The organism is Actinopolymorpha sp. B9G3, from assembly GCF_040120725.1.
In the GTDB taxonomy this organism is placed as follows: domain Bacteria; phylum Actinomycetota; class Actinomycetes; order Propionibacteriales; family Actinopolymorphaceae; genus Thermasporomyces.
Genome location: NZ_JBEEAB010000002.1, coordinates 344,972 through 402,642, shown reverse-complemented (window position 1 = coordinate 402,642; position 57,671 = coordinate 344,972). Strand labels below are relative to the sequence as shown.

Genomic DNA, 57,671 nt, shown 5'->3' with positions numbered 1-57,671 from the left:
GCCACCGACAAGCACCTTGCCGACCCGGATCTGGCGGGTCTTGCGGCGCTCGGCAAGGGTGGGCGGCGGAGCGGCTGGCATGCCTAGATCAACGCTTGTCACCATCAGTCCTTCGTTGCTTCGCGGCAGTCATTCGTTGCTTCGCGGCAGTCCTTCGTTGCTTCCGGCGTCTGGTGTCCCTCTACCGTCTCTCAATTCTCCGTCACACGCTCTGCCAACCCCGCCTCAGCCCGGCAATCGCACGGGATTGACGATGTCGGCGTAGATCAGCAGGACGCCCATCACGACGAGAACGCTCGCCACGGCGTAGGCGATCGGCAGCGCCCGCGCCACGTCGACATAACCGGGATCGGGGCGCTTGAGCAGCCGGGCGATCGCCCGGCGGAGGCCTTCGTACAGGGCACCGGCGATGTGACCGCCGTCCAGCGGGAGCAGCGGGATGAAGTTGAACAGCGCGACGAACAGGTTGAGGGCGGCCAACCACTGGATGAAGCCGGCGATCCGGCTGGACACGGGGATCTCGAGCGTCGCGATCTCGCCAGCCACCCGGCTGGCGCCGATGATGCTCATGGGACTGTCCTGCGCGCGCTCTCCGCCGAACGCGGCCTGGGCCACGCCGACCATGCGGTCCGGGATGTGCGCCATCGCCTGCACTGTCAGGCCGGTGATGCGACCCATCTCGCCGAAGACCGCTACCGGTCCCTGGCGTTCGTGCACCATCTTCGGTGAGATGCCGAGGTATCCGACCCGCTCGGTCCGGGTGGGGTTGTCGGGGTTCGGCCGGTCCGTGGCGATCAGGTCGGCCCGCAGGTCGCGCCGCGTGCCGTCACGCTCGACCGTGATGGTCACGGCACCGGCGTCGGAGTCACGGATGTGCGCGGAGATCGCGGCCCACGACGCCACGGGGCTGCCGTTGAACGCCACGATCTCGTCGCCCTGCTCGAAGCCGGCCTGCTTGGCGGGTGAGACCGGATCCCGGTCGGTGCACTTGCGCTGACCCTCGCTCGCGGGGATCACACAGTCCGGCACCATGCTGACGACCGGTTTCGGGACGAAGGTGCCGAAGCCCATGAGGACGACGCCGAAGAGGATGATCGCCAGGAAGACGTTCATGAGCGGACCACCGCTCATGATGATCAGCTTCTGCCACCACTTCTTGGTGTAGAAGAGCCGGTGCTCCTGGCCGGGCGCGGTCTCCTCGGCCGATGCGCTCCGCGCCTCCTCGACCAGCGTCTGGAAAGGACCCGTGCTCGACCGCCGGAGTCGACCGTCGCGGGCGGGCGGGAACATCCCGATCATGCGTACGTAGCCGCCGAACGGGATCCACTTGATGCCGTACTCCGTCTCGCCCCGCTTGCGCGACCAGAGCGTCTTGCCGAATCCGACCATGTACTGCGTCACCCGCACGTCGAACAGCTTCGCGGGCACCATGTGCCCCACCTCGTGGAGCGCGATGGACGCGAGGACGCCGGCGAAGAAAACGACGGCGCCGAAGATCGCGATCAGGTCCATGCGGACAGATCCTTTTCGTCGGGGGTTGCGGCAGGTGACGCGATGAGCTGGGTGGCGCGGGACCGGGCCCACGTCTCGCCGGCGAGCACGTCGGCAAGAGTCGAGACGCCGCCCGGGGATACCGAAGTGTCGCCGCGAGTGTATTCGTCGAGGATGTGAGCCACGGTGTCGACGATGCCGAGGAAGGACAGCCGGCCGTCGACGAACGCGGCGACGCACTCCTCGTTGGCAGCGTTGTAGACCGCGGGCGCCGCACCGCCCCGCTCACCGGCCGCACGGGCCAGGCGGATCGCGGGAAACGCCTCGTCGTCGAGAGGCTGGAAGTCCCAGGTGGACGCCTGAGACCAGTCACAGGCCGGGGCGGCGTCGGGCACCCGGTCGGGCCAGCCGAGCGCGAGGGCGATCGGCAGCCGCATGTCCGGCGGGCTGGCCTGGGCGAGGGTCGAGCCGTCGTGGAACTCCACCATCGAGTGCACGATCGACTGCGGGTGGACCACGACCTCGATCCGGTCGTACGGGATGTCGAAGAGCTCGTGCGCCTCGATGACCTCGAGACCCTTGTTGACCAGGGTGGCGGAGTTGATCGTGATGACCGGGCCCATGTTCCACGTGGGGTGCGCGAGCGCCTGCTCAGGTGTCACGTCGGTGAGGTCGGCCCGCTGGCAACCACGGAACGGGCCGCCACTGGCGGTGACGACGAGCCGGCGTACCTCCTCCCGCCGGCCGCCACGCAGACACTGCGCGAGGGCGGTGTGCTCGGAGTCGACCGGGACGATCTGACCCGGCTTCGCGGCCGCCTTGACCAGCGGTGCGCCGGCGATGAGCGACTCCTTGTTGGCGAGGGCGAGGGTGCGGCCTGCCTCGAGTGCCGCGAGCGTGGGAGCGAGCCCGACCGAACCCGTCATGCCGTTGAGTACGACGTCACAGGGCCACCGGGCCGCCTCGCTGGCGGCGTCCGGCCCGGCGAGGATCTTGGGGATCGCGAACTCCCCCGCGCTGTATCCGTGCTTCTGCGCCGCCGCGTAGATCGCCAGCTGGAGGTCCTGGACGGCGCTGGCCTTCGCGACGGCGACGACATCGACGCCCAACTCGAGCGCCTGCCGCGCGAGGACCTCCACCTGGCTGCCGCCCGCGGCCAGGCCGACGACCCGGAACCTGTCCGGATTGCGGCGTACGACATCGATCGCCTGGGTACCGATCGAGCCGGTCGAGCCGAGGATCATGACCTCACGCATGTGGACCAGTCTCCCTCATGACCATGGACCGGTGTCCCGCATGGGGTGGCCTTCACCAGGTCAGGTACTCGAGAAGATCAACTGCCGGCTCCTGATCGCACCCGGACCCCTCAGGCGGGGCCGGGCGGCGGTAGACGAACCTCCTCTGGACCGCCTTGCAGCATGGATAAGCTCACAGCGTGCTGACGTTGCGTGGCCTCGTCGACAACCCCGCACTCGAGCTGCGGGTGCTCGCCGAAGGCGCGCCAGGCGCCCTGGACAGCGAAGTGCTCTGGGTGCACAACACCGAGCTCCCCGACCCGTCCCCGTACCTCCGCAACCGCGAACTCGTCCTCACCAACGGACTGTGGCGTACTGACGCGGCCATGTCCGCGACCTTCGTCGCCAACGTCGTGCGAGCGGGCGCCGCAGGGATCGTGTTCGGCCTTCGTGATTCGACGCCGCGCACGCCCGAGGATCTCGTCGACGCATGCCGAGGGGCGCAGCTTCCCCTCGCGGAGATCTCCACCGAGGTGCCGTTCACCGCGCTCACCCAGGCCGCAGCCGACATGTACGCCGACGAACGCCAGAGCGCGATCCTGGGTGCCGTCCGCCGGGGCAACGCGCTGGCCGAGACGATCTCGCGCGGGTTCGGGGCTTCGGGCGTGCTCGGCATCCTGCGCCGCGACCATGAGCTTCCACTCGCGGTCGTCGACCGTTCCGGACGGCTGCTCGCGGCCGCGGACTTCCACCTCGATGCAGCGGCCCTGGACATGGTGGTGGAAGCACTGAACCGGCACCCGCCTCCGCTCGAACTCGACCTCGGCCCGTCAGGCCCTGCCACCGTGTTCCTGGTGGGGGCGCTCACCGACGTCGACGCCGCCCTGCTCTGCCTGCGTCCAGCCTCCGCACTCCGCGGTCGGGTCGGCCAAGCCCTTGAGCAGGCGGCCACGTTCCTGAGCCTCGAGTTGGCCAAGCAACAGGCGGTGCAGGCCATCGAGATGCGTTTCGCCGGCGAGCTGATCGACATGATTCTCTCCGGCGGTAGCCGGGCCGCCGCGGTGGCCGAGCGGCTGCACGCCTTCGGCATCGACGCCGGCGGCCCGCTCGCGGTCTGCGCACTAGCGTTCTCTGGCGGTGGAGCGGCCGCGCCACCCACCCTCGCGGAGACGGTCGGTGAGTTCTTCGTCGGCGAAGGCGTTCCCGCCGTGGTGATCACCGGCAGCGACGACGTGATCGCCGTGCTGTCCTGGCGCGGTCCCGGGCGAGAGCTGCCCGCGTTCGCGCACACGCTCGTGGCGGCCGTCGAGGATCGCCACGCGCAGCTGCGCCCGGTGATCGGCATCGGCGACGTCGTTCCGGACGCTTCCGGGCTACGGCGTCCGTTGGTGGAGTCACGGGACGCCTGCCGGTTGCTGCGCCAGCGTTCCGGCGGCCCGCAGGTCGGCAGCCTTTCTGAACTGGGCACCCACCGGATCCTGCTCGGACTACAGGATCCAGAGGTCGTCCGCAGGTTCGCCGAAGGGGTCCTCGGTCCACTGCGAACCTACGACGACCGCCGCGGAGCGGGCCTGGAAGCCACCCTCCGCAGCTTCCTCGCCCACGACTGCCAGTGGGCGGCGACCGCGGCGGCGCTCTTCATCCACGTCAACACCCTGCGGAACCGGCTGACCAAGATCACCGAACTCACCGGCAAGGACGTCAACCACACCGCGGACCGGGTGGACCTCTTCCTCGCCCTCGAGTCCGACGCGGCGATCACCCACCGCTGAGTCCCGCCGGGACGCCCGATCCGCGGCGCTACTGCGTTACGTCCTCCCCATGCCAACCGCTGGGCCCACCCCTGGGCTCATTCCTGCGCTCATTCCTGCGCTCATTCCTGGGCCCACCTCGGGGTACACCTCCGGGTCGGCGATGACCGGACGCAGTTCGACGGTTCGGACAGCCGGATCATCGAGCGTCGCGGCAGCCACCTCCCGACACCGTGCGAACCGCACGTCGCCGCACTCCTTCGCGTACTCGATCAGCCGCCGCAACGCCAACGCCCGCCCGGGCCGACCGGAAAGGAACGGGTGGCAGGTGAGGTTGAACAGGCAGTGGTAGTGGCGCATGGCATCCAGCTCGTCCTGCCACATGGCGAGCACCTTGCGCGGTGACTCGATCACCTGACCGATGGGCGGATCGGGCAGGAAGGCGTACTGCTCCCAGTCGTCGAGCGACCAGTGCACGGGAAGCTCGACAACGTCGCCGGCACCGGTCCTGACCTGGTAAGGCCGGTCATCGCCCATCCAGGACGAGTCGTAGCGCAGGCCGTGCTCGGCGACCAGTTCCGCGGTCTGCCAGGTCGCCTCCCAACCGGCCGCCCGGTGCCCTGTCACCTCGATGCCCTGGTCGGCGAAGACCCGCAGGGCACGCTCGAAGTCCGCCCGCTCCTGTGCCGGAGTCAGCTGGGTCGGCGGCCGGTGGCTGTAGGAATGGTGGGCCACCTCGTGACCGCGGCCCGCGATCTTCGCCGCGAGGCCGGGTCGCTGCTCGGCGACCCAGCCAGGTACGAAGAACGTCGCGGGTACGCCGAGTTCGTCGAGCAGGTCCAGCAGCCGGGGTACCCCCACATCCGGGCCGTACGCCTGGTGGGTCATGGTCGACGCGTGCCGGGCGTAGCGGCGGCCCTGGGCGAGGATGGCCGCTTCGGCGTCCACGTCGAAGGTCAACGTGGCCACGGCAGCCGCACCGCCGAGCCAGGAGCGTGCGTTCGTGGGCATACGGGAGTCTGTCACCCGGCGCCCGTCCCTTCCCGCATCCGCCTGCTCACGTCCGCCTGCTCAGGTCCGCGCCTCTTCGGATCCGGCTGCGGCCGTATCCGACGAGGGGAGATCGACGGCCCTCCGCCAGCGTTCGGCGTTCTCCAGGGTCGCCATCGGCGTCAGCATGGAGTGGTCGAACGCACGCAGACGCTCGCCGGCGGCCAACCGCTGCGGGAAGTCCGGGTTGGCGAGGGCGCCGCGGGCGAGCGCGAGCATGTCCGCGTGACCACCGGCCAAGACCTGTGCCGCCTGTTCGGGATCGTGCATGCCACCGTTGGCGATCACCGGAAGCCCGCTCACCTCGCGGGCAAGTGCGGTGATGGTGCCGCCGGGTCCCGCGCCGTTGCCGTCCCCGTCCCCGTCACTGTCCAGTCGGGCGGTTTCGATCCAGTTGCGCCCTTCGCTGGCGACATGCAGGTAGGTCGCACCCGCCTCGCCCAGAGCGGCGAAGATCACCCGGGCGTCGGCACTTCCTCCCGGCCAGCGGTACTCGAAGTCGTTCACCTTCGTCTGCGACAGCCGAACGCCGACCCAGAAGTCGGGACCGAGCGCCACCCTGATCGCGGTCACGATCCGCGCCGTGAGCCGCACGCGGTTGGCGACCGACCCGCCGTACTCGTCGTCGCGATGGTTGGTGTAGGTCGTCAGGAACTGGTCGAGCAGGTAGCCGTTCGCCGCGTGCACCTCGATCCCGTCGAAGCCAGCAGCACGGGCGTGCGCGGCCGCGTCGACGAATCCCTCCACCGCCTCGTCGATGTCGTACGCCGTCATCGCCGCGGGCACCGGCCAGAGCCCGCTCCCGCGGTACTCCGGCATCATCTCCCCGCGTGGGCGGATCGCCGACGGGCCGACTGTCCCGTCACGATGCGGATTGCCCTGCGACAGAGCCCCCGCGTGCATGAGTTGGGCGACGATACGGGCCCCCTCCGCGTGAACCTTGGCGGTGACCTCCGTCCATGCGGACACCTGAGCCGGTGACGCGAGACCAGGCTGATGGAGATAGCCCTGGCTGAACGTCTCGTCGGTGTAGGTTCCCTCCGTGATCACCAGCCCGAATCCGCCACGCGCGAAGCGGGCGTAGTAGTCGACCATCGCCGGCGTGGGTACTCCGGCAGGCGACGCGGAGACCCTGGTCATCGGTGCCACGGCCAACCTGTTGGCCAGCGTCTGACCAGCCAGGCGGGTAGGCGCCAGGGCAGGGTGCTCCAGCCGGACTGCGTTCGAATGACTCACGCTCTTCCTTCTCTCTTTCGTACGGACGTCAGCTCGAGGCCGAGCGCGGTCGGACCGGGGCCGTTGATGCCGACGATGTCCTGAGGACAGGCGGACACGACGACAACACAGTCGAGAAGCGCCTCGAAGCTGACGCTGTCGCCCGCTCGGCTCGCTGCCGGAAGCCACCGCAGCCCACCGTCCGCGTCGACGGTGATCCGCATGAACACGTTGATGGGCTGCGGGGTGTGGGTGATCGGCGTGTTCAGGTCGGCGAGGGCGCGGTGGAGGTTCTCCGCGCACGAGGGATGCCCAGCCGAGGCGCCGAGCCCGGCGTAGCGGGCGGGGTCGCACGCGGCGATCAACATGTCGTGCGAGCCGCGTGACGTGTCGTCCAGCAACCTCAGCATCGGGCGCCGGCGATTGGTGAAGAACGCCTCGCCGACGGCAGGGAACAGCCGTCCCACGGCTGCACGCGTGTGCGGGGCGCTGTGGTATTCGAGGGGGTCGTCACGGACGAACGCGAAGACGTCGCCCACCTGCTGGCCCTCGAGATCCACCACGCGCAGCATCTGACCGGCCGCCAGGGCGAGAGCACGCGCCCCACCGGCAGGGACAACGGTGTGCTGACGTGGCGGGTGGGTGGGCAAGATCTCCTCCATGCGGATCACTTCACCATGGCTGAATCACGAGAGTCGATGGAGATACCTCCAGAGACTCATTCACCTTCTGGATGATCGCCCAGAGAAACGTGAGCTCTCTGCGGCATCGGGTCTGAGCCTGGTGCGCGGTCGACGACGCGGCTCGGGCATACGTCGCGCCCAGCAGAAGTTCTCCACTGACGACGCCGGACGACCGCACTGCCGCCCTCGACAGGACAACCCACACCCGAGAGGTCATCGATGACAAGCAGGATCGACACCGCAGCCTGGAAGCAGCGCCTCGGCCAGGTCGGCACCTGGATCGCCGCCCTCAACGGACTACCCGCAGGGCAGGTTCGCGAGGCCGCGGCGGAGATCGAGGAACTCGGGTACGGCTCGCTGTGGCTTGCGGACACACCGGCGACGAAGGAGCCGTTCAGCAACGCCGCGATCCTGCTCGCCGCAACGAACCGCCTTTCGCTCGGCACCGGGATCGCGAACGTGTGGGGCCGCGACGCCGCCGCGATGAACAGCGGGGCGAAGACTCTCGGCGAGGCGTTCCCGGGCAGGTTCCTGCTCGGCCTGGGCGTGAGCCACCAGCCGCCCGTCGCCGCACGTGGCCACACCTACGAACGCCCGCTCGCCAAGATGCGCGGCTATCTGGACGAGATGGCGGCGGCGGCGTACGTGGCGGCGGAACCGCCCGAGCCGGTGCCCTGCGTCCTGGCGGCCCTACGCCCGAAGATGTTGGAGCTGTCGCGCGACCGTACCGACGGCGCTCATCCGTACTTCGTCCCCACCACCCACACGGCGAGGGCCCGGGAGATTCTCGGCGAAGGACCGCTGCTCATCCCCGAACAGGCCGTTTTGGTCGAGACCGATCCGGGCCGGGCGAGGGAGGTCGGCCGCGAGCACACGGCGTTCTACCTGCGGCTGCCGAACTACGTGAACAGCCTGCGCGCACTCGGGTTCACCGAGGAGGACGTCGCGAATGGTGGGAGTGACCGGCTGGTCGACGCGGTCGTCGCGTGGGGATCGGTCGACGCCGTACGCGATCGGGTGAAGGAGCACCTCGACGCCGGTGCCGACCACGTACTTCTCCAGCCGCTCGCCCCCGACCGCGGACTCGACCTCGGTCAACTCCGCGAACTCGCCCCCGCGCTCGTCGGCTAGCGGGACGCCTCCACGGCCGCGGCACCGGGAGAGCCGTGCGGCTGTGGTGACCCGTCCTAGGTCGGCTGACCGCTTGCCGATGCGGCTTCGGCCGCGTCGACGACGTTGGTGAGGAGCATCGCCCGCGTCATAGGACCCACACCGCCCGGCATCGGCGCCAGCCAGCCGGCCACCTCGCGCACACCCGGGTCGACGTCGCCCACGAGGCCGGCGTCGGTCCGGGTGATGCCGACGTCGAGGACCGCCGCGCCCGGACGCACCATGTCCGCAGTGACGAGCCCCGGCACCCCCGCGGCCGCCACCACGATGTCGGCAGCCCTGACGTGAGCGCTGAGGTCCTTCGTCCGGGTGTGGCAGAGCGTCACCGTGGAGTTCTCGGACCGGCGGGTGAGGATCAGACCGAGCGGGCGGCCGACGGTGATGCCGCGTCCTATGACGCAGACCTCCGCGCCGGCGAGCTCGACGTCGTACGTCCTGAGCAGCTCGACGATCCCCCGCGGCGTACACGGAAGGGGCGCCGGCTTGCCGTGCACCAGCCAGCCGAGGTTGACCGGGTGCAGGCCGTCGGCGTCCTTGGCAGGATCCATCCGGGCCAGCACGCGGTTGGCGTCGAGCCCCTTCGGCAGCGGCAGCTGAACGATGAAGCCCGTGCACGCCGGGTCGGCGTTGAGCCGCTCCACCTCCGCCTCCACCTCCTCCTGGGTCGCCGTGGCCGGCAGCTCCACCCGCATGCTCGCGATCCCGACCTGGGCGCAGTCGCGGTGCTTGCCGCGGACGTACGCATGGCTGCCCGGGTCGTCACCGACCAGCACGGTTCCCAGGCCCGGCGTGACACCGCGCGCCCGCAGTGCTTCGACCCGAGCGGTCAGGGTGGTACGAATCGCCGCCGCCGTCGCCTTGCCGTCCAGAATCCGTGCCGTCATGCCGCTCCTTGTCCGGTGCTTGTCATCGCAAGGTCTGTCATCGCAAGCCCACTCGACTGAACTCCACTCAACGAAAGACCACGGTCCGCCCGCCGTTGAGAATGACCCGGTGCTCCAGGTGCCAGGTCACTGCCCTGGCGAGCGCGAGGCTCTCCAGGTCGCGGCCCACCGCCGCGAGCTTCGCCGGGGTGAGCGAGTGGTCCACCCGCGCCACCTCCTGCTCGATGATCGGTCCCTCGTCCAGGACCTCCGTCACGTAGTGGGCGGTGGCGCCGATCAGTTTGACGCCGCGTTCGTACGCCTGGTGATAGGGCTTGGCGCCGGCGAAGCTCGGCAGGAACGAGTGGTGGATGTTGATCGCCCGCCCGACCAGCTTCTCGCAGAGTTCGTGGGAGAGGACCTGCATGTAGCGGGCCAGGACCACCAGGTCGACCTGGTGTTCGGTCACCAGGTCGAGGATGCGTTCCTCCTGTTCCCGCTTCGTCTCCGGGGTGACGGGGAGGTGATGGAACGGCAGGCCGACCGACTCCACCATCGGACCCGCGTCGGGATGGTTGGAGACGACCGCCGCGATGTCGGCCGGGATCGCGCCCACCCGGCAGCGGTAGAGCAGGTCGTTGAGGCAGTGGTCCTGCTTGGAGACGAGGACCAGCAGGCGTTGCCGCACCGCGAGGTCGCGCACCTGCCAGTCCATGCCGAACTCGGCACCCACCGGAGCGAACCCCACCTGGAGATCGTCGAGGGTCACCTCGGGCGACTCGGCCTGGACATGGACGCGCATGAAGAAGCAGCCACCCTGCCGGTCGCTGAACTGCTGGCTGTCGACGATGTTGCAGGAGTGTTCGGCGAGGAAGCCGGACACGGCGTGGACGATCCCGAGCCGGTCGGCGCAGGAGAGGGTGAGGACGTACTCGCGAGGAGTGGCGGTGTCGCCGGTCCCCCTGGCCTCGCCGACGCCGGCTGCGACCGGTGGGCCGAGCGGGCCGAGCGGGCCGACCGGGCTGAGCCCCGGGGCGCTCGCCGGAGCCCTGTCCGCTGCTGAATCGGTGGTGCTCATGAAAACCTCGTCGTTCTGGGTCGCATCGGGACTCGGCAGGCAGTGGGGTCCCGGGCCGCGCCATTGTCTCGCGCGCCCCGCCCCGCACTTCTCGTACCCTCCCGTGGGCCCCTGGCCCCTGCGGCGCCGAGAAGGATCAGGCAGGCATGATCATCCCCGCGGTAGGCGGGGTGTTTGGCGTACATCTGCGCAAATGCTGGAGACAAGCCCGGCGAACCCTGAACCCGACAGACGCATCGACGGCCTCCGGCGGGGGAAGTACGGACGGCCGATCCCGACCGCAATCAGACGGCCTGGCATAGCGGGTGAAACTGGACAAACCGACTCCCGAGTTTGCAAGTCACCGCCCCACCCGTCCAGCCGGAGCATCGCGGGATGTCTGGTCAGTCGTTCAGCTCACCAAGGGCCTTGACGATGAGGGCTCGCGCCTCGCGGCCGTGAAGGGCCGAACCTTTGAGCACCTCGAACATTCTCGCGTAAAGCTGGATCTCTGATGGCTGCGTGACCTCGATGCTCGCCGTTGGCGTCTCCAGTGCGACAAGGGCATCATCCAAGATCCAGAAACCGGCCGACGGGACGCCTACGCGGTGAGTCATCAGCGGGATAATCCCGAGGTAGACGTTCGACAGGGACATGAGCTCAAGGAGCCGGCCAAGCTGCCCGGCCTGTATCTCAGCGGTCCCAAACCATGTTCGCAGGGCTTGTTCTTCGAGGAGGACAGCGAACCGTTTTCCGCTCCGATAAAGAACCTTCTGCCGCTCCATGCGGACGCCGACAGCCTCTTCCACGTCGTTAGGGGTTCCCAAGAATTTGATCCAGAAGGATAGCATTGCGGCCGAGTACTCAGCCGTTTGGAACAGTCCCGGTATAACGTTGTGCTCGTAGATACGGAAAAAACTTGTCTGGTCATAGCGTTGTAGCGTGTGCGCGCCGAGAACACGTTTCATCCCGGCGCGGGACTGCCGGCGATACTCAAGATAGGCGGATTCGACCGCGCGGAGGCTGGCGACCAGGTCAGGAACTTGATCGTCCGCTGAGCATGCGCGGCACCATTCCTGTATGTCCTGGTCAGTTGGCGTCTGTACGCCATTCTCAATCTTGCTGATTCGCGTGTAGTGCTGGCCGGTCACCATCGCCAGTTGCCGCCCCGTTAAACCTGCCTCCTTACGCAAGTCCCGAAGGCGAATCCCCAGCGCTTGCCGCGCCCGTTTAGGGGAGCTAGAGGGGTTCGTATTCACGGTGAGGTACTGCTAGCTTCCAAACTGCCTCGAACGAATCGCGGCAGAGTTTGATATCGTGCGGGTCTGTGGACGTTACCTTATCGACGCCAAGGCCATTTCCCGCATAATGCAGGAACACAACCAGCCGATCATCTAATAGGTAGAAGTCGTTGCCGGGCAGTGCGATCGAAGACGCGAGCCTACGCGGAACCCACCGGATGTCCTCGCCCGCGTCCACCATGGGATGGGCGATGGCATACGACCAGCGCTGGTAATCACTGAGTGGCTCTGACACAATACGCGCACGGCGGATGGACCTTCCAGCCTTCACATGCTCGCGCAAGGTAGCGCACCAATCCTGGAGCCATTCCAGGTCGTCATGCTCACCTGCGGCCCATTGCGCCATATGTGGAAGCTCAACCGCCGTACCGTAGGCGTCACGGGTTTCTAGATGAATCGATTCCCGCTCGAAGTCCAGCAGGAGCCGGTCAAAGTCTTCATCCGTTATCGATGCCACGGTCTCCCTGCCCGAAAAACCGGATCATCCTGTCCGGAATCTCCACGCACGTCTCACCCTCGGGTAGGTCCACCTGCGCCAGCGCATCAGCGTCGTTGACGACCCATCCTTGCACTACCCAAGATCCCCGATCGGTGCGGTAGAGCGTAGGTGATCCCGTGGGGTTCGACTCGGGATCCTTAGCGACGAACGTCAGGCGCATGGCTCTACCCCACTCTCTGGTTGCGGGAAGTTGCGGACCCATCATCAGCCGCATGCACTCGCGCGTCAACGCTTCTGGCTGAGGTTTCTTAGGGAGCACCCATGTTGATGCCTTACCAGATTGATGTTCTCGCAGGTCAGCGACCCACGTCTCGCGACGGTGCGATCGATCGTCGCAACTTTTCGCAACTTGCTTCAACCTTGCCCGAACCTGCCCGTAGCGTCTGCTGGTGTGACGCGGCGGTTGGTCGACCCGCTCGAACAGCCCTGGGTCGCGAGACGGTCCTGGCCCGCTACGCGACACCAAACCGGGTGCGTGGTGTTCTCTCCCATCCGTCTCGCGGGGGAGGCGGTTCCACCGTGCCGCGGACAAGACACGGGAGGCGAGCACGTGCGGTCGCTCAGGTGGGAGGTCGTGTGGTTTCTGTTTTGGGCTGGGCTCGGCTTCGGGTTGGTCGCGATGGGACTGGGGAAGTCATGGATTGCTACGAGCGGGTAATCGACACCGGCGTCCTGGACTGGATCTGGGACGGCAGACTCACCGAACGCGGTTACAGCGAAGGCGACTTGGGGACCACGGCGCGCATCCTGGCACGGCCGTGTCCGCTGTGCAAAGCGCAGCCCGGCGAGTGGTGCCGCACCGCTGGGGGTCATGTGCTTGACCATCTGGACAAGGCACATGTGGTCCGCCGTCCCATGCTCCGGTCACGGTGAGCGTCTGTCCATCGGTGGTGAGTGTGAAACTCACCCTGAACGAGGGTGAGGGTCGTCATCGGCGCTCCCCGTCGCTGCCGCGCCTGCCGAGGAGTTTCCCAGCGGCGCGGCCTGGTCGCCGCGCGATCCCGAGGACAACGAGTTCTGCGTGACCTGAGCCTGCAGGTCCTTGGCTCCCCCCACCATGGCGGGCATCATGCAGGAGTGGCGAGCGACGAGCACCCGACCAGCGCGGACCGGCGGGAGACACCTCTGGAGCGGGCGGACCGCAACTTCCAGGAGCTGATCGCCGAGCTAAGGGTGCTCCAGACGGGTGTGCAGATCCTGTTCGGCTTCCTGCTCATCCTGGCGGTCCAGCCGCGGTTCGCCGAGGCCTCGGCGTTCTCGCGGGTGACCTACATCGTCACGCTGATCCTCTGCTGTGCCGCGACCGCACTGCTGATGGCCCCGGTCGCCTACCACCGCATGCTGTTCGCCAAGGGTCTCAAACCCGAGGTGGTCCGCGCCTCCGACCGGTTCGCCCGCTGCGGCATGACCACGCTGCTCCTCGCGATCGCCAGCGCGGTCCTGCTGGTCATCGATCTCGTCCTCGGTCTCACGCTCGCGATCGTGCTCGCCAGCTGCGTCGGCGTGCTGTTCGCTCTGCTCTGGTATCTCCTTCCGCTGCGCCGGCTCCGCCAGTACGGGCGGATGTGACCCCCGTGCCTCACCCGAAGGCCCGGATCGGTGTCGTCGCCGATGATCTGACCGGAGCCGCTGACACGGCGGTGGGGTTCGTACGTTCGGGACTCTCGGCGCTCGTCACCTGGGCAGACCAGGAGCACGCCGGCACGCCCATGGAGGTCGACGTCCTGGCGATCGACTCCGGCACCCGGGCGCTCGGTCCTCCGCGCGCTGAGGCGACCACCCGGCGGATCGTCGGCCAACTCCGCGCGTCGAGAGTGCGAACCCTCTACAAGAAGGTCGATTCCCTACTACGCGGACATGTCGGGGTCGAGGTCAAGGCCGCATTGACAGCGTGGGAGCCGGACGCGGTGGCGATCGTCACACCCGCCTTCCCTGCGACCGGGCGTACGACAGTCCGCGCGCAGGTCCTCGTCGACGGCGTACCACTGGACCGTCCGTCGATCAGCCGCCTGCTCACCGACGCCGGCCTCGCCGTGGCGCGTGCAGACCTGGCGGACGTACGCAGCGGTGCGCTGGCGGCCGCGTTCTCTGCCCATCGCGGCGCCGGGAGCCAGGCGATCGTGTGCGACGCCGAGACCGACGCGGACCTGCGCTCGATCGCCGCAGCCGGTGCGGACCTGGGCTCCTGCGTGGTGTGGGTGGGTTCCGGCGGCCTCGCCGCCACCCTCTCCACTGGCCTCTCCACTGGCCTCTCCACCGGCACCACCGACGGGACCGCTCTCGCCGACCTCACCGGGAGCGCCCTCGCGACCACCAACCCGGTCCTACCCGCCGCTTGGGGCGGGCACGTCACACCCGCGGCCAGCGGACCGGTCCTCCTCGTCGTCGGCAGCACGGCGGTCATCGCCCGCGCACAGGTCGACCACCTCGCCGCGGCCGGCGTCGCACACGTCACGATTCCGGTCGCCGCGCTGGGGAGTACGCACGAACCGAACGGAGGGCAAGGCGTTCCGGGCGGGTCACCTGTCGCGGAGGTGATGGCGTGCCTGCACGCGGGACGCGATGTCATCGTCACCCTCGGCGCCGACGCGGGACGACCGGACGCCACCGACGATGCGAATCTCACCACCGGTCTAGGCCAGCTCCTCCGTCCCTGCGCGCCACTGGTGGGCGGCCTGGTGGCAACCGGCGGCGACACCGCGACCGGCGTCCTCCGCGCCTGGGGCACGACCGCGCTCCACCTCGTCGGCGAGGTCGAACCCGGTGTCCCCCTGTCCCGCAGCATCGGGCCGCGGCCGATCCCGGTCGTGACGAAGGCCGGCGCGTTCGGGCGCACGGGCACTCTGGCCGCCGCCCGTGCGAGGCTCGAAGCAGTCCTCACCCGAGCCGAAGGAGAACGATGAACCGTCCTGTCATCGCCATCACCATGGGCGACGCCGCCGGGGTGGGTCCCGAGGTCATCGTCAAGGCCCTGGCCAGGGCAGACGTCCACGACCTGCTTCGCCCCCTCGTCATCGGCGACGTGGCCCGGCTCACCAGAGCGGCCGATATCTGCGGCCTCGACGTCGCCGTCCGCCCGGTCGCCCAACCGTCGGACGCCGCGTACACCCCCGGCACCATCGACTGCATCGACCTCGCGCTGATACCCGCCGACCTGCCGTTCGGAGAACTGTCACCCGTGGCCGGTGAGGCGGCCTACCGCTGCATCGAACGCGCCGTCGCACTGGCGACCGCCGGCGAGGTCGACGCGATCTGCACGGCACCGCTCAACAAGGAGGCGCTCCACGCCGCCGGCCACCGCTTTCCGGGCCACACCGAGATCCTCGCCGACCTCACCGGCACCCCGGAGGTCTCGATGATGCTCAGCGCGCCCACCCTGCGGGTGGTGCACTGCACGACGCACATCGGTCTGGTCGACGCGGTCGAGCGGATCGATCCCGCCCTGGTCGAACGCACGATCCGGCGCGGCCACGAGACGCTCGTCCGGTCAGGGATCGCGAGCCCGCGCATCGCGGTGTGCGGCATCAACCCGCATGCCGGCGAGAACGGCCTCTTCGGCCGGGGCGAGGAGGAGGCGAAGGTCGCTCCGGGCGTCGCCGCCGCCCGGGCCGACGGCATCGACGCGACCGGGCCGCTGCCCGCGGACACCGTGTTCTTCAGGGCGGTCCGCGGCGACTTCGACCTCGTCGTCGCGATGTACCACGACCAGGGCCACTGCCCGGTGAAGGTGCTCGGCCTGGAATCCGGTGTCAACATCACGGTGGGGCTGCCGGTCGTGCGTACGTCGGTCGACCATGGCACCGCGTTCGACATCGCCGGCACCGGCACCGCCGACGAGCGCAGCATGCTCGAAGCCCTCCGCCAGGCGGCCGAACTGGCTCCGCAGCGCACCGAAACGTAGTTTCACCGACCGGTTCGGGCCTGTTCACCGTTTTCGGATTCAAGGGGTTCCCGGTACCGACTAGCCTCCGGACGCCGATCGCGATCAGCCCATCCGTACGGAGGAACCATGGCCAACCCCCACCTGGACCGGCGAAAGGTGCTGCGGATGGCCGGCACGGGAGCGGTCGGAGCCGCCACCGTCCTCGGGACGCAGGCGCTGCCACGGCATCGCCCGGCACATGCTGAAACCCTGCGGGAGCCGGCAGCGGCTCCACTGTCCTTCGCGGTCGTCACCGACACCCACGCGAACCCGGTGGAGGGGACCCGGCTGGGTTGGCTGCGCCTCGCCTTCGCCTCGATCGCGGCGGGCAACCCGGCATTCGTCCTCAACGCCGGCGACATCACCGACTACGGCGGCGACGACGAGTACGACGCCTACCTCTCCACCGTTCCGGACGCCCTTCGGCCGAAGCTGCGGCACGTCCCGGGCAACCACGAGATGCGCTGGGACGTGCATGGCGCCGAGCTCTACCACCGGCTGTTCGGGCCGACGCCGTACTCCTTCGACGTCGCCGGCCTGCACGTCGCCGGCCTCGACCCGACGCAGTTGCTGCAGGAGCCAGGCCACTTCGGGCGGGAGCACCTGCGGTGGATCGCGAACGACCTGCGGGGTGCCGGGCCGAGCGTGCTGTTCCTGCACTACCCGTTCGGTGCCGAGCACTACTTCGTCAATGACCAGGACGCGTTCTTCGAGACGGTCGCCGACCTGCCGGTGCGGGCCGTGTTCGCCGGCCACATCCACCGCGAACAGGTCGTACGCACGAACGGGTTCACCCAGGTGGCGGCCGAGGCGGTGAAGGACGGCGCGTTCTACTACTGGGTGGAGCGGACGAGCGACGCGAGCCATCCGGTCCTGCAGGTCTGGGCCGTGGCGGTGGCTGCCGACGGGTCGGACACGCGACGTGAGCTGGTCACGATCCCGCTCGGCGGCGACGGCGCGGACCGCGGCCTGCGCCCGGTGCGGATCGACCTGGGCGGGCCGACGGGCGACGCGCTGCAGGTCACCGTCGGGCTCGACACGTCCGCGCCCGCCGCCGGCGTACGGGCACAGGTCTATCCCCAGGCGGTCTTCGGCGGCGGGAGCGCAGGCACGTGGGTCGACCTCGCACCCACAGATGGCGCCTGGTCGGGCTCGCTCAGTGTGGCGGGACTCGCCGCCGGCATCCACCGGATCCAGGTCCGGGTGGGCGGGACCTCAGGGGCGAGCCACGATGCGACCGCGACGCTCTCCGTACCACCGGCCGCGGGGGCACCGGTCGACCGCTGGCAGGCCCGGATACCGGGCAGTGTGCAGGGCGCCCTCGCCGAACGCGACGGCCTGGTCGTCGCCGCCAGCACGACCGGCCAGGTCGAGGCGTTCCGGCCGCGCGCGACGAAGCGGGCCGTGGTGTGGCGAGCCACGGTGGGGGCGGCCTACCGCGGTCCGGCGTTCGCCTCCGGCGGCGAGACCGTCATCGTCGGGTCGGCCGACCATCGCCTCTCCGCGCTCGACGCGGGATCGGGCCGCGTCCGATGGCGGTTCAGCCCCGACGACCCTGTGCTGAGCAGTCCGCTCGTCGCGTCGATCGGTGGCGGCGAGTTCGTCCTCTTCGCGGCGGGACGCAGGCTCCACGCGGTCGACACGCGGACCGGTCGCGCACGCTGGTCGGCCGACCTGCACGGGTTCTTCGCGGGGCGGGTCGCCTGTGACGGGACCCGGGTGTATGCCGGCAGCGGCGACGGCCGTGCGTACGCCCTCGACGCCGCCACCGGCGAGCAGCTCTGGTCGGTATCGATGACCACTCGGTCCGACGTCTACGGGCGGCTGCTCTACGGACCGTGGGACGACACGGTCGAGCTGCTGCCCGGCGGCCTCGTGCTCGTCTCGACAGTGAGCAGCGCGACGGCGATCGACGCAGCGACCGGTGCGGCGGCGTGGACGGTCGCCGGCAGCCACATGTACACGCCGGCCCGCCTCGTCGACGACTCCCTGCTGCTGGTCGACGAACGCGGCAAGGTCCAGCTCGTCGATCCGGCCACCGGTGTCGCGCGATGGGTACGCGAGCTCGGCGTCCGGGCGTTCAACGCCGGACCGGTGATCAGCGGCGGCCTCGCGTGGCTCGTTGCCGCGACCGGACTGCTGGTCGGGATCGACCTGGCGTCCGGTGAGGTCCGACACCGGCGCCAGCTGGGTCCGAGCAACACCTTCAGTACGCCCGCACTGGTCGACAACCTTCTCGTCACCGCTGACCAGGACGGCCTGGTCCGCGGGCTCACCCTCCCCGGGTAGCCGCGGCCGCGGTGCCCGTCAGGAGTCCATCCGGGTCTCGGCGAGGTCGAGCCAGTCCTCCACGTCGCCCGGTGAGAAGTGCCGGATCGCCCAGTCGACCTGGCGCAGGCTCATGTGCGCCCAGTAAAGGCGGAGCGTCGCCGGGTCGAGGAGGTCGTCCAGCAACCCGTCGAGCCAGCGCCCGAGGGTCGGGTCCGACATCATCGCGAACCGGAGCGTCACCAGGCAGAACCGCCGGTCGCCCCTCCCGATGCCGTCCCAGTCGACGATGCCGGTGATCGCGCCGCCACCGGCCGGCATCGACCCGGCGACGAGAACGTTGCCCGGGTGGTAGTCGAGGTGGACGAGATCGTCACCGGTCATCGTCGTCGGCTCGGACGCCCCGACCGTACGTACCCACTCCAGGAGTCGGCGGGTCCGGACGTTGTGCAGCTCCAACGGCCGGTGCAGGCAGAACCCCGGACCGCTCCCCCGCAGCCACATGTCCGGCCGCTCGACGTCAGGTCGGTCGGCGAGCAGCCCGGCGAACCCTTCCACGAGCTCCACCAACTGCTCGACCAGAGCGCGGTCAGGGTGCGAGGGCGGTGCGCCCGGCAGGCGTTCCTGCACGATCGCGAGCGCTCCTGGCACCTCCGCGATCAGGTCGTACACCGGAACCGGCAGACCACGCTCCCTCGCCAGCGCGAGGATCTCCGCGGTGCGGCGTACCTGGCCCACCGGTCCGTCAGGCAACCAGGTCAGGACTCCCTCGCGCCCGTCGGACCATCGGACGTACGCCGCGCCCACCTGGCCGCCCGGCGCGGGTCCGACCAGCGTCAGCCGGGCGTCGGTGTGCGCGTTGACGAGCGCGACGAGCCGGTCGGGTTCGAGCCGCCGGACCGGCGCGAGAGCGGCGTCGTCGACAGACACGGGCGCCGACTCTACCCGCGGGCCCACCCGGTCTTCTGCCAGGCCAGCAGTCGGTAGGTCGGCGGCGTCCGCGCCAGGTCGGGGTCAGGAAGAGCGCGCAGGTCGCGGATCAGCGCTTCCTTCCGGCGCGGTTCGACGTGCTGGTACGACCGCGACGACGACTCGAGGACGTCGGCCAGGGCGGCTGGGACCCGGCCCTGTCCATGACCGACGAACCCGCCCTCCGCCTGGAGTGTCAACCCCGCCTTGCGGGCGAGGACCTCCACCTGCCCGCGGGCGTCCGTGGGCGCGGCGCCGCCCTGCGTACGTCCGTACGACACGAGCAACCGTTCCACGTCGGTGTCGGGCGGATGGCCCGCGTCCTTGTCCACGGTCGACACGAGCATCCCGCCCGGCCGGAGCACCCGGGCCGCCTCGGACACCACCGCGGCCACCTCGACCGGCGATGCCAACAGGTGCAGCAACCACACCACGACAACCGCGTCGACTCGACCGGTCGCGAACGGAAGCCGGGTCGCGTCGCCCCGGAGCGTACGACCGGGACACCGTCCGGCCGCGAGCGCCAGCATTCCGGCCGACCGGTCACACACGACGGCGTCGTAGCCGCGGCGGGCCAGCCTGGAAGCGACGAGACCGGTACCGCCCGCCACATCGAGCACGGTCCGAGCCCGCACGGCCCGAAGGAGGGAGGCGATGGCATCGGCCGCGGCCTCCGCCCGCGCCACCCCGCCCCTCGTGTCGTCGTAGCGGGCCGCCTCGACGTCATAGTCGAGCATCAGCGCCGGAACGCGGGCCGCACCACCGGCTCACGCCTCCTTGGCCGCGAGCTGCCCACAGGCGCCGTCGATCTCCCGGCCGCGGGTGTCGCGAATGGTCACCGGCACGCCGTGCGCCTCCAGCCGCCGTACGAACTCCCGCTCGTCCTCGGGCTCGGAGGCGGTCCATTTCGAACCGGGCGTGGGATTGAGCGGGATGAGGTTGACGTGCGCCAGCCGGCCGCGCAGCAGGCGGCCAAGCAGATCCGCCCGCCACGCCTGGTCGTTGATGTCGCGGATCATGGCGTACTCGATCGACACGCGGCGGCCGGTCTGCGCGGCGTACTCCCAGGCGGCGTCCAGGACCTCGGCAACCGGCCAGCGGGTGTTGATCGGTACGAGCTCGTCGCGGAGCTCGTCGTCCGGCGCGTGCAGTGACACGGCCAGGGTGACGGCGAGACCTTCCTGCGTGAGCTGCCGGATCCGCGGCACGAGGCCGACGGTGGAGACCGTGATGCCCCGCTGGGACAGGCCGAGCCCGGCAGGAACCGGGTCGGTGAGCCGGCGCACGGCCGAAAGCACGGTCGCGTAGCTCGCGAGCGGCTCGCCCATGCCCATGAAGACGACGTTCGAGACCCTGGCGGGACCGCCAGGAACCTCACCGCCAGCGAGCATCCTCGCCCCGGCCACCACCTGCGCGACGATCTCCGCCGCCGACAGGTTGCGGGTGAGTCCCGCCTGGCCGGTCGCGCAGAACGGGCAGGCCATGCCACAGCCGGCCTGGCTGGACACGCACATCGTCACCCTGGCCGCCTGCGCCCCCGAACCGGGATAGCGCATCAGCACGCTCTCGACCAGTGCGCCGTCGAACAGCCGCCACACCGACTTGACGGTGCTGCCGCCGTCGCAGGCCAGCGTGCGGACGGGAGTCAACAGGACCGGCAACGCGGCGGCGGCGATCTTCTCACGCCGCCCGGCCGGCAGATCGGTCATCTCGCCCGGGTTGTCGGTGAATCGACCGAAATAGTGGGTCGAGAGCTGGCGGGCGCGATAGGCCGGCTCACCCAGCTCCACCAGGAGATCCTTGCGTGCGGCGAGGTCGAGGTCGGCGAGGTGACGTGGCGGCTTCGCCCTCCGGGGCGCCGCGAAGACGAGATCTGGATGCGCAGACATGGCGTCGGCCATCCTCGCATGCGTACGCCTCCGGTAATCCGTCCGCGCCATGTCAGGGTCGCCGATACCGGATCGGGTCGGACGGGGACGGCTCGCAGTTGGCGCGATCGCCGAAATTGCCGGCCTGAAATTCGATGGCGGAATACCCACGTCCTGCGGCGTCCAGTACGGACAATTGACGCGCCGAAATTGGTTTCGCCGATGAATTGCGAGCGACGCCGCGAGCGGGAATTCCGCGAGGCCTGAAAAGGTCCGCGTGAGGGCGCTATAGGCTCGCTGCATGCTCATCGGAGCCGTTCGCCTACACGCCGGAATCTCCCGCGCGGTACGCCGACACCCGCGGCAGGTTCGCCACGATGCGACTCGCTGAAGCCGACGCCCGCGAACGCTTCGCCGGCGGCCGTACGGCCCACCTGGCGATGGCCGACGAGAGTGCCCGACCCCACGTCGTGGTGGTGACGTTCGCCGCCGTCGGGTCGGTCGTCGTCACCGCAGTCGACAGCAAGCCGAAGACGACGCCACGGCTCCACCGACTGCGACTGATCGCCGCGAATCCGCAGGTGAGCATCCTCGTCGATCAGTACGACGACGCCGACTGGACACGGCTGTGGTGGGTGCGTGGCGACGGTGTCGCCCACATCCTCGACACCCCCGAGGAGTCTGCCGAACCGCGGTCGTGGCTGGTCGCGAAGTACGCTCAGTACGCCGCCGAACCGCCGGCCGGACCGGTCATCCGGATCGAGGTCGCACGGTGGTCGGGATGGGCGTACACCGGGTGAGGGCACGCGACTGACCGACCGCGCTCCGGGGAGCGGCACCGCGCGACAGGGCCTTTAGCGGGAGGCCGGCGGATGGCGTCCGCCGGCACATTCTTCGGCCGTAAATTCTTCTACGCACATTGCTCGGCCGAGACTTTATCACCGGCCACCGACAACCTGATCTCGGCGAAATTCGGTTGGTAATTCCGGCCGTCTTCGTGCTAGAACAGTCTTCGTCTCACGCTTGCTGCGCCGGCACCGGAAGCGACGTGCGACCACCACCTCGTGTCCCTTCCGGAGGCAGCGTCTCGTGGCCACCCTCACCTCAGAGTTCACCGTCGTCGACCAGCACCGCACCGACCGTCGCAGCCCGATCCGCTGGATCCTGTCCCACCAGTGGCGTTACCGGCGCTACCTCGTGGGCCTGCTGGGCGGATCGCTCGTCATGGTCGTGCTCAACTCCGCGATCCCCGGCCTCACCGGGGCGGCCTTCGACGCCGTCCTCGCCGGGGGCGAGTCCGGGCGGTCCCGGCTGGTCCTGATCGTGGTCGCGCTGATCGCCATCGTCCTGTTGCGTGGCGTCTTCGACCTGGCCGCCCGCATGTGCACCGAGATCCTGGCCAAGCGGCTCGAACGCAACGCCCGCGAGGAGCTCTACACCAGCCTGCTCGGCAAGAGCCAGACGTTCCACACCCGCCAGCGGGTGGGCGATCTGATGGCCCGCGCGGCAAACGACGTCCGCCAGCTCTCCTCGATGGTCTCCCCCGGCCTCGACCTGATCGTCGACTCGATGCTGCAGGGACTCGTCCCCCTGGTCTTCATCGCGCTGATCGATCCACGGCTGCTGCTGTCACCCCTGCTGTTCGGCGTGGCGTTCGGGCTGTCGCTGCGGCACTACATGCGCCGACTCAACCCGGTCTCCATCCGCATGCGCGAGCAGTTCGGCACCCTCAACGCCGGTCTCAACGAAGCCGTCCGCGGCATCGAGGTCGTCAAGGTGACCGCGCAGGAGGCACAGGAGCGCCGCCAGTTCGAGACCAACGCCCGGGCCTACCGCGACTCCTTCGTCGAGCAGGGGCTCGTGCAGGCCCGCTACCTTCCGCCGCTCCTGCTCGCGGTCGGCACCGCGGGCGCGCTTCTCCACGGCCTCGTCCTCTACCGCGGCGGCGAACTGACGCTCGGGGACCTCGTGGCCTATCTCGGGCTGATGGGGTTGCTGCAGTTCCCCACGATGATCTCGATCTTCACGTTCTCCCTCGTCCAGCTCGGGATCGTGAGCGCCCGCCGGATCATCACGCTGATGGACGACGAAGCAGAGCTCGACCAGAACCCACAGGGCCACCAGGGCCGGATGCGCGGCGAAATCGTCTTCGAGGACGTGTCGTTCGGCTACGGCGACGACCCGGTGCTGCGCAACCTGTCGTTCCGGGCCGAGCCGGGGCAGACCGTCGCGATCGTCGGCGAGACGGGGTCGGGCAAGAGCACGATGACCAAGCTCGTCAACCGGATCTACGACCCCGACAAGGGCCGGATCCTGATCGACGGGACCGACGTCCGCGACTGGACGCTCGACTCCCTGCGTTCGCAGATCTCCACCATCGAACAGGACATCGTGTTGTTCTCCCGGCCCGTCGCCGAGAACATCGCGTTCAGTCTCGGCCAGCGCGCGGACCGGGACGAGGTGATCCGCGCCGCGAAGGACGCGCAGGCGCACAGCTTCATCGAAGAGCTCGACGAGGGCTACGACACGGTCATCGGCGAGCGCGGGGTCACCCTGTCCGGCGGGCAGCGGCAGCGCCTGGCGATCGCCCGCGCCCTGCTCACCGACCCGAGCATCCTGGTGCTCGACGACTCCACCAGCGCGATCGACAGCGCCACCGAGGACGAGATCCAGCGCGCGATCCGGCGCATCCTGCAGGGGCGTACCACCCTGCTCATCACCCACCGGCTCTCCCAGATCCGCTGGGCCGACAAGGTGTTGTTGATCCAGCGGGGCGAGCTCATCGACCAGGGCACCCACGACGAACTCCTCGAACGCTGCCCCCTCTACCGCCGGATCTTCGCCCACTACGACGAGGTCACGCACCCCAGCCCGGACGGCCACGCGGACGAGGAGTGGGGACAGCTGTCGGCCGCAGGCGACCCGCGCGTGGCGACGGCCGTTCCGGCCTACGACGGTGAGGAGGTCTGATGGGCTTCATCATGGAGGGCCTCGACGCCGAGGACTACGACCGGCGCTACGCCGACCGCGACCTGGTCCGGCGGATCCTGCGCTACTTCCGGCCCAAGCTCCCGGCCATGACGGTGGTCGCGGTGATGATCGTCGCCACGTCGGCACTGCAGGCCGTGCTGCCGCTGGTGATCAGCTGGGGCATCGACCAGCTCGTGGGCGACCAGTCCAACTCGTTCCTGGCCATTCTCGTGGCACTCATCCTCCTCTCCGGCGTTCTGGCGTGGGCGACCAACTATGTCCGGCAGGCGCTCAGCGCCCGCGTCACCGGCGACGTCGTGCTCACCATCCGCCAGGACGCCTTCGCCGCCGTCCTCAAGCGCGACCTGTCCTTCTACGACGAGAATCCGTCCGGCAAGATCGTCAGCCGGGTCACCTCCGACACCGACGACTTCGCCAATACCGTGACGCTCACGATGAACCTCCTGAGCCAGGTGCTCCTGGTCGGCTTCGTCACGGCGCTGCTCTTCGTCCGCGATGTGGGACTCGCCCTGCTGACGCTGGCGATCACCCCGATCGTCATCGCCATGGCCCTGGCGTTTCGGCGGATCGCCCGCGACACCACCCGCCGCGCCCAGCGCTCTCTCGCCAGGGTCAACTCCACCGTGCAGGAGACGATGGGCGGAATCGCGGTCGCCAAGAACTTCCGCCAGGAACAGACGATCTATGACGAGTTCCTCCCGATCAACGAGCAGAACTACCAGGTCACGGTCCGGCAGGGCATGGTCTTCGGAGCGATCTTCCCGCTGCTGTTCCTCGTCGCCGGGTTCGGCACCGTGCTCCTGGTGCTGGTCGGCGGGCGCGGCGTGCTGGGCGGTTCGGTGTCACCCGGCGACTGGTACCTCTTCCTGCAGGCGGTCGCGCTGTTCTGGTTCCCGCTGACGAGCATCGCTTCGTTCTGGTCACAGTTCCAGCAGGGGCTGTCGGCCGCCGAACGAGTCTTCGCCCTGGTCGACGCGACACCGAGAGTCCTGCAGAACGACTCCCAGCCGGCCGGTCGGCTGACCGGACAGATCGAGTTCCGCGACGTGACCTTCGGTTACCACCCCACTCAGCCGGTCCTGTCCGACTTCACCATGACGATCCAGGCGGGCGAGATGGTCGCGCTCGTCGGCCACACCGGCGCCGGCAAGTCCACCCTGGGCAAGCTGATCACCCGGTTCTACGAGTTCCAGGGCGGGCACATCTACCTCGACGGGCGCGACATCCGGTCCTTCGACCTCCAGGACTACCGCCGGCAGCTGGGTGTCGTGCCGCAGGTGCCGTTCCTCTTCTCCGGCACGGTGGCCGACAACATCCGCTATCCACGTCCGGAGGCGACCGACGACGAGGTGCGGTTGGCCGCCGACCAGGTAGGCAACGGCGACTGGCTCGCGGCCCTCCCGAACGGGCTGGAGACGGAGGTCGGCGAGCACGGCCAGGCCCTGTCGATGGGGCAACGCCAGCTGGTCGCCCTTGCCCGCCTGCTCGTCCAGGATCCAGCGATCATCATCCTCGACGAGGCGACGGCGAGCGTCGATCCGCTCACCGAGGCCCAGATCCAGGAAGGCCTGGACGTCGTCCTGCACGGGCGTACGTCCATCGTCATCGCGCACCGGCTCTCGACCATCCAGCACGCCGACCGGATCGTCGTCCTCTCCGGCGGGCGGATCGTCGAGGAAGGCGACCACCCCACCCTCATGCGGCGCGGCGGCCAGTATTGCGAGGTCTACAACACCTACTTCCGGCACCAGTCTCCGCACTACCGCCCTGGCACCGGATTCGTCCCCGTCGTCCAGGCGTGACCGCCGCCTGCGGGGGCCGCGACGTCGGCCATCCGAGTGCGTCCGACCGGCCTTCACCCGCTGCCCAGCGCCCACTGGCCCCACTCAGCAACGAGAGTGCCGGTGCCAGTGGTGCGATCGTCGAGTGTGAGTACGCAGTGGTCCGGCATCCGGAGTCGGGTCCAGGCCTCGAAGTCCGGCGGTCGTCCGGTCAGTGCCGAAACGAGGAGCGTCCATGCGGTTCCGTGCCCGACCAGGACCACATCGTCGTCAGGGCAGCTCTCCCGGATCCGACCCACGGCGCCGACCACCCGGTCCGTCGTTGCCCGGCCGGTCTCCCAGTCTGGCAGTGCGGGCCGGTCCAGTTGCTCCATCGACCGGCGGACGATCTGGCGCCACTCATCCGCGCCACGCCACCGCTCGGCCGGGCGGGACATCTCGCGAAGACCATCCACCAGGCCGATGGTCACGTCGGTGAGCGCCCGCGCGGTCTGGAACGCCTTGGGCTCCGGCGAGGAGAACCACTTCGCCGACACCGGAAGAGCAGCCGAACCGCGCAGGTCGGCGATCCCGGTCGCCGCGTCCGGATGCAGCACCCAGCCCGACGCCGGACCGGCATCGGGCACCACGTCTCCATGGCGTACGAGATGGAGGGTGACCATGCTCAGCCCGGAGGGACGAGCAGGGTCAGCACCAGCCAACTCACCAACGCGGTCGGCAGCAGCGAGTCCAACCGGTCCATCACACCGCCGTGTCCGGGCAACAGACTGCCCATGTCCTTGATCCCGAGATCGCGCTTGAGCATCGACTCCACCAGGTCGCCGAGCGTCGCCGTGACGGTCGCGGCCACACCCAGCACCAGCCCTGCCCACCATGAACCGCCGAGCAGGATCACCACCCCTGCCACGCCGACGGCCAGGCAGAACAGCGCCGATCCGATCAGCCCTTCCACGGTCTTGCCGGGGCTGATCTCCGGCGCCAGCTTGTGCCGCCCGAACAACACCCCGGCCACGTAGCCGCCGACATCGCTCGCCACCGCCACCGCCACGAAGATCAACACGCGAAACGGCCCGTCGTCCGGTCGCAGAAGCAGCAGGGCGAACCCGGCCAGGAACGGGACGTAGAGCGCGACGAACACCCCGGCCGTCACGTCGCGGACGAATCCCTCCCGCCCGGCAGGCAACCGTCCGAAGCAGATCGCGAGCGTCGTGAGCCCCAGGGCACCCGCCAGCGCTGGCGTCTGGCCGACGTACGCACCGACCAGCATGCCGACAACGCCGGCCAACAGCGGCACACGCGGGAGCTGCACCCCAGCCGGGCGCAGAGCAAGGGAAAGCTCGATGACGGCAACTCCGACGGCAACCACCACGAAGGCCACGAAGACGGCCTTGACGATGAACAGCGACCCGAGGAAAAGCGCTCCAAGCAGCGCACCCACACCGATCGCCGCCGTGAGGTTGCGGCCGAGTCGGCCGGTACGCCACGACCGCCGCCTCTCGGTGCCTTCTCCCTCAGGCGGTGCGGTCACGATGTCACGCACGGGCGGCTCACGCGGAGGGTGCGTACGGTGCCCGCCGGCGGCTCTGCCGCACCTGTGGCGGGCGCCACGTGGGCCGCTCGCTTCGCCGGCGCCCCCTTGGAGTTAGCCATCTAGACCTCGAGGATCTCTTCTTCCTTGTGCTTGAGCAGGTCATCGATCTGGCTGACGTACTTGCGCGTCGAGGAGTCGAGGTGCTTCTCGCCTCGGGCGACGTCGTCCTCGCCGGCCTCGCCGTCGCGGGACAGTCGGTCGAGCGTCTCCTTCGCGTGCCGGCGGATGTTGCGCACCGCCACCCGGGCCTCCTCGGCCTTGGTCCGGGCGAGCTTGGCGTACTCCTTGCGGCGTTCGGCGGTGAGCTCCGGCAGGGCGATGCGGATCACGGCACCGTCATTGGCCGGATTCACGCCCAGGTCAGAGTCGCGGATCGTCTTCTCGATCCCGGCAAGGGCGTTCTTGTCATACGGCGTGATGACGACGAGTCGCGCCTCGGGGATGTGGAACGACGCCAGCTGCTGGATGGGCGTCGGCGTGCCGTAGTAGTCCGCCTGGAGCTTCGCGAACATCGCCGGGTGCGCACGGCCCGTACGGATCGCGGCGAACTCCTCCTTGGCAAAGTCGACGGCCTTGCCCATCTTCTGTTCCGCGTCGCGGAGAGTCTGGTCGATGGTCACGGTCGCGATCTCCTTGTCCTTGCGTTGTTCGGCCGCCGGCCGGCCGGACCGACCCGCCGCGCGTACGAGCCGATGGTGCTCCGTGGGGCCGTCCGTATTCGAACCGCCCGGTCAGGGGTCAACCGAGACGAGCGTCCCGATCCTCTCACCTCGAACGACGCGGGCGATATTGCCGTCCTGGAGGAGGTTGAAGACGATGATCGGCAACTTGTGTTCCATGCACAAGCTGAACGCCGTCGCGTCGGCGACCCGCAGCCGGCGCCGCAGACATTCGGCGAAGCTGACCTGCTCGAACTTGCGCGCCTCTGGCACCTCCTTCGGGTCGGCGTCGTAGACACCATCGACCGACGTCGCCTTCAGCAGCACTTCGGCATCCACTTCGAGGGCGCGCTGGGCGGCCACCGTATCGGTCGAGAAGTACGGCATGCCCGACCCGGCACCGAATATGACCACCCGGCCCTTCTCGAGGTGCCTGATCGCCCGCCGGGGAATGTAGGGCTCGGCGATCTGGCCCATCGTGATCGCCGTCTGTACGCGGGTGTCCACGCCCTGCTTCTCCAGGAAGTCCTGGAGGGCGAGGCAGTTCATGACGGTGCCCAGCATGCCCATGTAGTCGGCCCGGGCACGATCCATGCCGCCCTGCTCGAGCTCTGCGCCCCGGAAGTAGTTGCCGCCTCCGACGACGACCGCCACCTGCACCCCGTCCCGGACCACCTCCGCCACCTGGGCGGCGATGCTCGCCACGACGTCAGGATCCACGCCGAGCTTCCCGCCACCGAACACCTCGCCGGACAACTTGAGGACAACCCGGCGATACGGCATCGGAGTCGTGCCAGGGGCCGGCGAGGCCGGGACCGTTTCGGTCGTCATAGCGCTACTCCCACGACATCAGCCTCCACGACCCCGCCTCCTCCTCCACCGACGTTACGTGGCCATCGGCCGCACGGTGCGTACCGGCCGCCCGAGTGTCGGCATTGTGGTGGTGTCCCGCGCGGAAATTGTGGTGATCCGCGCGATGTGGTCTTTCCGTGCTACTGGCCCACCTCGAAGCGTGCGAAGCGGGTCACGGTGACGCCCGCCTCTGCCAGCGCCTGTCCCACGGTCTTCTGCTGGTCGTGGACCGACGGCTGCTCGACGAGCACCGCGTCCTTGAAGAAACCGTTCACCCGGCCCTCGACGATCCGGGGCAGTGCCTGCTCCGGCTTGCCTTCGTTCCGAGCGGTTTCCTCAGCGATCCGGCGTTCGCTCTCGACAACATCAGCGGGTACGTCATCGCGGGTGACATAGTCCGGACGCATCGCCGCGATCTGCATGGCAGCTGCCTTGGCGGCGTCCTCACCGGTGCCTTCGTACGCCACCAGCACGCCGACCTGCGGCGGCAGGTCGGTCGCCCGCCGGTGGAGGTAGACCGCGGTGTTCCCCTCGAATGCCACAACCCGCCCGATGGCGAGCTTCTCGCCGATGACGGCGGCGAGCGCGTCGATCGCCTCGGCAGCGGTCTTGCCGTCTGAGCTCTTCGCGGCGAGGAGCTCGTCGGAGCTGGAGACCTTCGCCGCACTCGCCAGTGCGACAAGATCGTTTCCGAGCGCCTGGAACTGCTCGTTCTTCGCCACGAAGTCGGTTTCGCAGTTGATCTCGAGGAGGGCGCCGTCCTTGGCGACGACGATGCCGTTGCTGGCGGTGCGTTCGGCACCCCGCTTGGCCGCCTTGGCGGCCCCCTTGACGCGGAGTACCTCGACCGCCTTGTCGAAGTCGCCCTCGGCCTCGGTGAGGGCATTCTTGCAGTCCATCATTCCGGCCCCGGTTGCGTCGCGGAGCCGCTTGACGTCGGCCGTGGTGAAGGTGCTCATCTGCTCTGGTGATCGCTCTCTTGGTCAGTGTCGGTGTCAGTTCCTCGTACGCATGGCGCCGAGGGCGGGCGCCCGGTCCGGCGCCGTGGGAAGCTCGCGGCCCGGGCGGGTCAGGGACTCACGCCTGGTTGTCACCGGTGGGTGCGGCCGCGCCGGCGTCAGTGCTGGTCGCCTCTGTCGCGTCGGCCGCCGCCTCGGGTGCCGCCTCGCCCGGCTGCGCCGCAGCGCTGTCCGGACTCGCAGCGGCCGGCTGCTCCGCACTGGTCGCGGACGGCTCCGCCGGCGTACCGGCCTCGGCTGCTCCCGCTCCCGCGTCCGCCTCTGACCGGGCGAGCAGCTCGCGCTCCCACTCGGGCAGGGGCTCCTCGACGCCGAGCTCCGCACCGACCTGCGCCTCTTCACCGGCGCCTGCCCGAGCCATGAGCCCGTCGGCCACCGCGTCGGAGACGATCCGGGTGAGCAGAGCGACGGAGCGGATCGCGTCGTCGTTGCCGGGGATCGGGAAGGTCACCTCGTCGGGATCGCAGTTGGTGTCGAGGATCGCGATCACCGGGATGCCGAGCTTCTTCGCCTCGTCAACGGCGAGGTGCTCCTTCTTGGTGTCGACGATCCACACCGCGCTCGGAAGGCGCTGCATCCGGCGGATGCCGCCTCGGGTGCGGTCGAGCTTGTCGCGCTCACGCCGCAGGCCGAGAAGCTCCTTCTTGGTCATGCCGGAGCCGGCTACGTCGTCGAAGTCGATCTCCTCGAGATCCTTCAACCGCTGGGTGCGCTTGTAGGTCGTCTGGAAGTTGGTGAGCATGCCACCGAGCCAGCGCTGGTTGACATACGGCATGCCGACCCGCATCGCCTGCTCGGCGATCGCTTCCTGCGCCTGCTTCTTCGTACCGACGAAGAGAACCGACCCGCCGCGCGCCACGGTGTCCTTGACGAACTGGTACGCCCGGTCGATGTAGGACAGCGACTGCTGCAGGTCGATGATGTAGATGCCGTTGCGCTCAGTGAAGATGTAGCGCTTCATCTTCGGGTTCCAGCGCCGGGTCTGGTGTCCGAAATGTACGCCGCTCTCGAGCAGCTGCCTCATCGTGACGACGGCCATGGCCGCGTGCCTCCTCCGCGTCCTCGACGGGACGCGCTCTCGGTTCCTTGGCCCGTGACCGAGTGGCCCGGGCCCCTGACGCTCGCGCACACCAAGCCCGTTGGATGCTGTCGACCCGACGGGACCGAGAGGTGTGCCCGCTTCGCTGGGGAAGCGGAGAGCGAGCGTGCGTAATGTGATGCTGATTGTGCTGTGGGATGTTGCCCCTCAGATCCCACACCGTGTGTGTCTGCCTGATGTCACATCGTGGCAGAGACGAGGTGCGAGACCCGACGGAAATGCCCGGTGAAGTGTACTCGATGGTCCGGCCGCTTCCTGCCACCCTCATGGTCAGCACATTTTGTCCACAGCAGTCGAATCGGCATCGTCATCCACAGGCATTCCCTGCCCGCCTCCCGCCCACGCCCCCGTCGTCGACGATCAGTGCATGACCAATTCCTACCCGCCGACGCGAACCCGCCGCTCTCTGCTCGCCTCACCCGGCCCACCGCTCACGGCTCGACCGCCTGACGGGCGCGCGCCAGCCGAGTCCTGTGCACGGTCTGAGCACCCTGGGCGGTTCTGGACGCGGCACCGATGGCCCCTTCGGACCGTTCTCGTCCTTCTCGTCATCCTTGTGGGGACCTCCCTCCCTCTGGTCACGGCACACGCCGCACCGGATCGCTGGGGATGGCCTCTGTCACCGCGGCCGGAGGTCGTGGGTGCATTCGACCGACCCGACTCGAGGTGGGGTGCCGGGCACCGCGGCGTGGATCTGCTGGGAGCGGAGGACCAGCAGGTTCGCGCGGCGGGTGCGGGCGTGGTCACCTACGCCGGGCTTCTCGCCGGACGAGGTGTGGTGGCCGTCTCGCACGGTGTCCTGCGGACCACGTACGAACCCGTCGCCGCGGCGGTCGACGTCGGTGCGCGCGTGTCCACCGGGACCGTGCTTGGCACCTTGACCGGAAACCAGAGCCACTGCGCGCCCCGCGTCTGCCTGCACTGGGGTGCCATCCGGGCCGGGGCGTACGTGAACCCGCTCAGCCTGGTCACGCCGTCCACGCCTCGACTGCTACCGCTCGGTGATGCCGGGGCCCCGGTCACCCTGAGAGGGCCCGCCCCGTCGCCCGGCGACCCTGGCCGGGATGCGGGCCCTCGGACGTCCGCACCGGCCACGGCGGTGCCCGTCTGGAGGAGTGCTCAGGCCGATGTCGCGGCCGTGCCAGGCACAGGCGGTGAGGGCCACGGAGACAGTGACACGTCCGTCGATCCGGCAATGCGCAAGCTCTCCGCCGCTGTCAGCACTTTCGCGCCACCGGCCGCGGGTGCCTTGGCTGGCGCCATCGCCGCCGGGGTGGTGGTCCGCCTGAGTCGACAGTCCCGCGGCGGTGGCCCGTCACCGCCCGTCCCACCGCCGTACTGGCCTCCCACATCCGCGTCCCGCCGCGATCCCGGAGGCGGAGGCGTGATCGACCTCGCCACCGTGCGACAACGACTGCGCGACGCGGCCTAGCCTCCACTCGTCGATCCTGAAAGGCGATCGGGACCTGCGCGACCTCAGGGACTCAGCGACCTCAGGGACTCAGCGGATGAGATCGGACAACCCGACCGCCAGCCGGTCGTACTCGGCGGGCGCGTTGTACACCTGCGCGGACAGCCGGATCCACCCCCGACCCGACCAGCTGATCACCGCCACCTCGGCGCCGATCTTGTCGGCGATGCTGGCGTACAACCGCGCGGCCTGCTCTTCGGTCGCGGCCACGCCGCGGGGCAACGGAACCAGTCGCATGGACATCCGCGGATCGCTGGACACGTCCGCCAGGGACACGCCGAGCGCGGTGGCCAGGGTTTCCTGAGCGTAGGCAACCAGGGTGCTGTTGTGCCGTCGTACGCGGTCCACTCCGAGGTCCTCGAAGAACCGTACGGCGTCGGGGAGCGACAGCCAGGCCGAGTCGTCGGTGGTGCCCTGCTGGTCGAAGGAGGTGGGATAACCCTGCTCGTCGTTCCATGAGATGACGAGCGGGCGGATCGACTCGCGCCAGCGTGGGGCGACCCAGAGCGCGGCGACGCTACGGGCCGCGAACGCCCACTTGTGAAAGTTGCCCACCCAGAAGTCGACACCGAGCGAGTCCAGCCGGACATCCAGCATGCCGGGCGCATGAGCGCCGTCGACAAGCGTCGGGACGTCATGCGACCGCGCCATCTCGGCGATGCCCCCGACCGGAAAGGCGCGTGCCGTGGGCGAGGTCACCTGATCAACGAGTACGAGCCGAGTCCGTGGACCCACGGCCTCCGCCAGCCGTTGCACGACCTCCTCGTCGGATGCCGTCAAGGCGATCTTGACAGATACGACCCGAGCGCCCGCCGCTCGCGCGAACCTCTTGGCGGCAAGTGCGACGGCACCGTAGCCATGATCGGTCAGGACGATCTCGTCGCCGGCGCGCAGGCCGAGCCCGGCGAGGACCGTACTCACCCCGGCCGTCGCGTTGGCGACAAGCGCCACAGCCTCGAGCGAGGTCTGGAGAAGGCTCGCGCCCGCCTGCCGCGCGGCGACGATCGACGGCGTCCGAATCGTCCGGAAGTACCGCATGGGGTTGGCGTCGATGAGATCGCGCCACCGGTCCTGCGCCTCGCGCACGGGCCCCGGCACCGCGCCGAACGAACCGTGGTTGAGGTGAGCTCGGTGCGGGTCGAGACTCCAGGATTCCCGCACGCCTGGCCAGTCGGGGCCCCACAGCTCGTTCGAACCTTCTGCTGCCACATCGGCTGTCACGCACGTCGATTCTGCCAGCCCTCGCCGCCCCGCCGAGCCACCGCCCGACCGAACTCGCCGCGGGGCAGCACGCGTTGGGCGTCAGGTCATGCCCGTGGATGTGCTTGGGCGTAGACCTGGCGCAGTCGTTCGGCGGAGACGTGGGTGTAGATCTGTGTGGTGGCGAGCGACGCGTGCCCGAGCAGCTCCTGGACGCTCCTGAGGTCCGCGCCGCCTTCGAGCACGTGCGTGGCGGCCGTGTGCCGGAGGCCGTGCGGCCCGAGGTCGGGGGCGTCGGGGACGTCGGCGAGCCGTTGATGGACGAGCCTGCGCACCGCGCGCTGATCCATCCGGCCTCCTCGGGCTCCCAGGAACAGCGCGGCACCACTTGCCGGTCGAGCCAGCGCCGGCCGGGCCCGACCGAGGTAGTCGGCAAGGGCCGTTGCCGCGGGCACACCGAACGGTACGGACCGCTGCTTGTTGCCCTTGCCCAGGACGCGAACAACCCGCCTCTCGTCGTCGACGTCGTCGACGTCCAGGCCCACGAGCTCTCCCACTCTCACGCCGGTGGCGTACAGCAGTTCCAGGATGGCGCGATCTCGACAACCGACCGGGCTGCCGTCGTCGCTGGCCACGGCGGCGAGTTCGAGCAGCCGGGTCGCCTCCTCCCGGCGAAGAACGCCCGGCAGCTTCCTGTGCGGCTTCGGAGTACCCAGAAGTACGCCGGGATCCGTGGAGATGGTCCCACGCCGGTGTGCCCACGCCGTGAAGGTGCGGATCGCCGCCGCTCGGCGGGCGAGGGTCGTGCGAGCACGCCCGGACGCCTGCATCTCTGCTAGCCAGCCGCGCAGGTCCCGAATGTCCAACCCTTCGAGCTCAGACGGTGCCGGGTCCGGCGGACCATCCGGCCGGGCCTCGGCCGCGTCGGCCGCCGTGTGACCCGCAGGTGCGTCCTCGGGCGTCGCAAGGTGCTCCAGCAGGCTCTGGACGTCGCCGAGGTAGGCACGAATCGTGTGCCGGGATGCCCCGCGCTCCACGGACAGGTGGCGCTCGAACTCCACGAGGAGTGCGCGCCCGGCAGCGGAGAGCGCACCGCCATCCGCAGTGCCGGGTCCCACGTCGCCGGATTCGAGGTTGTCGGATCCCAGGTTGTCGGATTCGAGGTTCGCGCCGGCCACATCCCGACGGTGGCCCATCGTCTCCGTGAACGCAAGCCGCCACCCTTTCGACGGATGCCCGCACCCGGTCCATCAGAGGCTGTCCCGACCCGCAGTCGACGGATGGCGGCGATTGGCACGCTCACGTGCCGAAAGCCGCCAGCCGTTGCCCTGTCGCTCGACGTATCCGACCAGGAGGAGCTCCCCCAGCGTGCCGAGCACCTCGTCGGGCGGGATCCCCGCCGCGGACGAGATTCCCGCGACGCCGCCCGCGCGGATGACCGGCACCGCCTCGAGAACCTGCCGTGCGCGGGCGTCGAGGTCGTCGCGGGGGCGTCGTTCCCCGAGCTTGGCAGGGGCGAGGTTCTCCCCTATCCGGCTGATCTGCTCAACGACCTCGTCGGCATCGGTGACGAGGGTCGCGATGCCGTCGCGGAGCAGCCGGTGTACGCCAGCCGAGGTCATCGACGTCACCGGTCCGGGTACGCCCATGACCTCTCGATGGCACCGCTCGGCCCAGGCTGCGGTGTTGAGAGCACCGCTGCGCAGGGCAGCCTCCACGACCAGCGTGCCCTGCGTAAGCGCGGCAATCAGCCGGTTGCGGATCAGGAACCGCGGCCTGCGCGGAGTGGACCCCGGTGGTACCTCGCTGACGATGAGGCCCTCTTCGGCGATCCAACCAAGGAGCTGTTGGTGGGCTCGTGGGTAGGCGACGTCGACTCCCGACGCCAGGACAGCCACTGTCACCCCTCCGCCCGCCAACGCGCCCCGGTGGGCGGCGGCATCGATGCCGAAGGCCGCACCCGAGACGACCGTGATGCCGCGATCGGCGAGGCCAGCCCCCAGCTCGCCCGCGATGTACTGGCCGTATTCGCTGGCAGCGCGCGCACCCACCACAGCACACGACCGTGCGGTCACCAGTCTCAGATCCGCCTGCCCTCGCACCCAGAGGGCCAGTGGTACCCCACCGCGACGCTCGATCGCCCCGGCCGACGCCAGCACGTCGAGCGCTTCGGTCCACTCGTCCTCTCCGGGACACACCAGGCGCGCGCCGATGCGAGCAGCCTGGTCGAGGTCGCGCGCCGGGGAACTCGTCGCGAGCCTCGTCTGGTAGTCACCGAGCGCCCGCCCGGGAAACTGCCCGGACTCAATCGCCTGGACGGTCGCTTCGGCGCCGTGCTCACCGACGAACCGGGCAAGGACGAGATCACCCGGCTCGCCCATCGTCGTCAGAGCAGCGCACGCGAGCCGCTCGGCATCGGAGACGGCGCGACTCGGCTGAGCACCTGCCACCGCGTCCATCAGCTCCTCGCTCATCCTGCCCGCCTCCGCGTCTGGATGGGTTCGTGGCCGAGCCGCATCGTCAGGGCCGCGAACGTGTCGTGGCGGGACGGTCGGTCACGACTCGCAAGGTCGGCGAGTGTCCACGCGATCCGAAGGACCCGGTCTGCACCGCGGGCGGTCAACCAGCCGGCGGACAGGTGGCGCTCCAGCGCGGGCAGCGCCGACGGCTCGGGCGGCCAGCGTCTGCGTAGCTCATAGCCGGGGACGTGGGCATTGAGCGACCACGGCAGTCCGGCATAGCGGTCGGCCTGGCGTTCCCGCGCCGACCGGACCCTGACGGCGACGACCTCGGTTGACTCGACCAGCTGCTGGTCGGCCCGCATCTCCGCCCGCGAGACCGGCTCCACCAGTTGGAGGAGGTCGATCCGGTCCCGGATCGGGCCCGACAGTCGATGCTGGTAGCGGGTGCGGGCCTGGGAACTGCACGTGCAGTAGACCCCCTGGCCGTACGCACGACCGCAGGGGCACGGGTTCGCCGCGAGTACCAGCTGGAACCGTGCCGGTAGCCGCGCCGTTCCCGCCGAGCGGGCGATCACCACCTCGCCGTGCTCCAGTGGCTGGCGGAGCGAATCGAGCACGCTGGGCCGGAACTCCGGCGCCTCGTCGAGGAAGAGGATGCCGCGATGAGCGAGCGAGACGGCGCCTGGTCGGGCGACTCGCGCACCGCCACCCACGATCGCCGGCAGCGAAGCGGAGTGGTGCGGATCGCAGAAGGGCGGCCGGACGATCAGCGGCGCGTCGGCCGGTAGGAGTCCCGCGACCGAATGGATCGCCGTCACCTCGAGCGCGGCGACCAGCGGCAGATCCGGGAGCAGGGCGGGCATGCGTTCGGCGAGCATGGTCTTGCCCGCACCGGGTGGGCCCGACATGAACAGATGATGACCACCCGCCGCGGCCACCTCGACCGCGCGCCGTGCGGCGGCCTGGCCCAGCACCTCGGCAAGATCGAGCCCGTCGAGGCGGTCCGGGCGGCGGAGCCCGCCGTGTTCGTCCACGGCCGCGGCTTCGGCGGCAGAAACGTCGGCAGGCTCGTCCGGAATCTCGTCGCCGCGGAGCAGGGCCACGACCTGACGCAGCGACCGGACCCCGAAGACCTCGGCGTCCTGGACCAGTTTCGCTTCGCCGACGTTGGGTTCCGGGACGACGAACCGCCGCCAGCCCACCGCCGAGGCGGCGATCACGGACGGCAGGGTGCCGCGGACCGGCTTGACCCGCCCGTCGAGCCCGAGCTCACCCAGGATGATCACCGGATCCAACGCCGTCTGAGGGATGACGTCCGCGGCACCGAGCACCGCCAAGGCGATAGCCATGTCGAAGTGGGCGCCGGCCTTGGGGAGAGTGGCCGGTGACAACGCCACGGTCAGTTTCCGCTGCGGCCAGTCCTGATCGGAGTTGGTGACCGCGGCCCGGACGCGTGAGCGCGCCTCGGCCAGGGCCGTGTCGGGCAGGCCGACCAGCCCGAAGCCCGGCAGGCCGTTGCCGATGTGCGCCTCCACCTCGACGACGTGCCCTTCCACGCCGGTCAGCGCCACCGAACGCGTACGCGCGAGGGCCATCTCAGTCCACTCCGCGTACGTGCTCGATGACGGCCGGGCAAGCGTCGCTCCGCAGCACACCCACGACGTCGATGCGGACGCCGCCGCTGCGGGCCTGCGGGTGACTGGCCAGCCATCGCCCGGCAAGCCGGCGGAGCCTCGCCGCCTTCTCCCAGGTGACGCCTTCCAGCGGTGTCCCGAAACCTAGCCCGGAGCGGGTCTTGACCTCGCAGACGACCAGGACCGCGCCGTCGAGGGCCACGATGTCGATCTCTCCCAGATCGCAGCGCCAGTTGCGCTCCAGGACGACGAATCCGGCCTCCTCCAGATGCTGGACGGCCAGGTCCTCTCCCTCGCGCCCGATCACATTCTTCGCGTGCACCGGCGTTCACCTCCTGGGAACACCCTGGCGCCGGAGGTGGGAGCGGCCGGCGCGGGCGGCAACCGCTGTGGAAAAGCACGCCGATCTGCCGACTGTGGACAAAACGTGGCAGCGATGGCGTCGTCGGGCATCGGTGAGGTACGAAGGAGCCAGGCATCCACGCCAGTCGAGCGAACCCTCCGGAGTCCACGCCGAAATGTCACAGAACGTCGCGAGGACCGTCGTACGGCTTCTCGCCGACGCCGGCGTACGCACCGCCTACACCGTCCCAGGCGAGTCCTTCCTCTCCCTGCTCGACGAACTCGACGCCGAACCCCGCATCAGGCTGGTCTCCACCCGGCACGAGAGCGGTGCGGCGTTCATGGCGGAGGCCGAGGGCAAGCTGACCGGGCGGCCCACCCTCGCCCTGGCCAGCCGGGGACCTGGCGCCACGAACCTCGCGATCGGCATCCACACCGCCCACCAGGACCAGACGCCGGTGATCGCGATCCTCGGCCAGGTCGAGTCGGACGTCCGGGCGAGCGAAGGCCGCGAGGGTTTCCAGGAGGTCGACCTCGCGGCTCTCTACGCGCCCCTCACCGTCTGGTCGCACGAGCCCTCCCGGCCCGCCGACGTCCCGCGGGCGACCGCCGAGGCCCTCACCCGCATGTACGCACCACGCATCGGCCCGGTGGCGCTCAGCGTTCCGGCCGACTTCTGGGCCGAGGCGTACGACGGCGAACCCCCGAAGCCCACCGCTCCCGCGCCCTCGACGCCTGAGGCGCTCGCGGCCGCCACCCAGGATCTCGCCGCGATGATCGCCACGGCGAAGCGTCCGGTCGCGATCGCCGGCCCAGGAGACCGCGTGGGCCGAGAGTCGCTCCGCCGGGCCTCGGAACGCTTCGGTTTCGGCGTCTACGTCGCGTTCCGCCGGCAGGACGCGTTCGGTGAGGACCACCCGCACTTCCTCGGCCACCTCGGCCTGGGGACCACGCCGGCCGTTCTGGAAGCGCTGGACGATGCCGACCTGGTGATGGTCCTCGGCACCCGGCTCGACGCGATCACCTCGCAGGAGTTCCGCTATCCCCTGCCCGGCCAGCGGCTGGTGATACTCGGTCGCGGCCTCCCCGAACACCAGCCCGCGTCCGGGACCGTACGCCTCGATGCCGACCCGCAAGCTGTCCTTGACGCTCTGGCCGGCGACGCCGGACACGAGCCAGGCGGCACGGACTGGCACGACCCGCACCAGGCGGCGCTGGACTTCTCCCACCACGCCGCGAGGGTCGGCAGCCGACCCGACGCCGTCACCGCCACCCGACCCGACGCCGGCGCCGGTGGCATCCATCCCGCCGACGTGATCACCACGCTGCGCCGGATCGCTCCGCCCGATGTGATCCTGACGAACGACGCCGGCAACTTCTCCGGCTTCTTCCACCGTTACTGGCGTTTCCAGACCAGCCACCGGCTGCTCGGCCCGTGCAACGGCGCGATGGGCTACTCCGTCCCCGCTGCCGTGGCTGCCAAGCTGGCCGCACCGGACCGTACCGTTGTGGCGCTCGTCGGCGACGGCGGGATCCTGATGACGGGGCAGGAGATCGAGACCGCCGTACGCCATGGCGCGCCGATCGTGGTGCTTGCGTTCTCCAACCGGATGTACGGCACGATCGCCATGCACCAGGCCCGGGCGCAGGGCCGCCTTGCCGGAATCGAGATCGGCGCTCTCGACCTCGCCCGTTGGGCCGAGGGCCTCGGCGCACAAGGATTCGTCCTCGACGATCCCACTGCGATCGAGGACACCCTCCGCGCGGCGCTGGCGAGCGGCCGGCCGTGTGTGGTCGACATTCGCACCGACCCTGACGTCATCGCGCCCGAACGCCTCCTCTCCCACCTGCTCGACCCCGGCCAGGGCCGGGCCTGAGACCCGTACGTAAGGAGATCCCCCCTTGTCCAGCGATCGACCCGAGTCCAGCGATCGACCTGGGCCCCGTAAGCGTCCCGACGAGCTCCGCAGCCATGCGTGGTACGGCGACCCGGGCCTGCGCGCCTTCGGCCACCGGTCCCGCACCCGGCAGATGGGCATCGCCGCCGAGGAGCATCTCGGCAAGCCCGTCATCGGCGTCGTCAACACGTGGAGCGAGATCAACCCGTGCCACATCCACCTACGCCAACGCGCCGAGGAGGTCAAGCGCGGCGTGTGGCAGGCGGGCGGTTACCCGGTCGAGCTGCCGGCGATCTCCCTGTCTGAGCCGTTCCAGAAGCCGAGCACGATGCTCTACCGCAACCTGCTGGCCATGGAGACCGAGGAGCTGCTGCGTTCGTACCCCATCGACGGCACGGTCCTGCTGGGTGGCTGTGACAAGACGACGCCCGCCCTGCTCATGGGTGCGGTCAGCATGGACGTCCCCGCGATCTACGTCCCCGCCGGCCCGATGCTGCGCGGCAACTGGCGCGGGAGTGTGCTGGGCAGCGGCAGCGACGTGTGGAAGTACTGGGCGGAGAAGCGGGCCGGCACCATCACCGACGAGGACTGGGCCGAGATCGAGGAGGGCATCGCACGCTCGCCCGGCCACTGCATGACGATGGGTACGGCGTCGACGATGACCTCGGCGGCCGAGGCGCTCGGCATGACGCTGCCGGGAGCGGCGTCGATCCCCGCGGCCGACTCGGCGCACTCGCGCATGGCCGCCGCCACCGGCCGGCAGATCGTGGAGATGGTGTGGAACGACCGGCGGCCGTCCCACATCCTCGACCGGCGCGCCTACCTCGACGCGATCACCGCCGTCCTCGCGCTCGGAGGGTCGACCAACGCCGCCATCCACCTGGTCGCGATGGCGGGTCGGAGCAAGGTGAAGCTGACACTGGACGACTTCGACGCACTGTCGCGGAAGATCCCGGTGCTGGCGAACATCCGCCCGACCGGTGCGTACCTCATGGAGGACTTCTACTACGCCGGCGGGCTGCGCGCGCTCCTCGCCCAGGTGCGTGACAACCTGCACCTGGACCGGCTCACCGTGACCGGTCATACGTTCGGCGAGGTGATCTCGGGCGCGGAAGTTCACGACGCCGACGTGATCCGCCCGTTGGACAAGCCGGTGTGGGCCGAGGGCGGGCTGGCGGTACTCCGCGGCAACCTCGCGCCGGGTGGTGCGGTCATCAAGCACGCGGCCGCCGACCCGCGCTTCCACCGGCACACGGGGCCGGCGGTGGTCTTCGAGAACTACCAGGACCTGCAGCAACGCATCAACGACGAGTCGCTGCCGATCACGCCCGACACCGTGCTGGTCCTGCGCGGTACCGGACCCAAGGGCGGGCCGGGCATGCCGGAGTACGGCATGCTCCCCATCCCCGACCGGCTGCTGAAACAGGGCGTCCGCGACATGCTGCGGATCTCCGACGCCCGGATGAGCGGCACGAGCTACGGCGCGTGTGTCCTGCACGTGTCGCCCGAGTCCCATGTGGGCGGGCCGCTCGCACTGATCCGGGACGGTGACCTCGTGACGCTGGACGTGGCCGCCCGGCAGCTCTCCGTCGACCTGTCAGAGGAGGAGTTGGCCCGGCGGAGGGCGGAGTGGACCCCGCCGGTCGAGGCGTACGGCCGGGGCTACGGCGCGCTCTACCTCGACCACATCACCCAGGCCGAGGAGGGCTGCGACTTCGACTTTCTCGCCCGGGAGGGCACGGTAGCCGAGCCGGAGAGCCGCTGAGGACCCGCACCCGTCGTCACAGCTGGACGGGCGGGGGATTCCGTTCGGCCCAGGCGGCGTAGCGGGCGCGGGTTTCGGTGTTGGGCGGATAGACGCCAGGCAGGGCAGCCCCCGCGGCGATCTCGGCCTCGATGAACTCCTCGAGGTGTTCCTGCGCCACCGCGTCCCGAGCCACCTCGGCGGCCAGGTCCCGTGGAACGCACACGACGCCCTCCGCGTCGCCCACCATGACATCTCCCGGATAGACCGGCACCTCCGCGCAGCCGATCGGCACCTGGAAGTCGACGGCATGGTGCAGCGCGAGGTTGGCGGTCGCGGAGACGCCGGCGGCATAGGCGGGAAGTCCCAGGTCGGCGAAGCTTGGCGAGTCGCGTACGGACCCGTCGGTGACCACACCGGCGGCGCCCCGGCGAAGGAGACGCGTGCCGAGAATGCCGCCCATCGACGCGGCCCGACTCTGCCCCCGACAGTCCATGACGAGGACCTGGCCGGGACTCACCGACTCGACCGCCTTGCGCTGGGGGTGCTCCGGATCCTGGAACACGCTCAGCACGTCGATGTCCTCCCGCGCCGGGATGTACCGCAGCGTGAACGCGGTGCCGACCATCCGTGGCGCCGACGCGTTGAGGGGACGCAGGCCCGGCAGGAACGTGTTGCGCAGCCCGCGGGCCATCAGCTGGGTGGTCAACGTCGCGGTCGAGACCGCCCGCAACCCGGCGATGATGTCGGCGGGGAGCGGCTCGTCGGCCACGGCTCGGTCACCCATTCATGGTCCGCATCAGCGGCTTCCGAACGGGCCGCTGTCGTCCTTCGGGAGCTCCAGGTCGCTCTTGGCGAGCTCCTCGACGTTGACGTCCTTGAACGTCACGACCTTGACGTTCTTCACGAACCGGGCGGGACGGTACATGTCCCACACCCAGGCGTCGGACATGGTGACCTCGAAGTAGGTCTCGCCGCCCTCGCTGCGCACCTTGAGATCGACATGGTTGGCCAGATAGAACCGCCGGTCGGTCTCGACGACGTACTTGAAGATGCTCACGACGTCGCGGTATTCGCGGTAGAGCTGCAGCTCCATCTCGGTTTCGTACTTCTCGAGGTCCTCAGCGCTCATCGCTCGCGCTCCCCTCCCCGATGCAGGCTCCCCGCGGTCACAGTCACCAGGTCCTCGTCGTGTGTAGGCGGCTCCGCGATCCCTCCACGGGATCCGCTGCCGGGGTCGTCGCTGACCCCCGGGCCATTCTCACCCATCTCGCCGACAACAGCGGTGTCCGGTGCCTCCCCGGCGGCGACGGCCGCCCGCATCACATTCACCCAGCGCATCCGGTGCTCCGGACACGCTCCGTAGCGCTCAAGTGCTTCCTGGTGATCGGTCGTGCAGTAACCCTTGTGGGTGGCGAAACCGTATGCCGGATAGCGGTTGTGCAGCTTCCGCATGAGCCGGTCCCGGGTGACCTTGGCGATCACCGAGGCGGCTGCGATACACGCGACCACCCGGTCACCTTTCCACACCGCGAGGCCCGGCGCACCCAGCCCGTCCACCGGAAAACCGTCGGTCAGCACGTACGCCGGCCGCGTGTCGAGCTGGAACAACGCCCGGCGCAATGCCTCGATATTCACCCGATGCATCCCAAGTCGGTCACATTCGCCAGGGGGTACGACGACCACGGACCACGCCAGTGCGCGGCGGGTGACCTGGGCGTAGCACCGCTCCCGGGCACGCTCCGTCAGCAGCTTGGAATCGGCAAGGCCGGGTACCTCGCCTCGCCGACCCGCCGGAAGGATCGCCGCTGCGGCCACCAGCGGCCCCGCACAGGCGCCACGCCCCGCCTCGTCGACTCCCGCGACGGGAGCCATGTCGGCACGCCCCAGCGCCCGCTCATATGCGTACAGGCCCGAGTCCCGGCGGACCACGACGCGACGGGAAGGGGCCATAGGGCCATTGTGACCTGTGGGGGCCACCGGTCAGGAGGTGCCCTGACGGCGGCGCCGGACCAGCCGTCGTAGGCCGGCCAGCGGGAACACGACACCCGCCGCGGCGACCAGGGGCGCCGCGCCGGCCGCGACGCCGGCGGCGAGACCGGCCTCGGCGTAGGCGGGTGGCCGGGTCAGGCCGGCGAGCCGGTCGATGGGCCAGACGACCACGAACGCCCGGCCGAGCACATGGTCGGTCGGGATCGTCCCGTTGCCCGGGTCGCTGAGGTGGGAACGGGAGTCGGCGGACGCGGACCGGTGGTCACCCATCACCCAGACCCGGTTGGGCGGCACCTGGATGTCGAAGGGCGTCGCCGACGGCGTGTCACCGCGGAAGAGATAGCCGGACTCCTCGAGAGGCTTGCCGTTGACCGTGAGGCGTTTCTGTGCGTCACAGCACTGCACCCGGTCCCCTGGAAGGCCGATGACCCGCTTGATGAAGTCCTTCTCCCCCACCGTGGCGAACCCGAACAGTTCGCCCACCTTGCGGAGAAACCCGTCCACCGGTCCGCTCGGCGGGGCGATGACGATCTCGCTCTCCCACGAGTCGGCGCCGTTGAAGACGATCACGTCGCCGCGCTGGATCTCGCCCAGCCGGTAGGCGAGCTTGTTGACGAGCACGCGGTCCCCGGGGACCAGCGTCTCCTCCATCGACTCCGAGGGGATGTAGAACGCCTGGATGAGGAACGTCTTGATCAGGAGAGCGAGGCCGAGGGCGAGGATGACGAGCACGGGCAACTCGCGCCAGAACGACCGTTCCTGTGCGCGCCGGCCCTGCTCGCCGCGCTGGCCGCCGGTCCTGCCGCCGCCGTCGCGACTGCCGTCGGCCGTGCGTTCGGCAACCTCGCGCCGGTCGGACTCATCCTTGGACCGCACCGTCCGCGCCCTCCCCGAGATCGACTCGCGACCAGTCGCGATCTCCCGTGTTCACCGCGTCGAGCCTAGACGACGAGGATCAGCGGCCGGGCGCTGACTCGCGCTTCTCCTTGATCTTGGCCGCCTTGCCGCGAAGGCCGCGGACGTAGTAGAGCTTGGCCCGCCGGACGTCACCCCGCGTCGCGACCTCGATCTTGTCGATGACCGGTGTGTGCACCGGGAAGGTCCGCTCGACGCCGACGCCGAAGCTGACCTTGCGGACGGTGAAGGTCGCCTTGATGCCGGCGCCACTGCGCCTGATGCAGACGCCCTGGAACACCTGGATCCGGGAACGGTTGCCCTCGACGACCCGCACGTGAACCTTGAGCGTGTCGCCGGCCTGGAATGCTGGTACGTCGGTACGCAGGGATGGGGCGTCGACGGCCTCGAGCGAAGTCATGATCTTCTCCTTGTGGTGCCACAGGTCACCACCGGTGGCGGTGGGCAACTCATCGAACGGGGGACAGAAAAGTCCCGAAGCGCCTCCCCTGCGGCAGAAGCGCAACCGGCCGCCGCGGCAAGATCCGCGCGGCGCCAACGGCCAAGTCTGGCATATGAGCCTCGGCGGTGCCGAATCACCCTGGCGACCAGCCTTCGGCGGCAAGGACTTCGCGATCACGGTCGTCGAGAGCATCGCCGGCCACAAGCCTGTCGATCAGGTCGGGCCGGCGGCGGAGAGTACGCCGCAGGGACTGGTCGCGCCGCCAGCGCGCGATCCGACCGTGGTGACCGGACAGCAGCACCTCCGGGACCTCGCGGCCCTCCCAACGTGCCGGTTTGGTGTAGACGGGGTATTCCAGCAACCCGGCCCACGCCCCGCTCGCGTGAGACTCCTCGACCAGGGACTCCGGGTTGCCGATCACCCCGGGCACCAACCGCGCCACGGCCTCGACGATCACCAGGACGGCGACCTCGCCGCCGGCCAGCACGTAGTCGCCGAGCGAGACCTCCTCGACACCCATCCTGGTGGCGGCGTGGTCGAGGACCCGCTGGTCGATTCCTTCGTACCGTCCGCAGGCGAAGAGCAACCAGGGCTCGGTGGCGAACTCCGCGGCGAGCGCCTGCGTGAACGGCCGACCACCCGGGGTCGGCACCACCAGCCTTGGCTGCGGGGCATCGGCCGGAGCAAGCGAGTCGAGCGCCTCGCCCCACGGCTCGGGCCGCATCACCATGCCGGCGCCACCGCCGGTGGGGGTGTCGTCGACGGTGCGGTGGCGGTCGTGCGTCCAGTCCCGCAGGTCGTGCACGCGCAGGTCGATGAGGCCCGCCTCAACCGCCTTGCCGACGAGCGAGAGCCGCAGCGGGGCGAGATAGTCCGGGAAGATCGAGACGATGTCGAGCCGCATCCGGGACCTCCCGTCCATTCCGGCTCCCGTTCATTCCGGCTCGGGGCCGATCAGCCCTTCCGGCGGGTCGATGGTGACGGTCCCGGCGTCGACGTCGACCTCGGGGACGATCGCCGCCACGAACGGCACCAGGATCTCGCGGCCGTCGTCCGTACGCACCGCGAGAACGTCCTGCATCTGCAGGTGGAGCACCTCGGCCACCTCGCCCACGTGTTCTCCACCCACCGTGGCGACTCGGAGCCCCACCAGCTGGTGGTCGTAGAACTCGTCCGGGTCGTCCAGCTGTTCGTCGTCGGGTACGTCGACGACGAGCAGGACACCGCGCAACTGCTCGGCCGCCGTCCGGTCCTCGACACCCTCGAACGCCACCAGCAAACGGGCGCCGTGCCATCGCAGGGACTCGATCCGCACGACACCACGATCGGTCGCGAACTCCGCCCCGACGGTGAACCGCAGCTCCGGTTGGTCGCTGCGGACATCGACGGCGACCTCACCACGGATCCCGTGAGCACGACCTACCCGGCCGACGACGATCTCCATCGATGCCGCCTTGCGCTCCCCCGCTCCGCCGCCCTAGCGGCCGGAGCGCTCGCCGACCTCGACGAAGTCGATGCGCGGAGCGCGTCCCTTGTCGAGGGCGCCGATGACGGTACGGATGGCAAGGGCAGTGCGGCCCCGGCGACCGATCACCCGACCGAAGTCGTCGGGGTGCACCCGCACTTCGTAGGTGCGGCCACGCCGGAGCTCACGAGTCGACACCCGGACCTCGTCCGGGTGAGCGACGATGCCGCGAACCACGTGCTCGAGCGCTTCGGCGAGCACGGATCAGGCCCCGCTCTCGCCCTGGGCCGCCTCGGCTTTGTCCTCGGCCTTCGCGTCAGCCTTGTCCTCAGGCTTCGCCTCAGCTGTGTCCGCAGCCTTCGCTGTCTTCTTGGCAGGCTTCTTCTCGGCCTTGCCGGCCTCGTCGGCGGAGTCCTTCGACTTGCTGCGGGCCTTCTTCTGGCTCACCGCTTCGGTCGCCGGCTCGGAGTGGGCGTCGCGGAGGGCCTCGTCGAACAGCGTCCGCTTGTCGGCCTTCGTCGGGGGCACCTGCAGCGGCTCGGCCGGAGGCGGCTCGCCCTTGAACTTCTGCCAGTCGCCGGTGCGCTTGAGGATCGCGACCACCGGCTCACTCGGCTGAGCCCCCACCGACAGCCAGTACTGCGCGCGCTCGGAGTCGACCTCGATGAAGCTCGGGTTGGTCTTGGGGTGGTACTTGCCGATCTGCTCGATCGTCTTGCCGTCCCGCTTGGTGCGCGAGTCGGCGACGACGATCCGGTAGTAGGGCGCACGGATCTTGCCCATGCGCTTCAGCCTGATCTTGACGGCCACGAGTGTGGTGTCTCCCTGTGTGGATGGAGGTGAGCCAGCGGTGACCGTGTGGGGGTCGGCACGCCGACGGCTCGAGGGGAGCCGGACGATCGCGGGTTGAGAGGGCTCGCGAACGCCGGACTCGGCCGCCCATTGTGCCAGATGGGCAGCGGTGCCCGCCCGGGGCCCACACCAGGGTGGCTCGAGGGCGGTTCTCCCTACGCCACCCGCCGCGAGATGCTGGCAAGCGCCCGGGTGATCGCGGCGTAGGAAATCCGCTCCTGTTCCAGTCGGACGCCCGTGCCGAAGGTCTCCTCGACGAGATCGCGGTAGAGCGCGCTCTCCGCCTGGGTCAGGGCGTCGAGGCTGGTGACCACCTGCTTCGCCTCACTCGCCCACTGCCCCTCGTGGGCGAGGAGCGTGGCCCGATCCATCAGCATCGACCTGGTGTGGGGGAACCGGCGCCGCAGCCGGTCGAGGATTGCCAGGCCATGCGTGTCGATGTCTCCCCAGTAGATCAACTCGCGGTCGGCGAGCCATTCCTGACCTTCGAGCAGCGATACCGCGTAGCCCCCACCGAACACCGCGATCGCGTCCGCGACGTCCGGGAAGGCGAGATAGGTGATCTCGTTCTCGATCACGTAGCACGCGGTGCACTCCAGCGGCGCCGACGCGAGTTCCTCGGCCCGGACCGTGATCTCGCTGAACCCACCGCGCAACCGCTCGCCACCGAGGGCGCGGATCCGGAGATAGTCCGGTCGCCGGCGGAATCCGTAGCGCCGGGCAAAGTCCGACGGTGACCGTGCACGGTCGACGCGATCCTCGGCGAGCTGGTGGTCGAGCAGCTCGGCCAGCACCGCGCGGTGCCGCTCCACGAACTTCGTGTCGACCCCGGGAACGTCGATCTGTCGTACGTACATCTCGCCGCTCGGGTGGGCGTCGATCCAGCGGACCGTCTCGACGATCGCGGGCCAGTCGCTCTCCAGCGGGAGCACTTTCAGCGGGTGCGCGATCATCCAGGCGACGAGACGCGGTGCCCTCGACCGCGCATCGGCCACGAGATCGGCGAACGCGGCTGCCTCCCGTTCGACGCCGAGCACCGCCCAGAGTTGGTCGTAGGAATCGATCCACGCCTTCGCCGGCAGCTCGTTGGCGCCGATCAGCCGACCACCGACCCGCCGATGCTCGATCCGGAACCGCCGGCCGGCGCGCCGCCACGAACGGGCCCAGTCCTGAACCTTGGCGAGGTCTGCCCCCAGCTCGCTGACCGCGGGTCCGCGCACGGACAGCCCGAAGGGCTCCCACGGGCGTCCCTCGCCGTACGCCGACAGGAACGTCCCGGCGTCCCAACGGCGTCGGAGTTTGCGCTCGACGTCCGCCGGAGTCGTCCAGGCGCTCACGCCGGCCGGTCCAGGCCGGTCAACGCATGGGCACGCCGGCGTTCGTGGTACTCCTCGATCGTCAGGCACTGCAGGCGCGAGTGATCGCCTTCCCGGGTGTTGTCGACGAAACCGACGGCGGCGACGTACGGCTCGATCACGTGGATCTTCTGCAAGGGCGTCACGATCAGGAGCTGCAGCCCGAGCCGCCGGAAGAGGGCCAGAGCGAACCGGGTCGACTCGTCCGAACCACGGCCGAACGCCTCGTCGATCACGACGAACCGGAACGCCTTGGATCGGACCGCACCCCACTCGAGCTTGAACTGGTAGGCAAGCGACGCCGCCAGGATCGTGTAGGCGAGCTTCTCCTTCTGCCCACCGGACTTGCCGCCGGAGTCGGTGTAGTTCTCGTGCTCGGTGTCGTCCTCCCGCCAACGTTCGGAGGCGGTGAAGACGAACCAGTTGCGGACGTCGGTCACCTGCCTCGACCAGGCACGGTCCGCCTCCGTCTGCCCCTCCCGACCCTGGAACCGCTCGATGATCCGTTTGACCTGGAGGAACTTCTGCTCGGAGTACTGGTCGGACTCGTCGCCTGCCACCGTGCTGTCGGTGCACGCCCGCAACTCGCTCCGGAAGTCGCGGATCTCGGTGTTGGGCGTCGGGTGGTGCTCGAGCCGGATGAACCGACCCGGGTTGTAGTCGATCCCGACCAGGGACTCGTTGATCGTGTCGATGCGTTCCTTGATCAGCTCGACCTGCTTGTTGAGCTGGGCCTGGAAGCTCGCGATGTCGCGGATCGTGTTGGTGTTGAGGTACCGCTTGAACTCGGCCTCGAACCGCGGGAGGTCGTCGTCGTCCAACCTCCGGTGGAGGTCGCGGTACTCGTCCGCGGCGAGGACGGAACTGTCGAAGTCGGCGGTCTCCAGCGGGTGGTTCTGACGGAACACGCTCATCTTCGTCACCGCCCGGTTGGCCGCCTGGCTCTGCCGGGTCCGCCGTGACTCGACCTGGTCGGTGAGGGCGCGCGTGGTGTCGGCGACGGCGCGGTCGCAGTCAGCCGGTGCGACCAACATCGTCGCGTCGACCCGCTTCTCGAGCCGGTCGAAGAACTCCCTCGAGGTCTCCAGGTCAGCCGCATGCAGGACCTTGTCGTTTCGGCCGAGGGACTCATAGGCGATCTCGACTTCGCGGTCGAGGCCACCGATCGTGTGCTCGAGCGCCCTACGCCCCTCCTCAGCGGTACGAATCTCTGCCTTGAGGGTCTCGATCTCCTGCCCGATTCGCTCCAGCTCTCCCGACGCCTGCTCGATGCGGCGCTTCTCCGCCGAGAGACCGTCGACCCGTCGTACCAGGTCATTCCAGTCGAGCTCGGAGTAGTCGGCGAACTCGGCGAGCTTGCCCAGCACCGTCCGGCGTTCGATCACGGTGTCGAGGCTCCTGTCGAGCCGCGTGCGCTCGGCACTCAGCTCATGAAGGCGGCGTTGGACCTTGGCGGCCCGCTGGAGGAGCGTGTCGACCTTCTGCTCGTTGGTCCAGCCGAGGACGTAGGAAGTCCGGTCGTCGATCCTGCTTCGGTCGTCCTTCTCGTGACGCCCGCCCGCGCCCTTGATCTGGCCGGTCCTGGTGATCGCCCGCTGCGCCCGCCGGAACTCCTCCATGGTCTCCACACAGGCGTAGCCCGCGCGGTGAGCGAGCTCCTTCTCCAGCCAGGGATAGAAGTCCGAGTCCTTGATCTCGAGCTTGGCGAACAGCTGCTGCTCCGCCGCACCCGGCTCCGGCGGGGAATAGGGCACGACCGCCCGCGGGACCCGGTAGTAGATCAGCCGGGCGTTGAGATGGTGGTCGTTGATCCAGTCCGACACCAGTCGGTAGTGCTCGTCCGGCACGAGCATCGACAACCCGAACGGCCGGAGCAGCCGCTCGGCGGCGCCCTCCCACTCCGACCATTGCGGGCGCACCTGGATCAGCTCACCGGCGAAGGGCAGTGTGGCCTCGTCCACCCCGACCTCTCGGCAGAGCCGGTTCCGCAGCTCGAGGCTGTGTGCCGGGAGGTTACTGCGCCGCGACTGCAGGCTCCGGAGCTCCGCGTTCAGCTCGGCGGCCTCCTCCGCCAGCGCCTTCTGGTCGACGGCGACCTCGGTGATCCGGTTCTGGGTGTCGGCGAGTGAGCCGCCGGTGCTGGCGGACTCGGCCAGGATCTGCTGCCGTCTCGCCGGGAACTGCTCGGCATGCTCGACGCCCGTCAGCCCGGCCTCACCCAGAAGTTCGTTGAACCGCTGCCACTTGGCATAGCGGGCCGCACGGGCCTGGTCCGCCTCGGCGATCTGGCGTTCCAGCTCGCCCAACCGGTCACCTCCGTGCCCGGCACGCTCGAGCAGCAGGCTCTGGTGTTTGTCGTACAGCCCCGCGAGGTCTCCGCTCACCTGCTCGAGGTCGGCCCGCCGACGCGCGGTCTCCTGCTCGAGCATCGCGATCTGCTCCTCGAGCAAGGCGGCCTTGCGAGTGGCGAAAAAGTACGGAACTGCTGCGCGTTCGCCTTCCAGGGAACCGATTTCGGCACCGAGCGCGTCGTAGGCGTCGCAGTCGGCGAGCAACGGCTCGAGCTCTTTCAGCTGGTTTCGGGCCTTGACGACAGCGTCGTGGGCCTTGGTGAGATCGTCGAAATGCGCGACCAGACGCTCGATCCAGTCCTTCGCGTCGAACGGCTCGAGCATGTGGGTGCGGACGAACTCGTTCAGGTTGCCGACCGACTTCATCGAGACGGTCTGGTGGAAGAGCTCCATCGCCTGCTCGGACTCGATACCCAGCTGGCGGCGAAAGTGCTTGCCGTAGTCGGGGAAGTGGTCGAAAAGTCTGACTCCACTCCCCCGCAGGCGCTTTCGAAGGCTGGCGATATCGCTGCCGAAGTCGCTGAAGTCGGCCTCGACCGACAGTGCCCGGTCGGCAATGGCGAAGAACCTCTGTGGCTGGCCATGGTTCTGGTCGGTCATCCAGAAGACCTGCGCGAGCGTGACCGTCGAGTCGTAGCCCTCGTTGCCGAAGACCCCGAGGATGACCGAGAAGTCGCCTGGTTTCCGCAGGCTCACCGGGCGGGAGCTTCCGGTCGTCTCACTGCGTTCGGACTTGTAATAGCCGAGTACGTACGACCGGAGGCTGCGTTCCCTGGTTTCGGCACCGGCGGCCTTGTTGTAGGAGATCCGGTTGGCGGGGAGCAGCAGTGTCGTGACGGCATCGACGAGGGTTGACTTGCCGGAACCGATGTCGCCGGTGAGCAGGGCGTTGTCGCCGCGCAGGTCAAGCACCCACACACGGGCGTCGAACGTGCCCCAGTTGAAGATCTCGAGCCGTTCCAGCCGATGACCTGTCCGCGGGGTGCCCGTGCCGGCGTTCTCCAACTCGACCGCGCTGAACAGCCCCGTCATCCCTCTCCTCCGCCCCTGCCGTTACCGCCACCCTCGGCGCCACTCTCGCCATCGGCGTCGCCGTCGGTGGTACCGGCTCCACCGCCAAGCTGTGCCGCATAGGCCGCGATGCGTTCGTCGAAGTCGGCGAGCCACTGACCGTCGACGAATGCCTTCAGTATTCGGCGTACCTCGTAGTGCGGCTCCTGGTCCTTGGTGCGGCGCAGGAAGCCGAGGTCGGTCACCCGCGTGATGTGCGCGTCGATCTGGTCGACGAGCCGAGCCTCGTTGCTCCCGTCCGGCAGGAAGACACGCACCATGTCGACGATCTGATCGCGGCTCAACACGAGTTTGGAGTCTGCGTTGCGGGCATCGAACTCGGTGAGCTTCTTACGGAGAAGCGCCAGTAGCAGGCTGACGTGGAACGACAACGAGCGCCGGGCGATCAGCCGCGGGATCGCCTGGCCGTTCTGCGCGTTCTGGGCGTTGTCGTCGTCGAGGTCGGGCTTCGAACGCAGGAACGCGTAGCCCTCGGCTTCGTCGATGACGACGGTGAGCCCCAGGACGCCTACGTAGTCGCGTACCTGCGGCTGGAGCTGGAGCAGGTGTCGCCACGGGATCTCGTGGGTGTCGCGGTAGACGACGCCCTTCATCAGATGCGTCACCGCCAACGAGAGACTGGGTTCGGCCGTCCCGGGTCGCCGCGCAGGGCTCACGCTCATCGAAGGGCCCGTTCCGTCGCGTCGGTTGTCCGCACGAACGTCACGCGCGGGAGGCTCGCGACCCGTTGCTGGCCGTCGGCGTCGATCCAGTCGACTTGCTCCCTGACCTCCTCGTCGAACACGACCGCGAAGGAGTCGTCGGCGAGCGACAGGTAGGTGACGAGTTCGGCAAGTCCCTGCTCGAGTGGGTGCTCACCGATGACGTCGCAGAGCCCGACCTGGGCACGCTGCTGCAGGCAGCGCCGGACACCGAGCGAGAGCCGGGTCGGATCCACGAAGACCTGGTTGAAGAGCGCCGACGGGTCGAAGTCGCCCTCGCCGCCTTCGACCCTGCTGTCGATCGGGGCCTTCGCCGTCGGTGTGTAAAGCGGGCGTTCCATCGGCAGGTTGACCGTGGGGGCCGTGCCGTCGATGTCGAACGTCAACGGCGGGACGCCGTGTGCGCGCAGCCGCATCGCGCTGGACTCGATGCTGTGCAGGAGGTCCATCACCCGGCGGTTCTCCAGCCACGCCTGATCGTCGAGGAAGCGGCGGAGCTGGTCGGACAGCAGGCGGACGGTCGCCTGGGTGCGTTCGCAGGCGTCGAGCCAGTCGTAGTGGATGTGGCGCATCCGGGGGTCGCGGTCGTCGATCGCCTCGAGCTGCTGGACGCGTTCGAGGAGGTCGGTGAGCTCGGCCTGCCGCCGCGGGGAGAGGAGGAAGTCGTAGAACGCCTGGAAGCTCTTGCCCTGATCGGACTCGGCGATCGCGTGACGGTTGCCAAGCACCTCGTCGAGCAGTTCCCCCTTGGCTCCGCTCCAGCCCGCGACCCGCTCCCGCAGCGCCCGGTCGAGCGAACGGAAGTTGGCCTCGACCTCGCGGAAGTCGGCGAGCAACTCGCGCGCGGTAGTCGCGAACTGCTGGTAGCGGTCGCGCTGGGCGGCCGGTTCGAGCACGTCCACGTTGCCCTTCTCCACCTCGGCGATCTCGACGTCGATGGCGTGCCGGCGCCGCCGCAGCTCGGCGAGGCGGACCTCGGGATCGTCCTCGGCGCCATAGACCATCTGCCGGAGCAGGTCGAACAGCGTGTTGAGGCGCGACTCGGTGCCGACGAACGCCCTGGACCGCAGCGTCGCCACCCATGACAGCGCCTTCTCGACCGCGGGGGTGGCGTCGAAGTGTGGTTCGTCGGACCCGGCCGGGTAGTACTTGCGGAGCCACCCGGCCTCCGGCGCCGCCCAGTCGTCGAGATAGGCCGTCGCGCGGCGGGGGAAGGTCTCAGGGCCCAGGCGTTCGTTGAGGGCGTAGAGCTCGTCGTCGAGCCGGCTGGCAAGGGCCGAACTCGAGATGGATCGGATGTTGTCCTCCACGAACACCTTGGCCAGGAAGCTGAGGATGAGCGGGGCGTGATCGGCACGCAGCAGCTTCCACGCCGAGCTGTGTCGGCGAAGCGTCTCGATTTCGTCGAAGGACACCGCGCCCCACCGTCCGTCGCCGTCTGACCGATCCCTCATGTTCGACCCTCGTGTACCGACCGTCATGAATCGACCCTCATGATAGGGACGGCGCAGGACAGATCCGCTCAGGCGACGACGGCGCCACGCAGGACGATCCGGGTGGGCGCGGCGAGCGCCCGGAGATCGTCGAGCGGATCGGCGTCGTAGACCACGAAATCGGCCGGCGCGCCCTCGGTCAGACCGGGATTGGCACCGAGCCATTCCCGGGCCCGCCAGGAGCCGGCGGCGAGGGCGTCGCGCCGCGTGAGCCCCACCCGCTCGTGCAGCAGGCGGATCTCGGTGGCGATGAGCCCGTGCGGCAGCACCCCGCCCGCGTCGGTCCCCGCGTAGATCGCGACGCCGGCCTCGGCAGCCGCCCGGAGCGTGTCGTCGACCCGGTCGTAGAGGGCACGCATGTGGGACGCGTAGGCCGGGAACTTCGCCTCGCCCTGGTTCGCGTACTCACCGAAGTTGTCGAGCTGGCGCCGGGTGGGCACCAGCGCGACTCCGCGCTCGGCCATGGTGCTGATCAGGTCGGCTGAGAGTCCGGTGCCGTGTTCGAGGCAGTCGATGCCGGCCGCGAGCAGGTCGGGCAGGGCGTCCTCGCCGAAGACGTGCGCGGTCACCCGGGCGCCCATCTCGTGCGCCTTGGCGATCGCGGCCGAGAGCGCGTCACCCGGCCAGCAGGGTGCGAGGTCGCCGGCGTCGCGGTCGATCCAGTCGCCGACCAGCTTGACCCAGCCGTCGCTCCGGCGCGCCTGCTCGGCCACGGTGTCGACCAGCTCGTGCGGCTCGATCTCCACGCCGTAGTTGCGGATGTAGCGCTTCGTACGCGCGATGTGGCGGCCGGCCCGAATGATGTGCGGCAGGTCGTCGCGCTTGTCGATCCACCTGGTGTCCGCGGCACTGCCGGCGTCGCGCAGCAGCAGGGTTCCAGCGTCGCGGTCGGCCAGGGCCTGCCGCTCCTGCTCGTCGGCGGGGACGGCGCCGTGGGCATCGAGGCCGACGTGGCAGTGGGCGTCGACGAGACCGGGTACGACGAAACCCTCGGCCACCGTCTCGGCACCCGCCACCCGGGTGGAGGTGATCCTGCCTCCGACGACGTAGAGATCGCGGTAGTCGCCTTCGGGGAGCACGACCCCGCGTACCCGGAACGGTTGGGTACTCATCCGTGCCGCGCTCACTTGCCGTCTTTCCCCAGCATGTCGCGAAGCTCCTCGGGGAGCTCGAAGCCGTCCGGCACCTCCGCCCGGCCCTGACCCTGTCCCCGCATCAGGTCGGCGATGTCGCCGCCGAGCGCGGGCATGGTGGGCTCGGGCTCGACCGCCTCCTGGGCGGCGATCGCACCCTGCCGGGCCCGCTTGGCGGGGTTACCGGAACGCCCGGAGCGCTGTTTCTTGCCGCCCTTGCCCTTCTTGCCCTTGCGGTTTCCGCCACCGCCACCGCCCATGCCGGGGATCCCGGGCATTCCGGGGATCCCCTTGCCCTGGCTGAGCTGGCTCATCATCTTGCGCGCCTCGAGGAACCGCTCGACCAGCAGGTTGACGTCGTTGACCTTGGTGCCCGAGCCGTTGGCGATGCGCAGCCGGCGGGAGCCGTTGATGAGCTTCGGATCCTCCCGCTCGGCCGGTGTCATCGACCGGATGATCGCCTCCACCCGGTCGAGCTCGCGGTCGTCGAGCTGGTCGACCTGGTTGCGGATCTCGCCGAGGCCGGGGAGCATGCCGAGGATCTTCGACAGCGAGCCCATCTTGCGAACGGCCTGCATCTGGGCGAGGAAGTCCTCGAGGGTGAAGCCACGCTCGGTCTTGAGCTTCTCGGCGACCCGGTTGGCCTGGTCCTCGTCGAACGCCTGCTCGGCCTGCTCGATGAGGGTGAGGACGTCGCCCATGCCGAGGATGCGCGAGGCCATCCGATCGGGGTGGAAGACGTCGAAGTCGTCGAGCTTCTCGCCGTTGGACGCGAACATCACCGGCCGGCCGGTGACGTGGCGTACGGACAGGGCAGCACCACCGCGAGCGTCACCGTCGAGCTTGGCCAGCACCACACCGTCGAAGCCGACGCCGTCGCGGAACGCCTCGGCGGTCGTCACGGCGTCCTGGCCGATCATCGCGTCGACGACGAACAGGATCTCGTCGGGCTTGACGGCATCGCGGATGTCGGCGGCCTGCGCCATCATCTCCGCGTCGACGCCGGTCCGACCCGCGGTGTCGATGATCACGACGTCATAGAGCTTGCTCCGGGCGTGGTCGACGCTCTGCCGGGCCACCTCCACCGGGTCGCCGACGCCGCTGCCCGGCTCCGGCGCGAACACCGCGACGCCCGCCTGCTCGCCGACGACCTGCAGCTGCTGGACGGCGTTCGGGCGTTGCAGGTCGGCGGCAACCAGCACGGGCTGGTGACCCTGGCCCTTCAGCCATCGGCCCAGCTTGCCCGCCAGCGTGGTCTTACCGGCACCCTGCAGACCGCAGAGCAGGATCACCGTCGGCGGCGTCTTGGCAAACCGCAGCCGTCGCGTGTCGCCGCCGAGGATCTCGATGAGCTCCTCGTTGACGATCTTGATGACCTGCTCGGCCGGGTTGAGGGCCTGGTGCACCTCGGCGCCCCGGGCGCGCTCCCTGACCCGTCCGATGAAGTCACGGACGGCCGGCAGCGCGACGTCGGCCTCCAGCAGTGCGATGCGTATCTCACGACATGTCGTGTCGATGTCGGCATCGGAGAGCCGGCCCTTGCCGCGAAGCCGCTTGAAAGTTGCCTCGAGGCGATCAGAAAGTGTGGCGAACACGGTGACAGTCCCGGTCCTTGCTCGGCGGGTGGGGTCCTGGCCAGGGTAGCCGTCTTGTCCGGGTTCGATGGAGCGACCACCACCAGCGACCCGACGAAACCTCTCTCAGGTGAGTGTCGTCGCGAACGAGTCGAGGAGTTGGGCGAGGGCGGTGTGGCCGAGCGGTCCACCGTCGGGTCCCGTCAGATAGATCACGTCGACGGCCTCACCGGCCCAGGTGC

Annotated in this window: 52 protein-coding genes and 1 pseudogene (2 of these 53 running past the window's edge); 13 read left to right on the top strand and 40 right to left on the bottom strand. The window is 69.4% G+C overall.

The annotated features are described in order from the left end of the window. The 3 genes from ispG to dxr all read right to left on the bottom strand — a co-directional run. On the bottom strand, positions 1–81 hold the beginning of the coding sequence (gene ispG / locus ABNF93_RS04985) for a flavodoxin-dependent (E)-4-hydroxy-3-methylbut-2-enyl-diphosphate synthase (RefSeq protein WP_349326328.1). 1,056 nt of this gene lie to the left of the window's left edge; the window shows 81 of its 1,137 coding nt (coding positions 1–81); the start codon lies at positions 79–81; the stop codon falls past the left edge of the window. Positions 82–225: 144 nt separating this feature from the next. Continuing rightward, positions 226–1,512, bottom strand: coding sequence for a M50 family metallopeptidase (locus tag ABNF93_RS04980; protein ID WP_349326327.1), 1,287 nt, complete (start codon positions 1,510–1,512; stop codon positions 226–228). Next, a complete protein-coding gene (gene dxr, locus ABNF93_RS04975) occupies positions 1,503–2,747 on the bottom strand; it encodes a 1-deoxy-D-xylulose-5-phosphate reductoisomerase (protein WP_349326326.1) in 1,245 nt (414 codons plus the stop codon). The genes ABNF93_RS04980 and dxr overlap by 10 nt, the downstream gene beginning before the upstream one ends. A 179-nt stretch (positions 2,748–2,926) precedes the next feature. Here dxr and ABNF93_RS04970 point away from each other — a divergent pair, with 179 nt between their 5' ends. Continuing rightward, positions 2,927–4,498, top strand: a complete 1,572-nt coding sequence (locus tag ABNF93_RS04970; RefSeq protein WP_349326325.1) for a PucR family transcriptional regulator — start codon at positions 2,927–2,929, stop codon at positions 4,496–4,498. 36 nt (positions 4,499–4,534) lie between these two features. Here ABNF93_RS04970 and ABNF93_RS04965 read toward each other — a convergent pair whose 3' ends face one another. Genes ABNF93_RS04965 through ABNF93_RS04955 form a run of 3 tightly spaced genes read right to left on the bottom strand, consistent with a single transcriptional unit; the run spans position 4,535 to position 7,404 of the window. Continuing rightward, the gene (locus ABNF93_RS04965) at positions 4,535–5,488 is read right to left on the bottom strand and encodes a polysaccharide deacetylase family protein (protein ID WP_349326324.1); all 954 of its coding nucleotides are present in this window, start codon (positions 5,486–5,488) and stop codon (positions 4,535–4,537) included. 60 nt (positions 5,489–5,548) lie between these two features. Next, positions 5,549–6,763 carry an oxidoreductase gene (locus tag ABNF93_RS04960; protein ID WP_349326323.1) on the bottom strand — a complete coding sequence of 405 codons (1,215 nt, stop codon included), beginning with the start codon at positions 6,761–6,763 and terminating at the stop codon, positions 5,549–5,551. Continuing rightward, positions 6,760–7,404, bottom strand: coding sequence for a DUF1989 domain-containing protein (locus ABNF93_RS04955; RefSeq protein ID WP_349326322.1), 645 nt, complete (start codon positions 7,402–7,404; stop codon positions 6,760–6,762). Before ABNF93_RS04955 ends, ABNF93_RS04960 begins: the two co-directional genes overlap by 4 nt. Positions 7,405–7,644: 240 nt before the next feature. Between ABNF93_RS04955 and ABNF93_RS04950 the strand changes: the two genes are divergently transcribed. Further along, positions 7,645–8,556, top strand: coding sequence for an LLM class F420-dependent oxidoreductase (locus ABNF93_RS04950; protein WP_349326321.1), 912 nt, complete (start codon positions 7,645–7,647; stop codon positions 8,554–8,556). 56 nt (positions 8,557–8,612) lie between these two features. Here the strand turns inward: ABNF93_RS04950 and ABNF93_RS04945 are convergent, their stop codons facing one another. The 4 genes from ABNF93_RS04945 to ABNF93_RS04930 all read right to left on the bottom strand — a co-directional run bounded on the left by ABNF93_RS04945 (position 8,613) and on the right by ABNF93_RS04930 (position 12,273). After that, on the bottom strand, positions 8,613–9,479 hold the full coding sequence (locus ABNF93_RS04945; RefSeq protein ID WP_349326320.1) for a bifunctional methylenetetrahydrofolate dehydrogenase/methenyltetrahydrofolate cyclohydrolase: 867 nt from the start codon (positions 9,477–9,479) through the stop codon (positions 8,613–8,615). A gap of 67 nt (positions 9,480–9,546) precedes the next feature. Next, complete coding sequence (gene purU, locus ABNF93_RS04940) at positions 9,547–10,536, bottom strand: formyltetrahydrofolate deformylase (RefSeq protein WP_349326319.1); 990 nt, start codon at positions 10,534–10,536, stop codon at positions 9,547–9,549. A gap of 383 nt (positions 10,537–10,919) precedes the next feature. Then, complete coding sequence (locus ABNF93_RS04935; RefSeq protein WP_349326318.1) at positions 10,920–11,774, bottom strand: helix-turn-helix domain-containing protein; 855 nt, start codon at positions 11,772–11,774, stop codon at positions 10,920–10,922. Further along, the gene (locus ABNF93_RS04930) at positions 11,755–12,273 is read right to left on the bottom strand and encodes a DUF6879 family protein (RefSeq protein WP_349326317.1); all 519 of its coding nucleotides are present in this window, start codon (positions 12,271–12,273) and stop codon (positions 11,755–11,757) included. The genes ABNF93_RS04935 and ABNF93_RS04930 overlap by 20 nt, the downstream gene beginning before the upstream one ends. A gap of 303 nt (positions 12,274–12,576) precedes the next feature. On the opposite strand from ABNF93_RS04930, the gene ABNF93_RS34835 reads away from it, so the two are divergent. From ABNF93_RS34835 to ABNF93_RS04910, 5 genes are all read left to right on the top strand, one after another. Beyond that, the gene (locus ABNF93_RS34835; RefSeq protein ID WP_502877538.1) at positions 12,577–13,188 is read left to right on the top strand and encodes a zinc finger domain-containing protein; all 612 of its coding nucleotides are present in this window, start codon (positions 12,577–12,579) and stop codon (positions 13,186–13,188) included. Positions 13,189–13,392: 204 nt separating this feature from the next. Then, positions 13,393–13,884, top strand: coding sequence for a DUF6328 family protein (locus tag ABNF93_RS04925; protein WP_349326316.1), 492 nt, complete (start codon positions 13,393–13,395; stop codon positions 13,882–13,884). Between the two features lie 5 nt (positions 13,885–13,889). Then, positions 13,890–15,218, top strand: a complete 1,329-nt coding sequence (locus tag ABNF93_RS04920; protein WP_349326315.1) for a four-carbon acid sugar kinase family protein — start codon at positions 13,890–13,892, stop codon at positions 15,216–15,218. Beyond that, a complete protein-coding gene (gene pdxA, locus ABNF93_RS04915; RefSeq protein WP_349326314.1) occupies positions 15,215–16,216 on the top strand; it encodes a 4-hydroxythreonine-4-phosphate dehydrogenase PdxA in 1,002 nt (333 codons plus the stop codon). The genes ABNF93_RS04920 and pdxA overlap by 4 nt, the downstream gene beginning before the upstream one ends. A gap of 108 nt (positions 16,217–16,324) precedes the next feature. Further along, positions 16,325–18,526, top strand: a complete 2,202-nt coding sequence (locus ABNF93_RS04910; protein WP_349326313.1) for an outer membrane protein assembly factor BamB family protein — start codon at positions 16,325–16,327, stop codon at positions 18,524–18,526. 18 nt (positions 18,527–18,544) lie between these two features. On the opposite strand, the gene ABNF93_RS04905 is transcribed toward ABNF93_RS04910, so the two are convergent. The 3 genes from ABNF93_RS04905 to rlmN are packed head-to-tail and all read right to left on the bottom strand — an operon-like array spanning position 18,545 to position 21,363. Beyond that, the gene (locus ABNF93_RS04905; RefSeq protein ID WP_349326312.1) at positions 18,545–19,435 is read right to left on the bottom strand and encodes a phosphotransferase family protein; all 891 of its coding nucleotides are present in this window, start codon (positions 19,433–19,435) and stop codon (positions 18,545–18,547) included. 11 nt (positions 19,436–19,446) lie between these two features. Continuing rightward, a complete protein-coding gene (locus ABNF93_RS04900) occupies positions 19,447–20,211 on the bottom strand; it encodes a class I SAM-dependent methyltransferase (protein WP_349326311.1) in 765 nt (254 codons plus the stop codon). 30 nt (positions 20,212–20,241) lie between these two features. Then, positions 20,242–21,363: a dual-specificity RNA methyltransferase RlmN gene (rlmN, locus tag ABNF93_RS04895; protein WP_349326310.1), complete on the bottom strand. Its 1,122-nt coding sequence runs from the start codon at positions 21,361–21,363 to the stop codon at positions 20,242–20,244. 356 nt (positions 21,364–21,719) lie between these two features. Between rlmN and ABNF93_RS04890 the strand changes: the two genes are divergently transcribed. From ABNF93_RS04890 to ABNF93_RS04880, 3 genes are all read left to right on the top strand, one after another. Continuing rightward, the gene (locus tag ABNF93_RS04890; RefSeq protein WP_349326309.1) at positions 21,720–22,142 is read left to right on the top strand and encodes a TIGR03668 family PPOX class F420-dependent oxidoreductase; all 423 of its coding nucleotides are present in this window, start codon (positions 21,720–21,722) and stop codon (positions 22,140–22,142) included. A 289-nt stretch (positions 22,143–22,431) separates the two neighbouring features. Then, the gene (locus ABNF93_RS04885; protein WP_349326308.1) at positions 22,432–24,312 is read left to right on the top strand and encodes an ABC transporter ATP-binding protein; all 1,881 of its coding nucleotides are present in this window, start codon (positions 22,432–22,434) and stop codon (positions 24,310–24,312) included. Next, entirely contained in the window at positions 24,312–26,135 is a 1,824-nt protein-coding gene (locus tag ABNF93_RS04880; protein WP_349326307.1) for an ABC transporter ATP-binding protein, read from the top strand. The genes ABNF93_RS04885 and ABNF93_RS04880 overlap by 1 nt, the downstream gene beginning before the upstream one ends. A gap of 53 nt (positions 26,136–26,188) precedes the next feature. Here ABNF93_RS04880 and ABNF93_RS04875 read toward each other — a convergent pair whose 3' ends face one another. The 6 genes from ABNF93_RS04875 to rpsB all read right to left on the bottom strand — a co-directional run bounded on the left by ABNF93_RS04875 (position 26,189) and on the right by rpsB (position 31,274). Then, a complete protein-coding gene (locus tag ABNF93_RS04875; RefSeq protein ID WP_349326306.1) occupies positions 26,189–26,776 on the bottom strand; it encodes a histidine phosphatase family protein in 588 nt (195 codons plus the stop codon). A 2-nt stretch (positions 26,777–26,778) separates the two neighbouring features. Continuing rightward, positions 26,779–27,654 carry a phosphatidate cytidylyltransferase gene (locus tag ABNF93_RS04870; protein ID WP_349326305.1) on the bottom strand — a complete coding sequence of 292 codons (876 nt, stop codon included), beginning with the start codon at positions 27,652–27,654 and terminating at the stop codon, positions 26,779–26,781. A 110-nt stretch (positions 27,655–27,764) separates the two neighbouring features. Further along, positions 27,765–28,319: a ribosome recycling factor gene (gene frr / locus ABNF93_RS04865; protein ID WP_349326640.1), complete on the bottom strand. Its 555-nt coding sequence runs from the start codon at positions 28,317–28,319 to the stop codon at positions 27,765–27,767. A gap of 117 nt (positions 28,320–28,436) precedes the next feature. Further along, positions 28,437–29,195: a UMP kinase gene (gene pyrH / locus ABNF93_RS04860; RefSeq protein ID WP_349326304.1), complete on the bottom strand. Its 759-nt coding sequence runs from the start codon at positions 29,193–29,195 to the stop codon at positions 28,437–28,439. 161 nt (positions 29,196–29,356) lie between these two features. Beyond that, positions 29,357–30,175, bottom strand: coding sequence for a translation elongation factor Ts (gene tsf / locus ABNF93_RS04855; RefSeq protein ID WP_349326303.1), 819 nt, complete (start codon positions 30,173–30,175; stop codon positions 29,357–29,359). A gap of 118 nt (positions 30,176–30,293) precedes the next feature. Next, positions 30,294–31,274: a 30S ribosomal protein S2 gene (gene rpsB, locus ABNF93_RS04850; protein WP_349326302.1), complete on the bottom strand. Its 981-nt coding sequence runs from the start codon at positions 31,272–31,274 to the stop codon at positions 30,294–30,296. 697 nt (positions 31,275–31,971) lie between these two features. On the opposite strand from rpsB, the gene ABNF93_RS04845 reads away from it, so the two are divergent. After that, on the top strand, positions 31,972–32,766 hold the full coding sequence (locus ABNF93_RS04845) for a M23 family metallopeptidase (RefSeq protein ID WP_349326301.1): 795 nt from the start codon (positions 31,972–31,974) through the stop codon (positions 32,764–32,766). Between the two features lie 69 nt (positions 32,767–32,835). Here ABNF93_RS04845 and ABNF93_RS04840 read toward each other — a convergent pair whose 3' ends face one another. From ABNF93_RS04840 to ABNF93_RS04820, 5 genes are all read right to left on the bottom strand, one after another. After that, a complete protein-coding gene (locus ABNF93_RS04840; protein ID WP_349326300.1) occupies positions 32,836–34,026 on the bottom strand; it encodes an aminotransferase class V-fold PLP-dependent enzyme in 1,191 nt (396 codons plus the stop codon). Positions 34,027–34,112: 86 nt separating this feature from the next. Next, complete coding sequence (locus ABNF93_RS04835) at positions 34,113–35,123, bottom strand: tyrosine recombinase XerC (RefSeq protein WP_349326638.1); 1,011 nt, start codon at positions 35,121–35,123, stop codon at positions 34,113–34,115. A 132-nt stretch (positions 35,124–35,255) separates the two neighbouring features. Then, the gene (gene dprA / locus ABNF93_RS04830; RefSeq protein WP_349326299.1) at positions 35,256–36,479 is read right to left on the bottom strand and encodes a DNA-processing protein DprA; all 1,224 of its coding nucleotides are present in this window, start codon (positions 36,477–36,479) and stop codon (positions 35,256–35,258) included. Then, positions 36,476–38,062, bottom strand: a complete 1,587-nt coding sequence (locus ABNF93_RS04825; protein WP_349326298.1) for a YifB family Mg chelatase-like AAA ATPase — start codon at positions 38,060–38,062, stop codon at positions 36,476–36,478. The genes dprA and ABNF93_RS04825 overlap by 4 nt, the downstream gene beginning before the upstream one ends. A gap of 1 nt (position 38,063) precedes the next feature. Further along, positions 38,064–38,423 (bottom strand): YraN family protein, encoded by a 360-nt coding sequence (locus ABNF93_RS04820; protein ID WP_349326297.1) that lies wholly within the window; start codon positions 38,421–38,423, stop codon positions 38,064–38,066. A 196-nt stretch (positions 38,424–38,619) separates the two neighbouring features. On the opposite strand from ABNF93_RS04820, the gene ABNF93_RS04815 reads away from it, so the two are divergent. Then, positions 38,620–40,320 carry a thiamine pyrophosphate-dependent enzyme gene (locus tag ABNF93_RS04815; protein WP_349326296.1) on the top strand — a complete coding sequence of 567 codons (1,701 nt, stop codon included), beginning with the start codon at positions 38,620–38,622 and terminating at the stop codon, positions 40,318–40,320. Between the two features lie 25 nt (positions 40,321–40,345). Next, positions 40,346–42,106, top strand: coding sequence for an L-arabinonate dehydratase (gene araD / locus ABNF93_RS04810; protein WP_349326295.1), 1,761 nt, complete (start codon positions 40,346–40,348; stop codon positions 42,104–42,106). Positions 42,107–42,122: 16 nt separating this feature from the next. Here the strand turns inward: araD and ABNF93_RS04805 are convergent, their stop codons facing one another. From ABNF93_RS04805 to ABNF93_RS04730, 16 genes and pseudogenes are all read right to left on the bottom strand, one after another. Continuing rightward, positions 42,123–42,872, bottom strand: a complete 750-nt coding sequence (locus ABNF93_RS04805) for a ribonuclease activity regulator RraA (protein ID WP_349326294.1) — start codon at positions 42,870–42,872, stop codon at positions 42,123–42,125. 12 nt (positions 42,873–42,884) lie between these two features. Further along, positions 42,885–43,217, bottom strand: coding sequence for a DUF2469 domain-containing protein (locus ABNF93_RS04800; protein ID WP_349326293.1), 333 nt, complete (start codon positions 43,215–43,217; stop codon positions 42,885–42,887). Between the two features lie 179 nt (positions 43,218–43,396). Next, positions 43,397–44,038, bottom strand: a pseudogene (locus ABNF93_RS04795) (ribonuclease HII); the annotation flags it as partial. A gap of 30 nt (positions 44,039–44,068) precedes the next feature. Then, on the bottom strand, positions 44,069–44,953 hold the full coding sequence (lepB, locus tag ABNF93_RS04790) for a signal peptidase I (RefSeq protein WP_349326292.1): 885 nt from the start codon (positions 44,951–44,953) through the stop codon (positions 44,069–44,071). A gap of 79 nt (positions 44,954–45,032) precedes the next feature. Then, positions 45,033–45,392, bottom strand: a complete 360-nt coding sequence (rplS, locus tag ABNF93_RS04785; protein WP_349326291.1) for a 50S ribosomal protein L19 — start codon at positions 45,390–45,392, stop codon at positions 45,033–45,035. Between the two features lie 175 nt (positions 45,393–45,567). Continuing rightward, entirely contained in the window at positions 45,568–46,356 is a 789-nt protein-coding gene (gene trmD / locus ABNF93_RS04780) for a tRNA (guanosine(37)-N1)-methyltransferase TrmD (RefSeq protein ID WP_502877536.1), read from the bottom strand. Positions 46,357–46,368: 12 nt separating this feature from the next. After that, complete coding sequence (gene rimM / locus ABNF93_RS04775; RefSeq protein ID WP_349326290.1) at positions 46,369–46,878, bottom strand: ribosome maturation factor RimM; 510 nt, start codon at positions 46,876–46,878, stop codon at positions 46,369–46,371. 33 nt (positions 46,879–46,911) lie between these two features. After that, on the bottom strand, positions 46,912–47,160 hold the full coding sequence (locus ABNF93_RS04770) for an RNA-binding protein (RefSeq protein WP_349326289.1): 249 nt from the start codon (positions 47,158–47,160) through the stop codon (positions 46,912–46,914). Positions 47,161–47,163: 3 nt separating this feature from the next. Beyond that, entirely contained in the window at positions 47,164–47,709 is a 546-nt protein-coding gene (rpsP, locus tag ABNF93_RS04765) for a 30S ribosomal protein S16 (RefSeq protein ID WP_349326288.1), read from the bottom strand. Between the two features lie 197 nt (positions 47,710–47,906). Next, complete coding sequence (locus ABNF93_RS04760) at positions 47,907–49,088, bottom strand: Wadjet anti-phage system protein JetD domain-containing protein (RefSeq protein WP_349326287.1); 1,182 nt, start codon at positions 49,086–49,088, stop codon at positions 47,907–47,909. Beyond that, entirely contained in the window at positions 49,085–52,489 is a 3,405-nt protein-coding gene (locus ABNF93_RS04755) for an ATP-binding protein (protein WP_349326286.1), read from the bottom strand. The genes ABNF93_RS04760 and ABNF93_RS04755 overlap by 4 nt, the downstream gene beginning before the upstream one ends. Then, on the bottom strand, positions 52,486–53,190 hold the full coding sequence (locus tag ABNF93_RS04750) for a DUF4194 domain-containing protein (protein WP_349326285.1): 705 nt from the start codon (positions 53,188–53,190) through the stop codon (positions 52,486–52,488). The genes ABNF93_RS04755 and ABNF93_RS04750 overlap by 4 nt, the downstream gene beginning before the upstream one ends. Next, positions 53,187–54,683: a DUF3375 domain-containing protein gene (locus ABNF93_RS04745; RefSeq protein WP_349326284.1), complete on the bottom strand. Its 1,497-nt coding sequence runs from the start codon at positions 54,681–54,683 to the stop codon at positions 53,187–53,189. Before ABNF93_RS04745 ends, ABNF93_RS04750 begins: the two co-directional genes overlap by 4 nt. A 68-nt stretch (positions 54,684–54,751) precedes the next feature. Further along, positions 54,752–55,834, bottom strand: coding sequence for an amidohydrolase family protein (locus ABNF93_RS04740; protein WP_349326283.1), 1,083 nt, complete (start codon positions 55,832–55,834; stop codon positions 54,752–54,754). Between the two features lie 11 nt (positions 55,835–55,845). After that, positions 55,846–57,450 carry a signal recognition particle protein gene (ffh, locus tag ABNF93_RS04735; protein ID WP_349326282.1) on the bottom strand — a complete coding sequence of 535 codons (1,605 nt, stop codon included), beginning with the start codon at positions 57,448–57,450 and terminating at the stop codon, positions 55,846–55,848. A gap of 105 nt (positions 57,451–57,555) precedes the next feature. After that, positions 57,556–57,671, bottom strand: partial view of a [protein-PII] uridylyltransferase gene (locus ABNF93_RS04730; RefSeq protein ID WP_349326281.1) — the 3' portion only. Its footprint extends 2,218 nt past the window's final position; the window shows 116 of its 2,334 coding nt (coding positions 2,219–2,334); its start codon lies off the right edge, out of view — the gene reads right to left on this strand; its stop codon occupies positions 57,556–57,558.

What these genes read in the sequence shown, in the direction of transcription:
- ABNF93_RS04980 (WP_349326327.1), bottom strand. Translation starts at nt 1,512, where the DNA reads ATGGACCTGATCGCGATCTTCGGCGCCGTCGTTTTCTTCGCCGGCGTC.
- dxr (WP_349326326.1), bottom strand. Translation starts at nt 2,747, where the DNA reads ATGCGTGAGGTCATGATCCTCGGCTCGACCGGCTCGATCGGTACCCAG.
- ABNF93_RS04965 (WP_349326324.1), bottom strand. Translation starts at nt 5,488, where the DNA reads ATGCCCACGAACGCACGCTCCTGGCTCGGCGGTGCGGCTGCCGTGGCC.
- ABNF93_RS04955 (WP_349326322.1), bottom strand. Translation starts at nt 7,404, where the DNA reads ATGGAGGAGATCTTGCCCACCCACCCGCCACGTCAGCACACCGTTGTC.
- ABNF93_RS04950 (WP_349326321.1), top strand. Translation starts at nt 7,645, where the DNA reads ATGACAAGCAGGATCGACACCGCAGCCTGGAAGCAGCGCCTCGGCCAG.
- ABNF93_RS04945 (WP_349326320.1), bottom strand. Translation starts at nt 9,479, where the DNA reads ATGACGGCACGGATTCTGGACGGCAAGGCGACGGCGGCGGCGATTCGT.
- purU (WP_349326319.1), bottom strand. Translation starts at nt 10,536, where the DNA reads ATGAGCACCACCGATTCAGCAGCGGACAGGGCTCCGGCGAGCGCCCCG.
- ABNF93_RS34835 (WP_502877538.1), top strand. Translation starts at nt 12,577, where the DNA reads ATGTTGATGCCTTACCAGATTGATGTTCTCGCAGGTCAGCGACCCACG.
- pdxA (WP_349326314.1), top strand. Translation starts at nt 15,215, where the DNA reads ATGAACCGTCCTGTCATCGCCATCACCATGGGCGACGCCGCCGGGGTG.
- ABNF93_RS04910 (WP_349326313.1), top strand. Translation starts at nt 16,325, where the DNA reads ATGGCCAACCCCCACCTGGACCGGCGAAAGGTGCTGCGGATGGCCGGC.
- ABNF93_RS04900 (WP_349326311.1), bottom strand. Translation starts at nt 20,211, where the DNA reads ATGCTCGACTATGACGTCGAGGCGGCCCGCTACGACGACACGAGGGGC.
- rlmN (WP_349326310.1), bottom strand. Translation starts at nt 21,363, where the DNA reads ATGTCTGCGCATCCAGATCTCGTCTTCGCGGCGCCCCGGAGGGCGAAG.
- ABNF93_RS04890 (WP_349326309.1), top strand. Translation starts at nt 21,720, where the DNA reads ATGCGACTCGCTGAAGCCGACGCCCGCGAACGCTTCGCCGGCGGCCGT.
- ABNF93_RS04880 (WP_349326307.1), top strand. Translation starts at nt 24,312, where the DNA reads ATGGGCTTCATCATGGAGGGCCTCGACGCCGAGGACTACGACCGGCGC.
- ABNF93_RS04875 (WP_349326306.1), bottom strand. Translation starts at nt 26,776, where the DNA reads ATGGTCACCCTCCATCTCGTACGCCATGGAGACGTGGTGCCCGATGCC.
- pyrH (WP_349326304.1), bottom strand. Translation starts at nt 29,195, where the DNA reads ATGACGACCGAAACGGTCCCGGCCTCGCCGGCCCCTGGCACGACTCCG.
- tsf (WP_349326303.1), bottom strand. Translation starts at nt 30,175, where the DNA reads ATGAGCACCTTCACCACGGCCGACGTCAAGCGGCTCCGCGACGCAACC.
- rpsB (WP_349326302.1), bottom strand. Translation starts at nt 31,274, where the DNA reads ATGGCCGTCGTCACGATGAGGCAGCTGCTCGAGAGCGGCGTACATTTC.
- dprA (WP_349326299.1), bottom strand. Translation starts at nt 36,479, where the DNA reads ATGAGCGAGGAGCTGATGGACGCGGTGGCAGGTGCTCAGCCGAGTCGC.
- ABNF93_RS04825 (WP_349326298.1), bottom strand. Translation starts at nt 38,062, where the DNA reads ATGGCCCTCGCGCGTACGCGTTCGGTGGCGCTGACCGGCGTGGAAGGG.
- ABNF93_RS04815 (WP_349326296.1), top strand. Translation starts at nt 38,620, where the DNA reads ATGTCACAGAACGTCGCGAGGACCGTCGTACGGCTTCTCGCCGACGCC.
- ABNF93_RS04805 (WP_349326294.1), bottom strand. Translation starts at nt 42,872, where the DNA reads ATGGGTGACCGAGCCGTGGCCGACGAGCCGCTCCCCGCCGACATCATC.
- ABNF93_RS04800 (WP_349326293.1), bottom strand. Translation starts at nt 43,217, where the DNA reads ATGAGCGCTGAGGACCTCGAGAAGTACGAAACCGAGATGGAGCTGCAG.
- rplS (WP_349326291.1), bottom strand. Translation starts at nt 45,392, where the DNA reads ATGACTTCGCTCGAGGCCGTCGACGCCCCATCCCTGCGTACCGACGTA.
- trmD (WP_502877536.1), bottom strand. Translation starts at nt 46,356, where the DNA reads ATGGACGGGAGGTCCCGGATGCGGCTCGACATCGTCTCGATCTTCCCG.
- rimM (WP_349326290.1), bottom strand. Translation starts at nt 46,878, where the DNA reads ATGGAGATCGTCGTCGGCCGGGTAGGTCGTGCTCACGGGATCCGTGGT.
- ABNF93_RS04755 (WP_349326286.1), bottom strand. Translation starts at nt 52,489, where the DNA reads ATGACGGGGCTGTTCAGCGCGGTCGAGTTGGAGAACGCCGGCACGGGC.
- ABNF93_RS04750 (WP_349326285.1), bottom strand. Translation starts at nt 53,190, where the DNA reads ATGAGCGTGAGCCCTGCGCGGCGACCCGGGACGGCCGAACCCAGTCTC.
- ABNF93_RS04745 (WP_349326284.1), bottom strand. Translation starts at nt 54,683, where the DNA reads ATGAGGGATCGGTCAGACGGCGACGGACGGTGGGGCGCGGTGTCCTTC.
- ABNF93_RS04740 (WP_349326283.1), bottom strand. Translation starts at nt 55,834, where the DNA reads ATGAGTACCCAACCGTTCCGGGTACGCGGGGTCGTGCTCCCCGAAGGC.